Here is a 57,371-nt window from a genome sequence, read left to right on the forward strand (position 1 = left end):
AGCGCGAGGGCATCCACTCCGTGGGTGAGCTCGTGGCCCGCTCCGAGGCGGACCTGCTCGACATCCGCAACTTCGGTGCGAAGTCGATCGACGAGGTCAAGATGAAGCTGAACGGCATGGGCCTTGCGCTGAAGGACTCGCCTCCCGGCTTCGACCCGACCGCCGCCGCTGACGCCTTCGGCGCCGACGACGACGCTGACGCCGGGTTCGTCGAGACCGAGCAGTACTGAGTTTTGCTGCGGGCCCGCTCTGGCTGGTCGCGCAGTTCCCCGCGCCCCTTACGGGGCGCGGTGCCACTGACTCCGGTACCTGATACGGCCGGGGCAGACAACAAGGAGAAACACCATGCCGAAGCCCACCAAGGGTGCCCGTATGGGCGGCAGCGCCGCGCACGAGAAGCTTCTGCTGGCGAACCTCGCCAAGCAGCTCTTCGAGTACGGCCGCATCACCACCACCGAGGCGAAGGCCCGTCGTCTGCGTCCCTACGCGGAGCGTCTGGTCACCAAGGCGAAGAAGGGTGACCTTCACAACCGCCGCCAGGTGCTGTCCGTCATCACCGACAAGAGCATCGTGCACACGCTCTTCACGGAGATCGGCCCGCGCTACGAGAACCGCCCGGGTGGCTACACCCGTATCACCAAGATCGGTAACCGTCGTGGCGACAACGCGCCCATGGCGATCATCGAGCTGGTGGAGGCCCTGACCGTGGCCCAGGAGGCCACCGGTGAGGCCGAGGCGGCGACGAAGCGCTCCGCCAAGGACGCCGAGGTTTCCGAGCCCAAGGTCGACACGACCAAGGGTGACGAGGCTGCCGAGGAGTCCAAGGACGCCTGAGGCTCTGCCTTGCAGTGAGCGGGTCCGCCCTCCGGGGCGGGCCCGCTTTCGCATGTCGGTCCGGCTGAGAGGATGGTTGGTGTGAGTGATGAAGTAGAGCCCGGGTTCGTGCGGGTGCGGCTGGATCTTTCGTACGACGGCAAGGACTTCTCCGGCTGGGCCAAGCAGAAGCAGGGGCAGCGGACCGTCCAGGGGGAGATCGAGGCCGCGCTGAAGACGGTGACGCGGTCGCAGGAGACGTACGAGCTGACCGTGGCCGGGCGGACCGACAGCGGGGTGCACGCGCGCGGGCAGGTCGCCCACGTCGATCTGCCCGAGGGGGTGTGGGCCGAGCACAGTGACAAGCTGCTGCGCAGGCTCGCCGGACGGCTGCCGCACGATGTGCGGGTGTGGAAGGTGGCCGAGGCGCCCGCGGGGTTCAACGCGCGGTTCGCGGCCGTGTGGCGGCGTTACGCCTATCGCGTGACCGACCACCCCGGCGGTGTCGACCCGCTGTTGCGCAGTCATGTGCTGTGGCACGACTGGGAGTTGGACCTCGACGCGATGAACGCCGCGGCCGAGAAGCTCCTCGGCGAGCATGATTTCGCCGCCTACTGCAAGAAGCGCGAGGGCGCCACGACCATTCGTACGCTCCAGGAACTGCGGTGGGAGCGGCGGCCGGACGGGATCCTCGAGGCGACCGTGCGGGCCGATGCCTTCTGCCACAACATGGTGCGGTCCCTGGTCGGCGCGATGTTGTTCGTGGGTGACGGCCACCGGCCCGTGGAGTGGCCTGCCAAGGTGCTCGCGGCCGGGGTGCGGGACTCCGCCGTGCATGTCGTGCGGCCGCACGGGCTGACGCTCGAGGAAGTCGGTTACCCCGCCGACGAGTTGCTCGCCGCGCGCAGCAAGGAAGCGCGCAACAAGCGGACGTTGCCCGGCGCCGGGTGCTGCTGAGGGTGCTGCTGGGTCCCGGCTGCCGGACCGTCGACCGGCGGACTACTGCGGGGCGTTGGCCGCGGCGGAAGCCTGGGCCTCGCCCCGCCGGTTGATCTGGCCGAAGGCGAAGCGGGCCAGGTCGTCGCCGACGGTGTAGACCTTGCGCTCCTTCTCCGTGACGTCCTTGTCGCTGGTGAAGCCGGACGTCGTGAAGTAGGCGTAGCGGCCGTAGGCGTTGTACGTGCCGCGGCAGACCGCCGTACGGCAGAAGGTGGGTACGCCCTTGCCGGGCAGGGAGATGACCAGGCCCCTCTTCGCCTGGTCGTTCACCTTCTTGGCCTGGGCCTCCGTGTCGAAGACGGCGACGCCGACCGTCACGGCGATGTTGTCCTTCACGTAGCTGGCGCGGAAGAGCTCGGTGCAGTCGTTCTTGGTGAGGAGCGTGCCGAGCTCGGCCTGGGTGACGCTCGCGCACTTCTTCGTGCTGTCCGTGGCGCCCTTCTTGTACACGCGCTCGCCCGAGGTCAGCGTCTTGCCGGGGAAGAGCGTGTCGGGGCCGAGCGGCGCCTTGTCCTTCTTGACGTCGGAGATGAACTCCTTGGGGTCCGGCGGGGGCGGCGGCGTCGTCTCCTCGAAGGACGGGCCGGGGTTCTCGCTGGCGCCGGGGATGTCCGCGGTCGACGGCAGCTCGCTCGCCGGTTTGTTCGAGGCGGAGGTGTTGTCGCTGTTCGCGGAGACCACGGCGACGGCGACGGCGGCCGCGACCACGACGGTGGCGAGCGCGCCGCCGCCGATCATCAGCCATTTGCGGCGCCGGGTGCGCGATTCGGACGCCTCGGCGAGCGCCGCCCAGTCAGGCGTTCGTGAATCCCCTGGACCCCACTGAGGTCCCCCTTGCCCAAAGCTCATGCGCCGCATCTTAGACGGGGAGTTGGGGATGTTGAGCGGGGGCCGGGGGAGGTGCCCGACCTAGCCTGATCCCTATGAATACGGGCAAAGTAGCTGTTAGTGGGTGGTTGCTGCGGCCGGCGACCTGGCATGCCTGGGCGGCGCTCGGGGTCGTGCTGCTCGCCACGGTCATCCGGGCGGGGCTGCGGGGCGCGGACGGCGGGATGGACAACGCCATCGTGGTGCGGGCCGCCGAGGCCTGGCTGGAGGGGCGTTCGCCCTATGCCGACCGGCACTTCCTCTATCTGCCGGGCGCCGTGGTCGCCGCGGTGCCGCAGGCGGTGCTTCCGCAGTCCGTCGTGCGGTTCCTCGTCCCGGCGGGGGTCGCGGCCTCGCTCGTCCTCGGGTGGGGGTGTGCGCTGCGGATCCACGGGGTGGCCTGGCGCAGCCGGTTCGCGGTGCTCGGTCTCCTCGCGCTCGCCATGGGGTTCGCGCCGTTCGGGCATCTGGTCCGGCTCGGCAACTGGACCGTGGCGTCCGCGGCCGCGCTCCCGCTCGCGCTGCTGCTCGTGTGCCGGGGGAGGTGGGTGGCCGCGGGGCTGGTGATCGGGGCCGTCGTCGCCGTGAAGCCGCTGCTCGTGCCGGTGGTGCTGCTCTTCGTCTTCGCCCGGCAGTGGCGTGCGCTCGCCGGCGCGGTGCTCCTGCCCGCGGTGGTGTCGGCGGGCGCGGCGCTGACCATGCCGGACCCGGCGGGGTTCTTCACGCGGACGCTGCCGTTCCTGCTGCGGGGTGACGACAGCTTCGTACGGCTCTACGAGGCGTCGCCCGCCGCGATCCTGCCGCGGCTCGGGGTGCAGCAGGGGGTGGCGTCGGTGCTCGCGCTCGTGGCCGCGGGAGCGGGGGTGTGGTGTGCGTGGCGGCGCTGGCGGGGCGGGGGTGATCAGGTGCCGCGGGTGGTCGAGACGGCCGTGATGCTGATGCTGGCGGCCTTCCTGGTGTCCAGGCCGTCGTACGACCACTATCTGCTCGTCGTCGTGCCGCTGCTGCTCTCCGGTGTGCTCGTGCCGGGTGCGGTGGCCAGGGACAAGTGGTTCTGGCTGGCGCTCGTCCCGCAGATTCCCGGGTTCACCTGGCCTTGGCTGGAACCCGGCACCCGGCGGGCCTTCCGGGACTGCGTCACGCTGTGTGTGCTGGCCTTCACGGTCGCGCGGTCCTGCCTGCGGTCGCGCGCGGTTACCCTGGATGACGCAGATCCTCCTGAGGCGGTGGAGTCGCCGGTACCGGTCTCCAGATCCGCGTTTTGACCCGTACGGGGCGGCGCGGGTACTCTCGAGGATTGTTATACGTATTGGGTTTCGTCGTTCTCACGCGAAAGGGCCCTTACGTAGGTTCCCTGGAGCAGTTACCAGTGGCTCGCATACGGGCAGCGTCCCCGGCATTGTGAGCCCCAGCTGCATGATCGCTTCCGGGGTGCCGTGTGTCTGGACCCCATCCACTGAAGAAGCGAAGGCTACGAAGTGCGTACGTACAGCCCCAAGCCCGGCGATGTGACCCGCCAGTGGCACGTCATCGACGCTCAGGACATCGTCCTGGGCCGTCTGGCGACCACTGCCGCCAACCTCCTGCGGGGCAAGCACAAGGCGATCTACGCCCCCCACATGGACATGGGCGACTTCGTCATCATCATCAACGCCGACAAGGTTCACCTGTCCGGCAACAAGAAGACCCAGAAGCTGGCGTACCGCCACTCCGGTTACCCGGGTGGTCTGCGTTCCGTCCGCTACGACGAGCTTCTTGCGAAGAACCCCGAGAAGGCCGTCGAGAAGGCCATCAAGGGCATGATCCCCAAGAACACCCTGGGCCGTCAGATGCTCTCGAAGCTGAAGGTCTACGCGGGCGACCAGCACCCGCACGGCGCTCAGCAGCCGGTCCCGTTCGAGATCACCCAGGTCGCGCAGTAGTTCCGGCCACCACCCCCAAAGACGTAAGAAATTCTGAGGAGAATCGTGGCCGAGACCACCGTTGAGCAGCCGGTCGAAGAGACCGAGGTTGTTGACGTCGAGCAGTACACCACCGAGTCCGAGGCGCCCGTCGAGGGCGAGTACACCTCGGAGTCGAACGCCGCGCGCTTCGGCGACCCGCAGCCGGCCGCCGGCCTGGGCCGTCGCAAGAACGCCATCGCCCGCGTCCGGATCGTCCCGGGCACCGGCAAGTGGAAGGTCAACGGGCGCACGCTCGAGGACTACTTCCCGAACAAGGTTCACCAGCAGGAAGTCAACGAGCCCTTCAAGGTGCTCGAGCTCGACAACCGCTACGACGTCATCGCCCGCATCTCGGGTGGCGGCGTCTCCGGTCAGGCCGGTGCGCTCCGTCTCGGTGTCGCCCGTGCGCTGAACGAGGCCGACGTCGACAACAACCGCGCCGCCCTCAAGAAGGCCGGTTACCTCAAGCGTGACGACCGTGCGGTCGAGCGCAAGAAGGCCGGTCTCAAGAAGGCCCGCAAGGCTCCGCAGTACAGCAAGCGCTAATCTGCCTGCTTGTACTTCTCGTTCGCCCCGGCGGCACGTTGTGTGCTGCCGGGGCGTTCGTTTATCGAAAACCCCGGTGAATCCCGGGGGCAGAAGTCCGGAGGAGGACAGCAGTGGGACGACTCTTCGGTACGGACGGCGTGCGCGGTGTCGCCAACGCGGATCTGACGGCCGAGCTCGCGCTCGGGCTCTCCGTGGCGGCGGCTCATGTGCTCGGCGAAGCGGGCACGTTCGAGGGCCATCGGCCGGTCGCGGTGGTCGGGCGGGATCCCCGCGCATCGGGGGAGTTCCTGGAGGCCGCGGTGGTCGCCGGTCTCGCGAGCGCGGGCGTGGACGTCCAGCTCGTCGGTGTGCTGCCCACCCCCGCGGTGGCGCATCTCACCGGTGCGCTGGGCGCCGACCTCGGCGTGATGCTCTCCGCGAGCCACAACGCCATGCCGGACAACGGCATCAAGTTCTTCGCGCGCGGTGGCCAGAAACTGGCCGACGAGCTGGAGGACCGCATCGAGTCCGTGTACGAGGAGCACCGCACCGGCGCTCCCTGGGAGCGCCCCACGGGCGCGGGCGTCGGCCGTGTGCAGACGTACGACCAGGGCCTCGACCAGTACGTGGCGCATCTCCTCGGTGTGCTCCCCAACCGCCTCGACGGACTGAAGATCGTCCTCGACGAGGCGCACGGCGCCGCCGCCCGTGTCTCGCCCGAGGCGTTCGCGCGCGCCGGTGCCGAGATCATCACGATCGGCGCCAAGCCGGACGGCCTGAACATCAACGACGGCTGCGGATCCACGCACCTGGACCTGCTCAAGGCCGCCGTCGTCGAGCACGGCGCCGACTTCGGAGTCGCGCACGACGGCGACGCGGACCGCTGCCTCGCCGTGGACCACACGGGCGCCGAGATCGACGGGGACCAGATCCTCGCCGTCCTGGCGCTGGCCATGCGCGAGCACGGCACGCTGCGCGAGAACACCGTCGTCGCGACGGTCATGTCGAACCTCGGCTTCAAGCTCGCCATGGAGCGCGAGGGCCTCTCCTTCGTGCAGACCGCCGTCGGCGACCGGTACGTCCTGGAGTCGATGAAGCAGCACGGCTTCGCCCTCGGCGGCGAGCAGTCCGGGCACGTCATCGTCCTCGACCACGCGACCACGGGCGACGGCACCCTGACGGGGCTGCTGCTCGCGGCACGCGTCGCCGAGACCGGGCGCAGCCTCGCGGAGCTCGCCGGGGTCATGGAGCGGCTTCCGCAGGTCCTGATCAACGTGCCCGACGTCGACAAGACGCGGGTCGACACCTCCGCCGAGCTGTCGGCCGCCGTCGCCGAGGCCGAGCGCGAACTGGGCGCCACGGGCCGGGTGTTGCTGCGCTCGTCCGGCACGGAGCCGCTGGTGCGCGTCATGGTGGAGGCCGCCGACATCGACCAGGCGCGGTCCGTGGCCGGGCGTCTCGCCGACGTGGTGAAGTCCGCGCTGGGCTAGGACGGCTGTTTCGCGGCGGTACGTTCGCGCTGTTTGGCCCAGAGGAACTTCTGGACGAGCAGCGTGAGCGTACCGGCGACGACGATGCCGAGCAGGTTGAGCAGGAGCTGCTCCGTGGAACCCCAGGTCTGCTTCGCGTCGCCGTAGCTGAGCGCCACCGCCGCGTTGGCCGCGGCCGGGACGGTCGTCACCGAGATCGCGACGCCCACCAGGGCGCCCGACTTGGCCGAGGTCAGCGAGAGCATGCCGGCGGCTCCGGCCAGCACGGCCACGACGAACGAGAACCAGTCGGGCGCGTAGACGAACCCGGTGTTGGGGCGGTCCTGTTCCAGCTGCCTCTCGGTGAAGAGGCCGACCGCGTCCATGAAGTGGCTGAAGCCCACTGTCACCGCCATCGCGACGGCGAAGCCCACCAGGAGCGCGACGAGCGAGCGCACGGCAAGGCGCGGGGCGCGCTGGACCAGGGCGGTGCAGAAACCCGCCAGAGGGCCGAACTCGGGGCCCACCGCCATCGCGCCGACGATGAGGATGGCGTTGTCCAGGACCACGCCGCAGGCCGCGATCATCGTGGCGAGCGTGATGAACGCGACGTAGGTGGCCGAGAGCGTCGACTCCTCGTGGGTCGCGTCGGAGAGCTGCTCCCACAGAACGGCGTCCGCGCCTTCGCCCGGGGCGTCGTCCTCGGCCTTGTCGGCGCGGTGGGACAGGGACAGGTCGATGTTCTCGACCGCGATCGACCCCGACTCGTCGATGCCGAGGGAGCGCAGACCGCCGATCAGTTCGTCGCCCGCCTCGCGGGCCACGTCGCACATCACGACGTCGCCCGCGGGGTTGCGGGCCGCGCCGGGCACCACGGCGAGGTGGGTGGTGCCGACCGTCCTCTCGATCAGACGCACCACGTCGTCGGTCTTGTCCGCCGGGGTGATCAGGCGCAGATGCAGCATGCGCGCAGGGTATCCAGGAGGCCGCGGCGGCTACAGCTTGCGCAGGCTCAGCTTGCGCACCTTGTGGTCCTCGCCCTTGCGGATGACCAGAGCGGCACGGCCGCGCGTGGGGGCCACGTTCTCCAGGAGGTTGGGCTTGTTGATGGTGCGCCAGGTCGTGCGGGCGTAGTCCAGGGCCTCTTCCTCCGAGACCTGGGTGTACTTGCGGAAGTACGAGGACGGGTCCTGGAACGCCGTGGCGCGGAGCTTCTTGAAGCGGTTCAGGTACCAGCGCTCGATGTCCTCGGCGCGCGCGTCCACGTACACGCTGAAGTCGAAGTAGTCGGCGAGACCCACACGGGTGCGGCCGTCCTTGCCGGGGAGGGCGGGCTGGAGGACGTTGATGCCCTCGACGATGAGGATGTCGGGGCGGCGGACCGTCAGGCGCTGGTCCTGGACGATGTCGTAGATCAGGTGGGAGTAGACGGGCGCGGTCACCTCGTCCTTGCCCGCCTTGATGTCCGCCACGAAGCGGGTCAGGGCCCTTCGGTCGTACGACTCCGGGAAGCCCTTCCTGGACATCAGGCCGCGGGCCTCCAGCTCCTTGGTGGGCAGCAGGAAGCCGTCGGTCGTCACGCGCTCGACGCGGGGGTGCTCGGGCCAGCGGGAGAGCAGGGCCTGCAGGAGGCGGGCGACGGTCGACTTGCCGACGGCCACCGATCCGGCGACCCCTATGACGAACGGCGTGCCCGACTGGGAGCCCTTCTCGCCGAGGAAGGTGTTCAGGGCGCCGCGCAGGCCGTCCGTGGCGCCCACGTAGAGGTTCAGGAGCCGGGAGAGCGGCAGATAGATGTCGCGGACTTCGTCCAGGTCGATGACATCACCCAGGCCGCGCAGCCGCTCGAGCTCCTCGGCGGTCAGGGGAAGCGGCGTCTTGTCACGCAGGGCGCTCCACTCGGTGCGGGTGAGGTCGACGTAGGGAGTCGCCTCCGGCCTGTGCCGGTGGGCGCTCCGCGCGGTCGTCGGGGGTTCGGAGACCGATGAGATCACAGTCCATTGTTACGGCTGTTTGAACGGGCCGGGGGGTGGGGTGTGTCACCCCGTGCGGGGCTTGAAGGGATGAGGTGCCCGGACTCGTAGGCTGCTGCCGTGATTATTGGGGTCGGAATCGACGTGGCCGAGATCGAGCGGTTCGAGGCGGCGCTCGAGCGCACGTCCGGGATGGCGGGGCGGCTCTTCGTGGAGCGCGAGTTGCTGCTGCCGAGCGGGGAGCGGCGCGGGATCGCCTCGCTGGCGGCCCGGTTCGCGGCGAAGGAGGCGCTGGCCAAGGCGCTGGGCGCGCCCGCGGGGCTGCGGTGGACGGACGCGGAGGTGTACGTCGAGGGGAGCGGGCAGCCGCGGCTCAGGGTCAAGGGGACGGTGGCCGCGCGGGCCGCCGAGCTGGGGGTGCGGTCCTGGCATGTCTCGCTCAGCCATGACGCGGGGGTGGCCTCCGCGGTGGTGATTGCTGAGGGCTAGGTGCCGGGTGACACTCGGGGGTATGCGTACTGCGTTTTCGGTGGAGACGGTCAGGGCTGCTGAGCGGGAGCTGATGGCGAGGGTGCCGGAAGGCGCCCTGATGCAGAGGGCGGCGGCCGGGCTCGCGGTGGTCTGTGCCGAGGTGCTCGGCAAGGTGTACGGTTCCCGGGTCGTGCTCCTGGTGGGGAGCGGGGACAACGGCGGCGACGCGCTGTACGCCGGGGCACGGCTCGCCCGGCGTGGGGCCGGGGTGTCGGCGGTGCTGCTCTCGCCCGAACGGGTGCATGCGGGCGGGCTTGCCGCCTTCCGTGCTGCCGGAGGGCGGGTCACCGCGGGCGAGGGCGTGGACGGTGTCCTTCGCTCGGCTGATCTCGTGGTCGACGGGATCGTGGGCATCGGCGGCAAGGGCGGGCTGCGGGACCCGGCAGCGGAACTGGTCTCCGCCGTGCGCGACTTGGGCACCCCCGTGGTCGCCGTCGATCTGCCGAGCGGTGTCGACGCGGACAGCGGGGTGGTCGTCGGCGATGCGGTGCGGGCCGACGTGACGGTGACCTTCGGGGCGTACAAGCCGGGGCTGCTGATCGATCCCGGGCGGGAGTACGCGGGTGTGGTGCGGCTGGTCGACATCGGGCTCGAGCCGGATCTCTCCGGGATGGGCGGGGGCGAGGTCGAAGCCCTGCAGTACGCCGATGTCGCCTCGCTGCTGCCGATGCCGACCGGGGAGAGCGACAAGTACCGGCGGGGTGTCGTGGGGATCGTCGCCGGTTCCGCCCGGTACCCCGGAGCGGCGGTGCTCGCGGTCGCGGGTGCGCTGCGGGGTGGCGCGGGGGCCGTGCGGTACGTGGGGCACGCGGCGGATGCCGTCATCGCGCGGTTCCCGGAGACCCTCGTGTCCGCCGGTCCGCCGTCCAAGGCGGGCCGCGTGCAGGCCTGGGTGGCCGGGCCGGGGCTGGGGGACGACGCCGAGCGGCTCGCGGACGTGCTGGCCGCCGATGTGCCGGTGCTGATCGACGCGGACGGGCTGCGCCTCGCCGACGCGGCGGCCGTGCGGGGGCGTCGGGCGCCCACCTTGCTCACGCCGCACGCGGGGGAGGCGGCCGCGCTGCTTGGCCTCGCGCGGGAGGAGGTGGAGCGCGGGCGCCTTGCTTCCGCGCGGGAGCTTGCGGGGCGGTACGGGGCGACCGTGCTGCTCAAGGGGTCCACGACGCTGGTCGCCGGGCCGGAGGGCGGCGCTCCGGTACGCGTCAACCCCACGGGGACGCCATGGCTGGCCACCGCGGGCAGCGGGGACGTCCTCTCGGGGCTCGCGGGGGCGCTGCTCGCCGCCGGGCTCGAAGCGCGGGACGCGGGGGCGGTGGGCGCGTATCTGCACGGCCTCGCGGGGCGCCACGCGGCGAACGGGGCTCCGGTGGGCGCGCATGACGTGGCGGAGGCGATTCCTGCGGCCTGGCGGGATGTGCGGGGGGACTAGACCGCTGCGGGGAAGGGTTCATCCGGGCCAGGGCGGGGCTCTGAGACACTGGTCGGCGTTATGACTGAGACCGCACCTTTGCGTGCCCGCGCCGAGATCGACCTGGCCGCCCTCCGGGCCAACGTGCGGACTTTGCGTGCCCACGCGCCAGGAGCCGCCTTCATGGCCGTCGTGAAGGCGGACGCGTACGGCCACGGGATGGTGCCCTGCGCCCGTGCCGCCGTCGAGGCGGGAGCCACCTGGGTGGGCACCGCGACCCCCGAGGAGGCCCTCGCGCTGCGGGCCGCCGGGATCGAGGGGCGCCTGATGTGCTGGCTGTGGACGCCGGGCGGGCCCTGGCGCGAGGGCATCGAGGCCGACCTCGACATGTCGGTGAGCGACCTCTGGGCGTTGCGCGAAGTGTCCGCGGCCGCGCGGTCCGTGGGGCGTACGGCGCGGATTCAGCTGAAGGCCGACACCGGTCTCGGGCGTAACGGCTGCATGCCCGCCGACTGGCCTGAACTCGTCTCGCAGGCGCTGCAGGCCGAAGCCGAGGGACTGGTGCGCGTCACCGGACTCTGGTCGCACTTCGCGTGCGCCGACGAGCCGGGACACCCGTCCATCGCGGCCCAACTCACGCTGTTCCGCGAGATGGTCGCGGCCGCCGAGGAGCGGGGCATCCGGCCCGAGGTGCGGCACATCGCCAACTCGCCCGGCACGCTCACCCTTCCGGAGACCCACTTCGACCTCGTACGTCCCGGGATCGCGATGTACGGGATCTCGCCAAGCCCCGAGGTCGGCACACCGGAGGAGTTCGGGCTGCGCCCCGTCATGCGGGTCAGCGCCTCCCTCGCCCTGGTGAAGCACGCCCCGGGGGGTCACGGCGTGAGTTACGGGCATCACTACGTCACACCCGGCGAGACGACCCTTGGACTCGTCCCCGTCGGGTATGGGGACGGAGTTCCGCGCCACGCGTCCGGCACCGGGCCCGTGCTCGTCGGCGGCAAGCTGCGAACCGTCGCCGGACGGGTGGCGATGGACCAGTTCGTGGTCGACCTCGGCGGTGACGAGCCGGCGGTGGGCTCCGAAGTGGTCCTGTTCGGTCCCGGCGACCGGGGCGAGCCGACCGCCGAGGACTGGGCGCAGGCGGCGGGCACCATCGCGTACGAGATCGTCACCCGCATCGGATCGCGTGTCCCGCGCGTCCATGTGGACGAGGGACCGGATCGGCGAGCAGCGGACGGCGTCTAGGAGGAGCGGCACGTGAGCGAGACCAGCACGGGGGCGGCCGCGGACGCGGTGACGGAAGTCGCCGCGGTGGCCGGGAACTGGCGCAGGGCCGGCTTCGCCGGTGCCGCGATAGGTGTCGTCGCCGCGGGCGCGGCGGCCGGTGTCGCCATCGAGCGGCTGACCGTCGGCCGCGGCATGCGCAAGAAGGCGCGGCTCGCACTCGACGCGTCCGGTCCTTACGGATCGCTGCGCGGCCTGCCGGGCACGGCGTACGCCGACGACGGCACGGAACTCTCGTACGAGGTCGACGAGGTGGAGGCCGAGAGCGAGCAGGCGCCGCGCCGCCGCAGGCTCTTCGGGCGCAAGGTGCCCGCTCCCGTCACCGTCGTCTTCAGCCACGGCTACTGCCTGAACCAGGACTCCTGGCACTTCCAGCGCGCGGCCCTGCGTGGCGTCGTGCGCTGTGTGTACTGGGACCAGCGCAGCCACGGCCGTTCGGGGCGCGGCGTGGCGCAGACGGACGGGACGCCGGTCTCCATCGACCAGTTGGGGCGGGACCTGAAGGCCGTCATCGACGCGGCGGCGCCCGAGGGGCCGCTGGTCCTCGTCGGGCACTCCATGGGGGGCATGACGACGATGGCCCTCGCCGATCACTACCCGGAACTGATCCGCGAGCGCGTCGTCGGCGTCGCCCTCGTCGGTACGTCGTCCGGCCGGCTCGGCCAGGTCAACTTCGGCCTCCCGGTCGCCGGGATGAACGCAGTGCGGCGCGTGCTCCCCGGCGTGCTGAAGGCGCTCGGTTCGCAGGCCGAGCTGGTGGAGAAGGGGCGGCGGGCCACCGCGGACCTCTTCGCCGGAGTCATCAAGCGCTATTCGTTCTCGTCGAGGGAAGTGGACCCGGCGATCTCGCGGTTCGCCGAGCGGATGATCGAGTCGACGCCCATCGACGTGGTCGCGGAGTTCTATCCGGCGTTCGCCGAGCACGACAAGGCGGAGGCGCTCAAGCACTTCGCCCAGCTCCCGGTGCTCGTCCTGGCGGGGGACAAGGACCTGGTGACGCCGAGCGAGCACAGCGAGGCCATCGCCGGGCTGCTCCCGGACGCCGAACTGGTGCTCGTACCGGACGCCGGGCACCTGGCGATGCTGGAACACCCCGAGGTCGTCACCGACCGCCTGGCGGACCTTCTCGCGCGCGCGGGGGCGACGCCCGCTTCGGCCGAAGCACGGACGTCCAGCGGCTAACGTGGGTGGGCATGGAAGCACCGCACAACCCGGCCCCCGTGACCGATCCGGCCCCCGTGAACTCCCTCGGCATCACCGTCACCTCCCCCGAGCAGATGGGCGACCTGGGTCGCCGCCTGGCCAAGCTGCTGCGCCCCGGTGACCTCGTGATGCTCACCGGCGAGCTCGGCGCCGGCAAGACGACCCTGACCCGCGGCCTCGGCGAGGGCCTCGGCGTGCGCGGCGCCGTCACGTCCCCGACCTTCGTCATCGCCCGCGTCCACCCCTCCCTCTCCGAGGGGCCGCCCCTGGTGCACGTGGACGCGTACCGCCTGGGCGGCGGCCTCGACGAGATGGAGGACCTCGACCTCGACGTCTCGCTGCCCGAATCGGTGATCGTCGTGGAGTGGGGCGACGGCAAGGTCGAGGAGCTCTCCGACGACCGGCTGCGTGTCGTCATCGACCGGGCCGTCGGCGACACGACGGACGAGGTGCGCGAAGTGACGCTGACCGGGGTCGGGCCGCGCTGGGCCGAGGCCGACCTCACGCTGCTTTCGGCCTGATCCTCGTCTTTTCGCCCAACATTCCGACAAGGCGTCGGGAAGATGTTGCGCGGCGCGCGTCGCGCGTGGTCACATGGATACCGGTACTGGTTAGGTCTACCTAACCACGTCTGCCCCCGGAGCCCAGGAGGCATCCATGTCGGCTTCAGAACGTGACGCCAAGCCCCGGCCGCACGGGCTGTCGGGGCCATCGGGGATTTCCATGCGCGATCTGCTGGCGTCCTGCGCGGCCGCGAGCGAGGTGTCCACACCGCCGCGCGATCCCGCGCCCAGGGGCGAAGCGGCTACGGAACGACGACGACCTTCTTGCTGATCGTCGCGAACTCCCACATCGCGTTGCCGTCCTTGCGCGACTCGCGGATGCCGCCGGTCTTCTTCGACGCGTCCGGCTTCGGCGTCGAGCCGTCCACCGCCGCGCTGAAGCCGATCGCGATGCCGTCCACGGTCGCGAAGCGCACGACGTGCTCGATCGCCACGCCGTCCGTCCCGGTGACGGTGCCCGAGCGCGACGTGACGGCATACGTGCCGGGGACCGGGTCCACCGTGCTCGGGGTGACCTTGAAGGTGCGCTGCGCCTTGCCCGAGCCGCCGACCAGCCACACGCGGTCCTCGCCCACCGAGTAGACGACCCGCTCGCCCGCACCGGACTGCGCGGGGACCGCCGTCGGGTCGGCCTTGTCCTTGGGGGAGCGCGGGGCCGAGGCGGAAGGAGACGTGTCCGGTTTCTTGCCCAGGGTGTCCGGCACGTTGGCCGATGCCTGGTAAGCGAGGAAGCCGACCGCGGCGAGCGCAGCGGCGGTGAGCCCGGCCACGAATCCCGAGCTGCTCCTGGACACCTGCGCCACCCTCTTCGTACTCCGTACGGCTATGGGGTGACGTTAGCAGCAGGTGTGCGGCATCCCCGGTCGGCCGTGCTCCGGGCGTCGGAGCCGTAGGCTATTCGCGTGCTCTTGCTCGCTCTGGATACCGCCACCCCCGCCGTCACCGTCGCGCTGCACGACGGCTCGTCCGTCGTCGCAGCCTCCAGCCAGGTGGACGCCCGCCGCCACGGCGAGCTGCTGCTCCCCGCCGTCGACCGGGTGCTCGCCGAGGCGGGCCGCAGGCTCGACGCCGTGACCGGCATCGTCGTCGGCGTGGGCCCCGGCCCGTACACCGGTCTGCGCGTCGGCCTGATGACCGCCGACACCTTCGGCCTCGCGCTCGGCGTGCCGGTGCACGGGGTGTGCACGCTCGACGGCCTCGCGTACGAGTCCGGCGTCGAGTCGGGCCCCTTCGTCGTCGCCACCGACGCGCGCCGCAAGGAGGTCTACTGGGCGCGGTACGCGGACCCGCGCACCCGCCTCACCGAGGCCGCCGTGGACCGCCCCGCGGACATCGCCGACGAGGTGGCGGGCCTGCCCGCCGTCGGCGCGGGCGCGGTGCTCTACCCCGAGACCTTCCCGGACGCCCGCGCCCCCGAGCACGTCTCGGCGGCCTCGCTGGCCGCGCTCGCCGCGGAGAGGCTCGCCGCGGGCGAGGGGCTGCCGGCCCCCCGGCCGCTGTACCTGCGCAGGCCTGACGCCCAGGTCCCCAAGAACTACAAGGTGGTCACCCCCAAGTGACATCCGTGACGACAGTCGCCCTGCGCGAGATGCGCTGGTGGGACATCGAGCCCGTCTTCGTCCTGGAGAAGGAACTCTTCCCGGACGACGCGTGGTCGCGCGGCATGTTCTGGTCCGAGCTCTCCCACGCGCGCGGCCCGACCGCCACCCGCCGGTACGTGGTCGCGACGGACGGGGAACGCCTCGTCGGGTACGCCGGACTCGCGTCGGCCGGCGACCAGGCCGACGTGCAGACCATCGCGGTGGCCCCGAGCCACTGGGGCACGGGGCTCGGCTCCCGGCTCCTGACCGACCTGCTGAACGCGGCGACCGCCTTCGAGTGTGCCGAGGTCATGCTCGAGGTGCGGGTCGACAACACCCGGGCGCAGAAGCTGTACGAGCGCTTCGGCTTCGAGCCCATCGGCTTCAGGCGCGGCTACTACCAGCCGGGCAACGTGGACGCCCTCGTCATGCGCCTGACCGACCCATCATCTTCCGTACAAGGATCCGACACCCATGGCTGACTCGCGCGACCAACCTCTCGTTCTCGGCATCGAGACCTCCTGCGACGAGACCGGCGTCGGCATCGTCCGCGGCACCACCCTGCTCGCCGACGCCATCGCCTCCAGCGTCGACGAGCACGCCCGGTTCGGCGGTGTCGTGCCCGAGGTCGCCTCGCGCGCGCACCTGGAGGCGATGGTGCCGACCATCGAGCGCGCGCTGAAGGAGGCGGGGGTCGCCGCCTCCGACCTCGACGGCATCGCGGTGACGGCCGGTCCCGGCCTCGCGGGCGCGCTGCTGGTGGGTGTGTCGGCGGCCAAGGCGTACGCGTACGCCCTCGGCAAGCCGCTCTACGGCGTGAACCACCTGGCCTCGCACATCTGCGTGGACCAGCTGGAGCACGGCGCCTTGCCCGAGCCGACGATGGCGCTGCTCGTCTCCGGCGGTCACTCCTCGCTGCTGCTCTCCACCGACATCACCTCGGACGTGCGTCCCCTGGGCGCGACGATCGACGACGCGGCGGGCGAGGCCTTCGACAAGATCGCGCGCGTGCTGAACCTCGGCTTCCCCGGTGGCCCCGTCATCGACCGGTACGCGAAGGAGGGCGACCCGAACGCGATCACCTTCCCGCGTGGCCTCACCGGGCCGCGCGACCCCGCGTACGACTTCTCCTTCTCCGGTCTGAAGACGTCCGTCGCGCGCTGGATCGAGGCCAAGCGGGCCGCGGGCGAGGAGGTTCCCGTCCGTGACGTGTCGGCGTCCTTCCAGGAGGCGGTCGTCGACGTGCTGACCCGCAAGGCCGTGCGGGCCTGCAAGGACGAGGGCGTGGACCACCTGATGATCGGCGGTGGCGTGGCCGCCAACACGCGGCTGCGTGCCCTGGCGCAGGAGCGCTGCGAGGCTGCCGGGATCCGGTTGCGGGTACCGCGGCCGAAGCTGTGCACGGACAACGGCGCGATGGTGGCCGCGCTCGGCGCGGAGATGGTGGCGCGGAACCGCTCGGCGTCCGGCTGGGACCTGTCGGCGGACTCCTCGCTGCCGGTGACGGAGCCGCATGTGCCGGGTCACTCGCACTCGCACTCTCACGATCATGTGCACGAGGTCAGCAAGGAGAACCTGTACTCGTGACCGTCGCCCTGATGTGGGAGGCCCGCGCCGCCGACGGGCGGGGCGATGAACTGCTCGCGTGGGCGCGGGCCCAGGTCCTGGACGGTGAGCCGGTCCGCCGGGAGAGCTTTCGCGCCCCGCAGGACCGGGTGCTCGTCCTGACCTGGTGGGATGCCGCGTACGACGCCGACCTCCCCGAACTCCCTGAGCCCGCGCCGGAGTTGGTGACGCGGGCGGTGCACCGGTGGCGTTTCGAGTCGGCGGGGCTGGGCTGACGGCGAGCCCGCCCCAGAAAAAGTTCCAGAGAATTCCGGGGAGGGTGTCGATCCGGGTGTCTCCTGTTCGACGCACAGGTGAGAGGCGGGAAGAAGCCCCGCCCGGAGCGTGGTCCACCGGGCCCGCGACGACCGAAGGGACATGATCATGCCGCGCTTTCTGACGATGATCCGCGTCGACGAGAAGTCCGCTCCCGAGGGCGGCCCCAGCCCCGAGATGGGCGAGCGCATGGGCGCACTCCTGGAGGAGATCACCAAGGCCGGGGTGATGCTCGACACCGCGGGACTCACCCCGAGCTCCGAGACCACCCAGGTGCACTGGAGCGGCGGCCAACTCACCGTCAAGGACGGCCCGTTCACCGAGGCCAAGGAGGTCGTCGGCGGCTACTCGATCACGCAGTGCAAGGACCGTGCCGAGGCGGTCGAGTGGGCGAGCCGCTTCCTGAAGACCCACGACGAGCGCTGGACCGTGACGGCGGAGGTCCGGGAGATCGCGGAGGGCTGAGCTGCGCTGGGCCGGCGCCGGGTTCACTCCGGGCTGGCGGCGGGCCTGCGCCGGGTCCGCGTCGGGTCCGCGTCGAACCCGGGCTGAGCCCGCTCCGGGTCCGCGTCGGGCCTGCTCCGGGTTCACTCCGAAGCGTCGGGCCCGCGCTTGGTCCGCTCCGACCCGGTGCCGGGCCCGTGCCGAACCCGCTCCGGAAGCCGTAGGCGCCAAGGCTTTGCGGTGGGTTGTTGAGGGTGTTCTGATGGGTGGCCGTGACGGCTCACCTTTCGGAGCATCCTCGCTCGGGCTCCCCTGACCACCGTGCCATCGAGGCCGTCTTCCGCATCGAGTCCCCGCGCCTCATCGCGGGCGTCGCCCGGATCGTGCGCGACGTGGGCATCGCGGAGGAGCTGGCGCAGGACGCGATGGTCGCCGCCCTCGAGCAGTGGCCGCGGACCGGCGTCCCCGACAACCCGGGCGCCTGGCTGACGACCACTGCCAAGCGGCGTGCCATCGACCTCGTACGCCGCAGGGAGCGCTACGCGCGCAAGCTGGCGGAGATGGGCCGCGACCTGGAGGCCGCACCGCCCCACGCCGGCGATCCCGCCGAGCTCGCCGACCCTGATGACATCGACGACGACCTTCTGCGCCTCGTCTTCACCGCCTGCCACCCGGTCCTCTCCGCCGAGGCCCGCATCGCACTCACCCTGCGGCTGCTCGGCGGTCTTACGACGGCGGAGATCGCCCGCGCGATGCTGGTCCCCGAGGCGACGGTGGCCCAGCGCGTCGTGCGCGCGAAGCGCACCCTCGCCACCAAGGGCGTGCCCTTCGAGGTGCCGTACGGGGCCGAGCGCGAGGTCAGGCTCGGTTCGGTGCTCGAAGTCATTTACCTCGTCTTCAACGAGGGGTACGCGGCCACGGCGGGCGACGACTGGCTGCGCCCCGCCCTGTGCGAGGACGCGCTCCGGCTGGCCCGCGTGCTGGCGGGCCTGATGCCGCGAGAGCCCGAAGTGCACGGGCTGGCAGCGCTGTTGGAGCTCCAGGCGTCCCGCTCGGCGGCGCGTACGGGGCCGCAGGGCGAGCCGGTGCTCCTCGCGGACCAGGACCGGCGCCACTGGAACCGGCCGCTGATCCGGCGGGGCTTCGCCGCGCTCGCCCGCGCGCGGGCCGCGTCGACGGGCGGCCCCGGTCCCTACGAGCTTCAGGCCGCGATCGCCGCCTGCCATGCCAACGCGCCGTCGTACGAGGAGACCAACTGGCCCCAGATCGTCGCCCTGTACGGCCTGCTCGCCGCCCGCACCCCGTCACCGGTGATCGAGCTGAACCGCGCGGTGGCGGTGTCGATGGCCTCGGGCCCGGCCCAGGCCCTGCGTCTGGTGGACGCCCTTGGGGACGAGCCCGCCCTGAAGGACTACCACTTGCTGCCGAGCGTGCGGGGCGACCTGCTGCTGCGGCTCGGGCGGGCGGTGGAGGCGCGGGCGGAGTTCGAGCGGGCGGCGGGGCTCGCGCGAAACGAGCGGGAGAGGGAGTTGCTGCTGGGGCGGGCCGAGCGCATCAGCCCGTCCGGCGGTTGAGGACGAACTCGGCGGAGCCGGTGACCGGCGGTGCCGCAGGCCCCGGTCTCAGGACTCGGCCACCGGCTGCCCGATCAGCATGGCCGGCGCCCCCGCCACCCGCGTGAGGAAAACCGTCGCGGAGTTCTTGCCCTGCGGCTTCACCTTCCGCCGCAGTTCCTCCGGCTCCACCGCGGAGCCCCGCTTCTTCACCGTCAGGACCCCGACCTCCCGCTCCCGCAGCAGCGCCTTCAACTTCTTGACACCGAAGGGGAGTTGATCGGTGATCTCGTACGCCACCGCGTACGGAGTCTCGTGCAGGGCGTCGGAGGTGACGTACGCGATCGTCTCGTCGATCAGACCGCCCTCCACCCGCGCGGCCACCTCCGCGACCAGATGCGCGCGGATGACGGCGCCGTCCGGCTCGTACAGATAGCGCCCCACCGGCCGCACCCCGGGATCCGGCAGCATCGCGTCGAGCGAGGACCACAGGGAGGCGCCCGAGGGCAGCAGGGTCGCGCGGTGCGAGGACGGGGTGGCCGTGCCGAACCACAGCACGGCCTCCTTCACGTCCCCGCCGTCCGAGATCCACTCCGCCGCGGCATCGGCGGGCACCGCCTCGTGCGGAATGCCGGGCGCGATCTTCAGCGCAGCGTGCGGGGCCTTGCGTGCGGCCTCGATGGCCCAGGAGAGCGGCGGGGAGTAGGCCTCCGGGTCGAAGATCCGGCCCCGCCCGCCACGCCGCGCCGGGTCCACGAAGACCGCGTCGTACGCGGACGTGTCGACCTCGGTGACATCGGCCTCGCGCACCTCGATGAGGTCGGCGAGCCCCAGCGCGTCCGCGTTCGCGCGCGCCACCGCGCAGGTCAGCGGGTCACGGTCGACGGCGAGAACGGCGATCCCGGCCCGGGCGAGGGCGATCGCGTCGCCCCCGATGCCGCAGCAGAGGTCGGCCACACTCCGTACGCCGAGCGCCCCGAAGCTCTCGGCGCGGTGCACGGCCACGCTCGTACGGGTCGCCTGCTCGACGCCGTTCGGGGTGAAGAACATCCGCCCCGCGTCCTCGGCCCCGAACTTCGCCACCGCACGGTGCCGCAGCCGCGCCTGCGCGAGCACCGCCGTGACCAGCTCCGCCGGGTGCTCGCGGCGCAGGCGCGTCGCGACGGCGAGCTCCCGGGCCGGATCGGCCTCCCGCACCTCGTCGAGATCGAGCAGGGACCGGCCCTCGGGGGTGAGCAGCGCGGAGAAGGAGGTCAGGGCGGTCGGGGCAGTCGGATCACGGTCGAGGTCGTTCACCCGGCCCATTGTGGGCCAGTCGGTGGATGGTGCGCGCCCGGTGGCAGTGTCGGCCCGGCAGCGGGCCTGTGAGCTGCAAAGATCCGGCGCCATGCAACTAGTACGACAAAAAGAAAAAGTCGGCCCAAAACGGAAGAGCGGGGGGCGGGTTCCTGCGCGGCTCCGGGTCAGGGGACAGGTGCGCGCGGGGGTGGCCGTGCTCGTCGCCGCCGCGATCGCCTCCGGCTGCGCCTCGGGCGCCGACAGCGGAGCGAACCCCGCCCCCGGTCAGCAGCGCCTGAACGCGCCGCCCGCCCGCGCCCTCGACTCCTACGCCCACAAACTCCGCGTCGCCCAGGTCGCACGCGCCGCCGCCGCCAAGCGATGGGGCCTGGCGAAGACCCCGCTGGCCGCACCGCGGGCCCCGGCCAAGAAGCCGAAGATCACCACCCGCAAGGGATTCGAGGTCAAGGGGCAGGCGAGCCTGCCGCCCGTCTTCACGACGATCCCGACCAAGAAGAAGATCGTCTTCCTGACCATCGACGACGGCGCCGAGAAGGACCCGGCGCTGCTCAAGATGATGAGCGAACTGCAGATCCCGTACACCGCGTTCCTCAGCGACTACCTGGTCAAGGAGGACTACGCCTACTTCAAGAAGATGCAGTCGCGCGGTGTCGTCCTGAACAACCACACCCTCAACCACCGCTACATGCCGGGGCTCTCGTACGCGGGCCAGCGCCGCGAGATCTGCGGCATGCAGGACGTCATCCACAAGCGCTACGGCAAGCGGCCCGAACTCTTCCGCCCGCCGTACGGCAACTACAACGCGGACACGCTGCGGGCCGCCAAGTCCTGTGGGATCAAGGCCGTGCCGCTGTGGGCGTCCGAGGCCTTCGCCGACCACATGGAGTGGCGCGAGTGGGACCGGGACCTGCACCCCGGCGACATCATCCTCACGCACTTCCGGGGGCGCGAGGACTGGAAGGGCACCATGCCCGACATGGTCCGCAAGGTCATGAAGACGGTCACCGACAAGGGGTACGCGGTGGCCAGGCTGGAGGACTACCTGTGACCGGGCGGGCGCGGGCGCGCCGCTGCCTCGCCGCGGCCGTCGCGGCGGGCGTGCTCGCGCCCGCGCTGCTCGCCGGGTGCGCGCAGTCGGTGGACCCGATCGAGCGTCTCGGACGCAAGGCGGCGGAGAAGGTCCCGCCGCGGAAACCGGGGGCCTCGCCCAGTTGCGCCCCACCCGCGGGAGCGCCGAAAACCGGGCTGCGCACGCCCGCCGAGACGGAACCGCCCGCCGTGGAGAAACGTTGCCCCGAGGGGCGCGGGGGCCCTTCGGCGCCTCCGTCCGGATAAGACCCGCGTCAGCGAATTAGCAGTCCGCTTGACCGAGTGCTAATCGGCGTCCTAGTCTCGGCGTTGGCACTCACCACTGGAGAGTGCCAACAGCGACGGGCAGGTCCGGCACCCGCGACGACGGATCCACCTGGTCGCCACCCCAGACTGTTAACCCCGTAGATCTCCGAAGGGGGAGACCGGATCGTGACGACCGCCAGCTCCAAGGTTGCCATTAAGCCGCTCGAGGACCGCATCGTGGTCCAGCCGCTCGACGCCGAGCAGACCACGGCCTCCGGCCTGGTCATTCCGGACACCGCGAAGGAGAAGCCCCAGGAGGGTGCTGTCCTCGCCGTGGGCCCGGGCCGCTTCGAGAACGGCGAGCGCCTGCCGCTCGACGTGAAGGTCGGCGACGTCGTGCTGTACAGCAAGTACGGCGGCACCGAGGTGAAGTACAACGGCGACGAGTACCTCGTCCTCTCGGCTCGCGACGTGCTCGCGATCGTCGAGAAGTAATTCACCTGCTTCACCAGATTTGCTTTTGAGTTGCGCCCCTGGTCACCCCGCTGCTGATTGCCGGGCGGCGAGGGGCGCAGTTCGTTTACACCCGAGTTTTCGAGAGGGCTGAACCGCTCCCATGGCGAAGATCCTGAAGTTCGACGAGGACGCCCGTCGCGCCCTCGAGCGCGGCGTCAACAAGCTTGCCGACACGGTCAAGGTGACGATCGGCCCCCGCGGCCGCAACGTCGTCATCGACAAGAAGTTCGGCGCCCCCACCATCACCAACGACGGCGTCACCATCGCCCGTGAGGTCGAGGTCGAGGACCCGTACGAGAACCTCGGCGCGCAGCTCGTCAAGGAGGTGGCGACCAAGACCAACGACATCGCGGGTGACGGCACCACCACCGCGACCGTGCTCGCCCAGGCCCTGGTCAAGGAAGGCCTGCGCAACGTAGCCGCCGGCGCCTCCCCGGCCGCCCTGAAGAAGGGCATCGACGCCGCCGTCGCGGCCGTCTCCGCGGAGCTGCTCGCCACCGCGCGCCCGATCGACGACAAGGCCGACATCGCGGCCGTCGCCGGTCTGTCCGCCCAGGACCCGCAGGTCGGCGAGCTCATCGCCGAGGCGATGGACAAGGTCGGCAAGGACGGTGTCATCACCGTCGAGGAGTCCAACACCTTCGGTCTTGAGCTGGACTTCACCGAGGGCATGGCCTTCGACAAGGGCTACCTGTCCCCGTACATGGTGTCCGACCAGGAGCGTATGGAGGCCGTCCTCGACGACCCGTACATCCTGATCCACCAGGGCAAGATCTCCTCGATCCAGGACCTGCTCCCGCTGCTCGAGAAGGTCATCCAGACCAACGCCTCGAAGCCGCTCCTGATCATCGCCGAGGACGTCGAGGGCGAGGCCCTGTCGACCCTGGTCGTCAACAAGATCCGCGGCACCTTCAACGCCGTCGCGGTGAAGGCTCCCGGCTTCGGTGACCGCCGCAAGGCCATGCTCGGTGACCTCGCCACCCTCACCGGCGGCACCGTCATCGCCGAAGAGGTCGGCCTCAAGCTCGACCAGGTCGGTCTCGACGTGCTCGGCACCGCCCGCCGCGTGACCATCACCAAGGACGACACCACGGTCGTCGACGGTGGCGGCAACGCCTCCGAGGTCGAGGGTCGCGTCAACCAGATCAAGGCCGAGATCGAGGCCACGGACTCCGACTGGGACCGCGAGAAGCTCCAGGAGCGCCTCGCGAAGCTCGCCGGTGGCGTCTGCGTGATCAAGGTCGGCGCCGCCACCGAGGTGGAGCTCAAGGAGAAGAAGCACCGTCTGGAGGACGCCATCTCCGCGACCCGCGCCGCGGTCGAGGAGGGCATCGTCTCCGGTGGTGGCTCCGCTCTGGTGCACGCCGTCAAGGTCCTCGAGGGCAACCTCGACAAGACCGGCGACGAGGCCACGGGTGTCGCGGTCGTCCGCCGCGCCGCCGTCGAGCCGCTGCGCTGGATCGCCGAGAACGCCGGCCTCGAGGGCTACGTCATCACCTCGAAGGTCGCCGAGCTCGACAAGGGCTTCGGCTTCAACGCCGCGACCGGCGAGTACGGCGACCTGGTCAAGGCCGGCGTCATCGACCCGGTCAAGGTCACGCGCTCCGCGCTGGAGAACGCCGCCTCCATCGCTTCGCTGCTGCTGACGACCGAGACCCTGGTCGTCGAGAAGCCGGCCGAGGAAGAGGCGGACGCCGGTCACGGGCACGGTCACTCGCACTGACCCCGCTTGACGCCGGCGCGTAGCTGAAACGGAGGCCCGGCACCCCACTTCGGGGTGCCGGGCCTCCGTGCGTTCTCCGGCGCGGGCCCGTCGTGGCTCGTCGCGCAGTTCCCCGCGCCCCTTACGGGGCGCCCCCGCGAGAGCCTCTACTGCGGACCGTACTTCCGTCCCGTCCGTGACGTGACGCCCCCCAGCAGTGCCCTCGGGGTCACCTTCACCACGCCCATCAGAGCCTTGTAGCGGGGGTCCGGGATGGACAGGGTCTTGCCCCGCGACAGGTCGGCCAGCGCCGCCGCGACCAGCTTGTCCGCGTCGAGCCACATCCACTTGGGGATGTTCGACGTCCCCATCCCGGCGCGCTCGTGGAACTCGGTCCGTACGAAGCCGGGGCACAGGGCCATCAGCCGGACCCCGGAACCGGCCAGGTCCTTCGCCGCCCCCTGGGTGAACTGCACGACCCACGCCTTCGACGCGCCGTACGTCCCGCGCGGCACGAACGCCGCCACCGAGGCGACGTTGACGACGCCACCGCGGCCCCGCTCCCGCATCGACTCCGTCGCCGCCGACGTCAGCCGGAGCACCGCCTCGCAGTGCACCTTGAGCATCGTCAGCTCTTCCTCGATCGGCACCTCCAGGTACTGGCCCTTGTTGCCGAACCCGGCGTTGTTCACGAGGAGGTCGACCGCGTTCCTGCGGTCCGCGAGGCGCTTCTCGACGGCGGCGATCCCGTCGTCGGTCGCGAGGTCCGCGGTGAGCACCTCCGCCTCGATGCCGTGCCGGTCGTGCAGTTCGGTCGCCTGCTCCCGCAGCCGCTCGGTGTTCCGTGCCACCAGGACCAGGTTGTGGCCGTCACCGGCGAGCCGCCGGGCGAAGGCCGCGCCGATACCGGCGGTCGATCCCGTAATCAGAGCCGTAGTCATGGCCCAAGGCTAGTGAGATCCGGGGCGCCCTGTGTCGCCCGGACGGTCCCTTGACCTGCTGCCCCTTCAAGTCGGCACGGCAGATGGCCAGTTACGGCGTCCGCGCGCCGTACTTGCGCGCATACGCCCGAGCCGTCTCGGTCAACTCGGGGTGCAGCGCGTCCCCGGCGGCGAGGAGACTCGGCAGCAGGTGCTTCTCCGTCATCACCGCCCTGAACTGGAGGGCGACGGTGATGTCGTGCTCCGGCCGGTGCACGACGTCGATCGAATCCCCGCCGCGGATCTCGCCCGGTTCGAGCACCCGCAGATAGGCGCCGGGAAGCCCCCGCTGCGTGAAGCGCTTGACCCACTTCGTCTCGCCGAGGTGGCCCTGGAACGTCTGGCAGGGGATGCGGCCCGAGGTCACCTCGAGGAGCAGGTCGGGGCCGACGCGCCAGCGCTCGCCGATCTTCGCGCCGCTCACGTCGAGGCCGGACGTCGTGAGGTTCTCGCCGAAGGAGCCGTGGGGCAGCGTGCGGCCGAGCAGCTGCTCCCACGCGTCGAGGTCCTCGCGCGCGTAGGCGTACACCGCCTGGTCGTCGCCGCCGTGGTGCCGCGTGTCGCAGACCTCGTCCCCGGCAAGGCCGCTTCCGCCGACGCCCTTGGGGCCGGGCGCCGACACCCGTACGGCCCCTTCGGCGGGCTGCTTGTCGATGCCGGTGCCGCCCGACGGGGCGTCGGTGTAGTCCACGGCCTTGAACCGGCCCAGATTCACGGAAAGAAGCTTCATGGCGGAAGGCTAGGCGAGCTCGCTCAAAGCGTCGACGCATTATTGGGCGACTGATCCAAGCGTCGCTTATGCTTGATCCATGATCGAGGCCCGTCATCTCCGTGTCCTGCGTGCGGTCGCCGCCAGCGGCTCCTTCTCCGCCGCCGCGCGCGAGCTCGGCTGCACCCAGCCCGCCGTCAGCCAGCAGATGAAGGCTCTCGAAGCCTCCGCGGGCACGACCCTGCTGATCCGCACGGGCCGCGAGATGCGCCTGACCCAGGCGGGCGAAGCCCTGGTCCGGCATGCCACCGGGATTCTGGCGGGCCTGACGGCCGCCGAGGAGGAGGTCGCCGCGATCGCGGGCCTGCGGGCGGGCCGCGTCCGCCTCGTCTCCTTCCCCAGCGGCAGCTCGACGCTGGTGCCGAGCGCGCTTGCCGCCCTGCGCGCGGCGCACCCCGGTACGCGTGTCTCACTCGTGGAGGCCGAACCGCCGCGCTCGGTCGAGATGCTGCGCGAGGGCGACTGCGACGTGGCGCTCGCCTTCCGCTACGACGGCGCGTCCGCCGCCGAGGAGTGGGACGACCTGGTCGTACGCCCTCTTCTCGCCGACCGGCTCGTCGGTCTCGTGCCCGAGGGGCACCGGCTCGCCAAGGCCGAGTCGGTCGCCATCGGGGAACTGGCCGACGAGCCGTGGATCGCGGGTTGTCCGCGCTGCCGCAGGCAGCTGGTCGAGGTCTGCGAAGGGGCGGGCTTCGTGCCCCGCATCGATTTCGCGACCGATGACTATCCGGCGGTGATCGGCCTGGTCGGAGCGGGCCTCGGGGTCGCGGTGCTGCCCGAACTGGCCATCGAGTCCGTTCGCCCCAAGGGTGCACGCACAGTGACGGTGGAGCCTGCCGTCCAGCGCGAGATCGTCGCGCTCACCCTGCCGGATCTGGCTCGGGTGCCCGCTGTGGCGGCCACGCTCGACCACCTCGCGCGCGCCGCGGAGCGCTGAGCGTTCCCTGAAGAAACGTTCCTTCAGGTGTGCGTGACCATGCCGCCGTGGGAGGCCGACGCCGCGGGGGCGGAAGTGGTGACCAGGCGGTTGCGCGCGCGGCCCATGAGCTCTTCGCGCTCGTCCTCGGTGAGCCCGCCCCACACGCCGTACGGCTCCCGTACCGCGAGGGCGTGAGCAGCGCACTCCGCGCGTACCGGGCACCTCATGCAGACCTCCTTGGCGGAGTTCTCACGCGCGCTGCGTGCCGCGCCCCGCTCGCCCTCGGGGTGGAAGAAGAGCGAGCTGTCGACCCCGCGGCAGGCCGCGAGGAGCTGCCAGTCCCAGAGATCAGCGTTCGGTCCGGGAAGGCGGGAGAAATCTGCCATTGCTTGTCTCCTGGTAGCCGTTCTGCGCGGATACGGTGCCCACGACCGTACATCTACTGTCTAAGGAGATGAAAATATGACTCATTGGAAAATCTAGCCACAGACACCAGCAAAAGGGAAGGAAGAGGGCTAAATGGGGCATAGGTTGTGATGAAAGGTTGAGGGTCTCTTGCGCTGTCTGCTCTGTGTCCGCGCCCTCACGTAGAGTGCCGAACGTGGCCGACCGCCCCGTAACTCTTTCGGGTGACCGTCGTTGAGAGTGCGAGGCGGTTGAAAGAACAAGCGCTCGGGCAGATGTCCGAGAGCGTCAACCGCACAGGTGACGAATATGTACCAGCCTGGAGGCTCAAGGTGACGCGCAGCAGCTGTGAGAGCCGCGGAGGACAGTCATGACATCCGTCCTCGTCTGCGACGACTCCCCGCTTGCCCGAGAGGCGCTCCGCCGCGCGGTTGCGACCGTGCCCGGCGTCGAGCGTGTGACGACGGCGGCCAACGGCGAGGAAGTCCTCCGCCGCTGGGGCGCCGACCGCTCGGACCTGATTCTGATGGACGTACGCATGCCCGGTCTGGGCGGTGTGGAGACGGTCCGGCGGCTGCTGTCCGCCGACCCCGGTGCGCGCATCATCATGCTCACCGTGGCCGAGGACCTCGACGGCGTCGCACTCGCGGTCGCCGCCGGTGCCCGCGGCTATCTGCACAAGGACGCCTCGCGCGCCGAGCTGCGCGCGACCGTCACCCAGGCGCTCGCCGACCCGACGTGGCGACTGGCTCCGCGCAGACTGCGTTCGGCCGAGATGGGCGCCGCGCCCACCCTCACCGCGCGGGAGATCCAGGTGCTCGAGGGCATGAGCCACGGCCGGTCCAACGCCGAGATCGGACGTGAGCTTTTTCTCTCCGAGGACACGGTCAAGACCCACGCCAGGCGGTTGTTCAAGAAGCTCGGCGCCTCGGACCGCGCGCACGCCGTGGCGCTCGGTTTCCGCTGGGGCCTGGTCCGATAGGTGTGCCGCCGTGCGGGCACGGCGATCCCCGCCCGCCGTGTGGTGGGCGGGGTGACGGACGCCCGTCGCTCCCCCTCGCGGGAGCGGTTGCCGTTGCTTCGCCGCCGATGCCGCATCCTTGAGGGGTGGAGTTCCTCGGGGACAGGTCGGTCGAGCGGGAGGGGAGGGCGCACGAGATGAGTTCCGGCGCACCTGCTCATAACGCTTCGGTGCACAACTACGGACGTGGTGCCACGGATCAATCGGCGCCAAGGCACCATGGACCGATGCGCGATGACAAGACGACGGTGATCGGTGCCCTCGTCCTTCGCGCGGTCGAGGGTGACGAGCAGGCGACGCACGATCTGCTGGCGCATGTACACCCCCTGGCCCTGCGGTACTGCCGCACCAGACTCTCCCGACTGCCCGGCGACGCGCGGCACTTCGTGGAGGACCTGGCGCAGGAAGTGTGCGTCGCGGTCCTGCTCGCGCTGCCGCGGTACAAGGACACGGGGCGCCCCTTCGAGGCCTTCGTCTTCGCGATCGCCGCGCACAAGGTCGCCGACCTCCAGCGCGCCGCGATGCGCCATCCCGGATCCACCGCGGTGCCGTCGGACGAGATGCCCGAGCGGCCCGACGACTCCCTCGGCCCCGAGGAGCGGGCGCTGCTCAGCAGCGATGCCGCATGGGCCAAGAAGCTCATGGCGAACCTTCCGGAGAACCAGCGCGAGCTGCTGCTCCTGAGGATCGCGGTCGGGCTCACGGCCGAGGAGACCGGGCAGATGCTCGGCATGTCACCGGGTGCTGTGCGGGTCGCGCAGCATCGCGCGTTGAGCCGGTTGCGGGCACTGGCCGAGCAGTGACGATCGCCGGTCGCCCGGCGAGCGTCTTCGGCGACCGTTCGTGACGTATGAACGTACAAACCTGATCGATGATCTTGATCGTGGAATGAGACACCCTTCGTTCCCGTTAGCATGGACATCCGCACCGATCAAGGCCATTTGGGGAAGGTGTCATGACTGCAAACGGCGGTTCTTCGACTGGGGTGCCCGAGAAATTCGCGACGCTCGGGCTGACCTACGACGACGTGCTGCTGCTGCCCGGCGCGTCGGACATGGCGCCGGACCAGATCGACACTTCCTCGCTCATCTCGAAGAACGTGCGCGTGAACGTCCCGCTGCTGTCCGCGGCGATGGACAAGGTCACCGAGTCCCGCATGGCGATCGCCATGGCGCGGCAGGGTGGCGTGGGTGTGCTGCACCGCAACCTCTCCATCGCGGACCAGGCCAACCAGGTCGACCTCGTGAAGCGCTCCGAGTCCGGCATGGTCACCGACCCGATCACGGTGCACCCGGACGCGACGCTCGCCGAGGCCGACGCGATCTGCGCCAAGTTCCGCATCAGCGGCGTCCCGGTGACCGACCCGGCGGGCAAGCTGCTCGGCATCGTCACCAACCGCGACATGGCCTTCGAGTCGGACCGCACGCGCCAGGTGCGCGAGGTCATGACGCCGATGCCGCTGGTCACCGGCAAGGTCGGCATCTCCGGCGTCGACGCCATGGAGCTGCTGCGCCGCCACAAGATCGAGAAGCTTCCGCTCGTCGACGACAGCGGCATCCTCAAGGGCCTCATCACGGTCAAGGACTTCGTGAAGGCCGAGAAGTACCCCGGCGCCGCCAAGGACAGCGAGGGCCGCCTCCTGGTGGGCGCCGCCGTCGGTGTCGCGGGCGACGCCTTCGAGCGTGCCCAGGCCCTGATCGAGGCGGGCGTCGACTTCATCGTCGTCGACACCGCGCACGGCCACTCCCGCCTGGTCGGCGACATGGTCGCCAAGATCAAGTCGAACGCCTCGGGCGTGGACGTCATCGGCGGCAACATCGCCACGCGTGACGGCGCCAAGTCCCTCATCGACGCCGGTGTCGACGGCATCAAGGTCGGCGTCGGTCCGGGCTCCATCTGTACGACGCGCGTCGTCGCCGGTATCGGCGTACCCCAGGTAACGGCGATCTACGAAGCGTCGCTCGCCGCCAAGGAGGCCGGCGTCCCGGTCATCGGCGACGGCGGCCTGCAGTACTCCGGCGACATCGCCAAGGCGCTCGTCGCCGGCGCGGACACGGTCATGCTGGGCTCGCTGCTCGCCGGCTGCGAGGAGTCCCCGGGTGAGCTGATGTTCATCAACGGCAAGCAGTTCAAGTCGTACCGCGGCATGGGTTCGCTGGGCGCCATGCAGACCCGCGGCGACCGCAAGTCCTTCTCCAAGGACCGCTACTTCCAGGAGGGCGTCGCCTCCGACGAGAAGCTGGTGCCCGAGGGCATCGAGGGCCAGGTGCCCTACCGCGGCCCGCTCTCCTCGGTCGTGCACCAGCTGGTCGGCGGCCTGCGCCAGTCGATGTTCTACGTCGGCGGCCAGACCGTGCCGGAGCTCCAGCGGAACGGCCGTTTCGTACGGATCACCTCGGCGGGCCTCAAGGAGAGCCACCCGCACGACATCCAGATGACGGTCGAAGCGCCGAACTACACGAACAAGCGCTGACGGTCACCCAGGCCGAGAGGCGCTGACAGCGTTCCACGCGCGCGTGGAGGGCGGTCCGGATTCCCCGGGCCGCCCCCTTTGTGCGCGTCGGGGATACTGGAGCGGCAGACCGAGTGCCGAAGTGCCGAAGAAGTGCGAAGTACCGAAGAAAGCTGAAGGGCCACCCACGTGACTGAGATCGAGATCGGGCGCGGCAAGCGCGGCCGCCGGGCGTACGCCTTCGACGACATCGCCGTCGTGCCGAGCCGTCGTACCCGCGACCCGAAGGAGGTCTCGATCGCCTGGCAGATCGACGCCTACCGCTTCGAGCTGCCCTTCCTGGCGGCGCCGATGGACTCGGTCGTCTCCCCGCAGACCGCGATCCGCATCGGTGAGCTGGGCGGCCTCGGCGTCCTGAACCTCGAGGGCCTGTGGACGCGGTACGAGGACCCGCAGCCGCTGCTCGACGAGATCGCGGAGCTGGACACCGACAACGCGACCCGTCGCCTCCAGGAGATCTACTCCGCGCCGATCCAGGCCGACCTGATCAAGCAGCGCATCAAGGAGGTGCGCGACTCGGGCGTGGTCACCGCCGCCGCGCTCTCCCCGCAGCGCACCGCCGAGTTCTCCAAGGCCGTCGTGGACGCCGGTGTCGACATCTTCGTCATCCGCGGGACGACCGTCTCCGCCGAGCACGTCTCCGGCGCGGCCGAGCCGCTCAACCTCAAGCAGTTCATCTACGAGCTCGACGTGCCGGTGATCGTCGGCGGCTGCGCCACGTACACCGCCGCGCTGCACCTGATGCGCACCGGCGCGGCCGGTGTCCTCGTCGGCTTCGGCGGTGGCGCCGCGCACACCACGCGCAACGTCCTGGGCATCCAGGTGCCGATGGCCACCGCCGTCGCGGACGTCGCGGCCGCCCGCCGCGACTACATGGACGAGTCCGGCGGCCGGTACGTGCACGTCATCGCCGACGGCGGCGTGGGCTGGTCCGGCGACCTGCCCAAGGCCATCGCCTGCGGCGCCGACTCGGTGATGATCGGCTCCCCGCTGGCGCGCGCCACGGACGCGCCCGGCAAGGGCCACCACTGGGGCATGGAGGCCGTCCACGAGGACGTGCCGCGCGGCAAGCGCGTCGACCTCGGTGTGGTCGGCACGACGGAGGAGATCCTCAGCGGTCCCTCGCACATCCCGGACGGCTCGATGAACTTCTTCGGGGCGCTGCGCCGCGCGATGGCGACGACGGGCTACAGCGAGCTCAAGGAGTTCCAGCGCGTCGAGGTGACGGTCGCGGACGCGCAGCACAAGCGCTGATCGACTGCTTTCGTTTACTGCTTCTCAAGAAGGGCCCCGGTATGCGTACCGGGGCCCTTCTTGTGTGCGTCAGAGGCGGTGGGCCGCGCCCGCCGGGGTCGCGCCGCGGGTGTCGAGCAGCAGCTGGGCCTTCACGGCCAGACCTTGCAGGTCGTACGTGCGGTGGTGCTGGAGCAGGATCGTCAGGTCGGCGTCGGCCGCCGCCTCGTAGAGGGAGTCCGCGCGGGGGACGGGGTGGCCGAGGACGCTCCAGCTGGGCACGTAGGGGTCGTGGTAGCTGACGGCGGCGCCCATCTCCATCAGGCGGGTCGCGACCTCCTGGGCGGGGGAGCCCTGCTGGTCGGCGAGGTCGGGCTTGTAGGTGACGCCGAGGAGCAGGACGCGGGCGCCGCGGGCGGACTTGCCGTGTTCGTTGAGCAGGGTCGCCGAGCGCTGGATCACGTACCGGGGCATGCGGTCGTTGACCTGCTGGGCCAGTTCGACCATGCGCAAGGGGTGCGCGCCGCGGCCGGGGCCGGGGATGTCCAGGGGGACGCCGTGGCCGCCGACGCCGGGTCCCGGGCGGAAGGCCTGGAAGCCGAAGGGCTTGGTCTCGGCGCAACGGATGACGTCCCACAGGTCGATGCTCAGGTCGTGGCAGAGCACGGCCATCTCATTGACCAGGGCCATGTTCACGTGCCGATAGTTGGTCTCCAGGAGGTGCACTGTCTCGGCCTCGCGTGGGCCACGCGCGCGGACGACCTTGTCGGTGAGGCGGCCGTAGAAGGCGGCGGCCGATTCGGTGCAGGCCGGGGTGAGGCCGCCGATGACCTTGGGGGTGCCGGCGTAGCCGTGGGTGCGGTTGCCCGGGTCGAGGCGGCCGGGTGAGTGCGCGAGGTGGAAGTCGCGGCCCGCGCGCAGGCCTGAGCCCTCTTCGAGGATGGGGCGCAGGAATTCCTCCGTGGTTCCGGGGTAAGCGGGTGACTCGAGGATCACCGTGGTGTGCGGGCGCAGCCGCGCGGCGAGGGCCCGGGCGGCTTCGGCCACCTGGCTCAGGTCGAGGCTGCGGTCGGCCGCCGGAGGGGTGGGAGCGCAGATGACCGCGGTGCGCACTCGGCCGAGCTCGACCGGATCGGTGGTGGGCCTGAAGCCCCCGGAGAGCATCCGGCGGACATCGGCGGCCGTAAGGGTTCCCTCGGCGCCGTCGCAGGGCAGGCGGCCGCTCGCCAGGTCGACGGCGCGGGCGGGGTCGTAGCCGATGGTGGCGATGCCGCCGGAGACGGCGGCCTGGGCGAGGGGCAGGCCGAGGTGGCCGAGACCGATGACGGCGAGATCTGCGGGCATGGCGGTGGGCCGTCCTCCCAATAGCCGGAGCGGGACGAGCGCGCAAGTCCTGTGGACAAGGTGGACCAGCGCAATGTCAGACTAGGAGTAAATATGACCGATATGCGGCATTGCGCTGCGCCGGGCGTCGGAGTGTTGTCCACAGGCGGCGGCTGAACTCAGCGGACCCGGCCAGAATCTGGGCATGATGTGAGCGCGACCACACCCGACAGCACACGGGAGGCAGCGGTGAGGACAGCGACCTTGGGACCGGCGGAGCGTGCCGAGTCACTTGCGGAAATGGCCGAGCGGGAGCTGGATGTCCTGGTCGTGGGCGCGGGAGTGGTCGGTGCGGGCACCGCACTCGACGCCGTGACCCGCGGCTTGTCCACCGGCCTCGTCGAGGCGCGGGACTGGGCGTCGGGCACGTCGAGCCGGTCGAGCAAGCTGATCCACGGCGGCCTGCGCTATCTGGAGATGCTCGACTTCGCGCTGGTGCGTGAGGCGCTGAAGGAGCGCGGCCTGCTCCTCGAGCGGCTCGCCCCCCACCTCGTGAAGCCGGTGCCGTTCCTGTATCCCTTGCAGCACAAGGGCTGGGAGCGCATCTACGCCGGATCGGGCGTCGCGTTGTACGACGCCATGTCGATGTCCCGAGGACACGGCCGGGGCCTGCCCATGCACCGCCACCTGACCCGGCGTCACGCCCTGCGCGTCGCCCCGTGCCTGAAGAAGGACGCACTGACGGGGGCCATGCAGTACTACGACGCGCAGATGGACGACGCGCGCTATGTGGCGACCCTCGTGCGCACGGCCGCGGCGTACGGCGCCAAGGTCGCCAACCGCGCGCGGGTCACGGGTTTCCTGCGCGAGGGCGAGCGCGTCGTCGGGGCCAAGGTCCAGGACGTCGAGGGCGGCGGGGAGTACGAGGTCCGGGCCAAGCAGGTGGTGAACGCCACCGGGGTGTGGACGGACGACACGCAGGCGATGGTCGGGGAGCGGGGACAGTTCCACGTTCGGGCGTCCAAGGGCATCCATCTGGTCGTACCCAAGGACCGGATCAACTCGACGACCGGGCTGATCCTGCGGACGGAGAAGAGCGTCCTCTTCGTCATCCCGTGGGGGCGGCACTGGATCGTCGGCACGACCGACACCGACTGGGATCTCGACAAGGCGCATCCCGCGGCGTCCAGCGCCGACATCGACTACCTGCTGGAGCACGTGAACTCGGTGCTCGGGGTGCCCCTTTCACGGGACGACGTCCAAGGGGTGTACGCAGGGCTGCGGCCGCTGCTCGCCGGTGAGTCGGACGCCACGAGCAAGCTGTCGCGCGAGCACACGGTGGCGCATCCGGCACCGGGTCTCGTGGTCATCGCGGGCGGCAAGTACACGACGTACCGCGTCATGGCGAAGGACGCCGTGGACGAGGCGGTGCACGGCCTCGACCAGCGGGTCGCCGACTGCGTCACCGAGGACATTCCGCTGGTCGGCGCCGAGGGGTACAAGGCGCTGTGGAACGCGCGCGCCAGGATCGCGGCCCGCACCGGGCTTCATGTGGTCCGGGTCGAGCATCTGTTGAACCGGTACGGCTCACTGGCCGAAGAGGTCCTCGCCCTCGTCACCGCCGACCCCACCCTGGGCGAACCGTTGCCCGCCGCGGACGACTATCTGCGCGCCGAGATCGTCTATGCCGCGTCACACGAGGGGGCCCGGCACCTGGATGACGTGCTGACCCGGCGCACGCGCATCTCGATCGAGACGTTCGACCGGGGCACGCGCAGCGCGCGGGCGTGCGCCGAGCTGATGGCGCCGGTCCTCGGCTGGGACAAGGACCAGGTGGAGAGAGAGGTCCAGCACTACGAGAAGCGAGTGGAGGCCGAGCGGGAGTCGCAGCGGCAGCCGGACGACCTGACGGCGGACGCGGCGAGGCTGGGGGCGCCGGACATCGTTCCCCTCTAGGGGGCAGCCGTGGCGACGCTCCGGCGCGGGCAGAACTGTGCCGCCAGGAGTGTCCGTTCGAGAGCCGGGTCGGCCAGCCGGTCCGTGTTGACCCGGAAGGTGAGGACGCGGCCGCCGTCGCGGGTGGCGGCGGTGCGTACGTAGCTTCCGCTGATGCGGCCGTTGTGGCCCCAGACCGTCGTGCCGCAGGGCAGCTTCTGCGGGAAGAGGCCCATGCCGTAGTGGCCTTGTGCGGTATGGGTGTTGAGCATCTGGCGGAGCTGGGGCACGGGGAGCAGCCGGCCGGTGAGCAGGGCGGCGTAGAAGCGGTCCAGGTCGGCGAGCGTGGAGATCAGCTCCCCGGCGGCGCCCGCGACGCGCGGGTTGAGGGCGGTGACGTCCCGGCCTCCGCTCGTGTACGCGCGGCCGTGTGGCGACGGGAGCGTGGTGCGGGTGCCGGGGAAGGAAGTGCCGGACAGGCGAAGGGGGGTGATGATCCGGCGCGCGGTCTCCGAGGCGTACGAACGGCCGGTGACCTGCTTGATCACCATACCCAGGACGACGTAGTTGGTGTTGGAGTACGACCAGCGGCCGGGGGTGGTCGCGGGGAGGGCGAGGGCGGTGCGGACCGCTTGCGCCGGAGTGAGGGGGACGAGGCCTTTGGCGCCGGTGGTGTGGTCCGCGAGGCCGCTGGTGTGGGTGAGCAGGGCGCGCAGAGTGGGCGTGCGCCCGTCGAGATCATTGCCGCGGACGAGACCGGGCAGATGACGTTTCACGGGGTCGGACAAGGACAGGCGGTGTTCGGCGGCGAGTTGAAGGATGACCGTCGCGATGAATGTCTTGGTGATGCTGCCCGCGCGGAAGTGCTCGGCGCGGCGGATGCGAGTGGCTTCGACGTCGCTTTTGTCGTCTGCGGGCCGGTTGGCGTGGGCGAAGTGCCAGAGGGGCCGTTGGGTCGCCTGCCGGTCCGGTGGGGGATCCGGGGCTCCGGGCACGGTCGTTGACCATGGGACTTCGCGGGCCAACAGTGCCGCGGCGGGGGCCTTGCCTCGGGTGACGAGCAACGGAAGAGTGGCGTCCGTGGCCGGTTTGGCAGCCGGTGGCGCACTGGCGGAAGCCAGGCCGATGAGGGCCACCGCAAGGGGTATGGCCAGCAGTGTCCGTGTATTGGGCATGGCGGTCCCTCCTTGTGCGGAGCCCATCATGAGGGACGTCGGACCCTGGGCGTAGACCAGTCCCCGAGTAAGGGACAATGGAGGCTCTGTCAGGGCGGGTTGCGCGGGTAGCAGCGGTAGCAGCAGAGGGGACGCATGTCGGACGCGGAGAAGACGGGTCAGTCCCGTCAGGACAAGAGCGAACGTCTCCTCTCCGGGCGCTACCGGCTGGGAGAAGTGCTCGGCCGCGGCGGAATGGGAACCGTCTGGCGCGCCAAGGACGAGACACTCGGTCGTACGGTCGCGGTGAAGGAACTCCGTTTCCCGTCGAGCATCGACGAGGACGAGAAGCGCCGGCTCATCACGCGTACGTTGCGTGAGGCCAAGGCGATCGCGCGGATCCGCAACACCAGTGCGGTGACCGTGTACGACGTGGTCGACGAGGACGACCGGCCGTGGATCGTGATGGAGCTGGTCGAGGGCAAGTCCCTGGCCGAGGCCATCCGCGAGGACGGGCTGCTCACGCCGAGGCGCGCGGCCGAGGTCGGGCTCGCCGTGCTCGACGTACTGCGGTCCGCGCACCGCGAGGGCATCCTGCACCGTGACGTGAAGCCGTCGAACGTGCTGATCGCCGAGGACGGGCGGGTCGTTCTCACGGACTTCGGCATCGCGCAGGTCGAGGGCGACCCGTCGATCACGTCCACCGGCATGCTCGTCGGCGCGCCCTCGTACATCTCGCCGGAGCGGGCGCGCGGGCACAAGCCCGGCCCGGCCGCCGACCTGTGGTCGCTCGGCGGTCTGCTGTACGCGGCCGTGGAGGGCGTACCTCCGTACGACAAGGGGTCGGCGATCGCGACCCTCACCGCGGTCATGACCGAGGACGTCGAACAGCCGACGAACGCCGGGCCGTTGGAGAAGGTCATCTACGGCCTGCTCGCCAAGGACCCCGAGCAGCGGCTCGACGACGCGGGTGCGCGGGCGCTCCTGCTCGACGTGATTCACGCGCCGGAGGTCAAGGACGAGCCGGAGCCGGTGGACGCGACGAAGGTCGTGCCGTTGCCTCCGGTGCCGCCGGCGTCCGGGATGGCGAAGCGGTTCGGCAAGGGCAAGGGAATCTCCGGTCGATCGGCTGCGGCCGGTGGCGGAGCTGCCGGTGCCGGGGCTGTGGGTGCTGCTGGGGCTGCCGGGGCTTCTGGTTCGGCGGGTACGGCTGAGACTTCCGGGGGTTCCGGTGCCGGCGGGGCCGCCGGGTCCTCCGGGGACTCCGGTCGGAAGGGCGAGGAGGCCGCCGCGCGGCTGAAGGGCGCGCTCCGGTCGGCGCGGAAGGCCGCGGCTGCGGCTACCGCGCGGGGTGCGGGGGCGGGTGCCGCGGGGACCGGGGCAGCTGCTTCCGGTTCTACCTCTTCGGCTTCGCCTGCTGACTCCGGTTCCGGTTCCGGTTCGGGTTCCGGATCTGCTTCCGGTTCCGGTTCTGGCTCAGGTACTGGCTCTGGTGCCCGCTCCGGCTCAGGAGCCCGTTCCGGCTCGGCTTCTGGGGCGGTCGGGAGCAAGCCTTCGCGTTCCGGGGCGGCTGGTCCTGGAGCAGGCTCCGGGGCTGCAGGCGCCGGTGCCTCGGGCGCTCGCGCCAACTCCTCGACCACCTCACCCTATTCCGCTTCCTCTTCCGCTCCGGCGACGCCGCGTTCGACGCCTCCCAAGGCCTCGCTCACCGACGTGGTGCCCCGGCGCACCCTCGTGATCTTCTCCTTGGCCCTCGCCCTCGCGGTAATCGGAACGGTGCTCGCGTTCGCGCTGGGCGACGGGGACGACGGCGGTGCGCGGGACAGCAAGAACGGCGGCGACAAGGCCGCGTCCAGCGGGGCGACCGCGGGCAGCGGCGAGAAGGAGCAGGACGACAAGGGCGCCGGGCAGGACGACGGCGCCGACGAGGGCAAGGGCAAGGGCGACGAGGAAACCGACGCCGGGGCGAGCCCTGGTGAGGGCGAGAGCCAGGATCCGGGCGGGAGCGGCGGCGACGGCGACGACGGCTCCGGCAAGGAGCCGGGGGACGCGGCCGAGTCGACGTACAAGCACTCCCAGGGATTCTCGGTGGGGCTGCCCAAGGGCTGGAAGTACCAGTCCACGAGTGCCGCGGGCGCCCGCTTCACCGGGCCGGACGGGCAGAAGCTGCTGATCGGCTGGACCCCGACCCCCAAGTCGGACCCCGTGGCCGACTGGAAGAAGCAGGAGTCGTACATGGTCCGCTCGCAGTACAAGCGGATCCGGATAGAGAAGGCCGACTACCGCGGCTGGAACACGGCCGACTGGGAGTTCACGTACGTCGACGGCGGCACGAAGTACCGCTCGATAGACCGGGGCACCGTCGTCAACGACCACCAGGGCTACGGAATCATGTACACGGCCAAGGCAGCCAAGTGGGACAGCGGCGAGCGCAAGGACACGTGGCGGACCTTCACGAAGACGTTCGAGCCGAAGAAGTAGCCGGACTCCGCGGAACGTGCCGGTGAGATCTCGCATCCCCTCGATGGGGTTTGCCTCCGGCACGTATCGTGAGTGCTTGCGGACGGTACGCAGCCGCAACAGGGCGCAAGGCGAACGGAATTGACCACCGGGCGGACGGGGGAGGCGTCGTGGACGAATACGCGGGGCGGGTACTCGCCGACCGCTATCGCCTCCCCCTGCCTCCCGCGGATGAGTACGAACTCGCCGAGACGCGGGCCTTTGACACCTACAGCGGGCAGGAAGTCCTGGTCAGGCAGGTCCCGTTGCCCGAGGTCGTCGACGCGGAAGTACTCGAACTCGACGAGCGCAACCTCCCGGAAGGGGAGCTTCCGGCCGGCTTCGTGAGCGCGGGGGCGGTACGGCGGCCGTCGGCGCGTACGACGCGTCGGCCCTCGGATCCGGCGGTGCGCCGCGCGATAGAGGCGGCACAGGCCGCCGCGCAGATCCCCGACCACCCACGGCTCGACCAGGTCTTCGACGTGTTCGCCGAGGGCGGCTCGCTGTGGATAGTCAGCGAGTTGGTGGCGGCGAGGCCGCTGGCCGCGCTGCTCGCGGACCGGCCGCTGAGTCCGTACCGAGCGGCGGAGGTCGCGTCGGACGTGGTGACGGCGCTGCGCGTGCTGCACGCGCACGGCTGGGTCCACCGGAACATCACCGCGCGCACGGTCCTGCTCTGCGACGACGGCCGGGTGGTCCTCACGGGCCTCGCGGCGGGCGCGGCGGAAGAGGCGCTGTGCGGGTACGACCCTCGGCCCGAGGAGTTCCTCGCGGGGTTCGAGGGCGGGGAGGCGGGTGCCGGGGCCGAGGCTGGTGGGGCGCCCGAGCCCGTTGAGCGCGATGACGCCGAAGACACCGAAGACGCCTACGAGGCGCACGAATCCGACGACTCCGGCCCCTCGCGAGGGCAGCCCGCGATCGAGGCGACCCCGACCCCGGCCCCGGCCCCCGCCCCGGAGCCCGGAGGTGGCGCGCGGTCGGCACGGACCAGCGCCATAGCCGCGTATCGCGCCGGGGCGCGTGCCGCGGCGCGGGTGAGCGAGGACGAGGGGCGCCGGGGCTCGGACTTGCCGGGGCCGAGGAGCGGCGAGGGACCGCACGGCCGGGGTGAGGCCGAGCCCGAGGCCGCCGGTCGGATCCTGGACCCGTACGGCGTCGCGGGTACGAAGCCGTGGCACGGAGCGGTGCCGAGGGGCGGAGGCCCGGGGGTCACGAGTCCCGCCGCGGGCACGGGCGCGGGCATCGAGCGTGCTGGAGGGCCCGCTGGAGGGCCTGCCGGAGGGGCTGGTGGAGGCCCTACCGGAGGGCCTGCCAGGGGTTACGCCCCCGAGGAGCCGAGCAGGGGCGGGGTACCGGAGCAGAGCGGTGCGCGGTCCGACGAGAGCGGGCGCGGCCGTGGTGGGCCCGGCGGCAGGATGGGGGCCACCACCGGCCACGCCGCACCGGCCCCCGGCCAAGCCCCCGCGCCCGTTCCCGCCCCCACGACCCCCGCCACCTCCGCATCGTCCGGCCACAGCTACTGGGACGCCCTCGTCGCCGAGCGGAGCGGGGCCCGGCGTGGGCCCGCCACCGCCCTTGCCGCGGAGCGGGCCCGGCACGCGCGGATGACCGTGGTCGGAGGCGTGACCGAGCGCTGGGCGCCCGAGCAGGCGGGCCCCGTGCACGAGAACTGGCAGCTCGCCCCGCCCATCGGGCCCGCCACCGACCTCTGGGCCCTGGGCGCACTGCTGTTCCGGGCCGTGCAGGGCCACGCGCCCTACCCGGAGGAAAGCACCTTCGAACTCGTCCAGTTGGTGTGCGCGGAGCCGCCCGCCTTCGCGGAGGAGTGCGGTGCGCTGCGGCCCGTCGTCGAGTCCTTGCTGCGTCAGGACCCCACCGAGCGCCTCGACATCGAGGAACTGAGCGGCTGGCTGCGGTCCCTGGTGCGCTCGGCGCCCGAGCCGGAAGCCGGTGTGAACGTCGTGCCCGCGCCGCCGTTCGACGCCCGGCGGCTTCCTGTCGTACGCCGTCGCGGTGATCTCGTACGCCGCAAGAAGCGGCGCGCCCCCGCACCCGCCGCGACCCCGAACTCCCGGCAGAACGGGCGCCGCAAGCACAAACACAAGCGAGGGCGTGCAGCCGGGCCGCCGCCGGCAGTCGCCGAGGCCATGACACGGCGGACGGCCGCCACGCCCATGCCGGAGCGGACAGCCCCGGCGCCCAGGCCCGGGCCCAGGCGGAACGGATCAGGGCGGCCACGTTCCCTCGGGCGCCTCTTGCTCCTGCTCATCCTGGTCGGCCTCGCCGCGGCGATCGCGTACGCCATGGTCTTCATGCCCAAGTCGAAGGAGGACGAGGGCAGCGAGCGCGCGGGCTCCGCCGGAGACCCCGGCACCAGCCAGGCGCCCGACCCCGGCAGCAGTGCGAGCACGCGGCCCAGCGAGGACGGCAAGTCCGATGAGCCGAGCGGAAAGCCGGACAAGAGCCCCAGCTCGCAGAAGCCGCAGACCAGCGGGCCCGAGGTGCCGCAGGGCTTCACGCTGCGCAAGGACGCCGAGGGCTTCCGGATAGCCGTCGCCAGCGGCTGGGACCGGCAGCCCAAGAACGGGCGGGGGCAGGTCGTCTACACGAAGGGCGACTTCGAACTGATCGTCGTGCCGGGACGGGACGGCACGGACGAGTACGGCAGCGACCCCATGAAGTACCAGCGCGAGCACGAGCGCGAGCTGCAGCCCTTCCGTGACTCGACCTGGGCGGAGTCCTCCGGGATGCGCCGGATCGACGTGGGCGGACGCGTCATGGGGGAGGGGCAGTTCACCTGGCAGGGTCCGGGCGGCGGCGAGGTCTTCGTACGCAATCTCGCGATGATTGTCGGCGGGAAGTACCACGTCGTGCAGATCCGCGGGCCCGAGTCCGAGCGTGACGAGGTGGACCGGCTCTACGAGCAGGCCTCGACGACCTATCAGGTCACCGGCTCCTGATCGGCCATCAGCCTCTGTTCTTCAGTCATCTCTTCAGGTGTCTCCTCAGTCATCATGTTTCACTTCATGCACGGTGTTTGACTGTTCCTGACCGCTTTTCGCGGTGTTGATCGGCCGCGGAAACGGCCCGGTGGTGTTGCGTCGCGCGTCACAGTGAGGTCTCCGAGCACCCCCGGAGGTTCCACGTACGCCGACCGCTCCCTAATCTGTGCCATGTCAGAACCATTGCGGGGGATCGTGAATCAGATGCAGGGCCTGCTCCTCGCGGGCCGCTACCGGCTCGGAGAGTCCATCGGCCGCGGTGGCATGGGACGGGTGTGGCGCGCACAGGACGAGGTGTTGCACCGGACCGTCGCCGTCAAGGAACTGACGGCCGCACAGTTCGTGGCCGAGGCCGACCGCGCGATCCTCTTCGCCCGTACGCACGCGGAGGCGCGGGCCGCGGCCCGGATCAACCACCCCGCGGTCGTCACCGTCCATGACGTCCTCGAGTACGACGACCGGCCCTGGATCGTCATGGAACTGGTCGAGGGCTGTTCGCTCGCCGACGCCGTCAAGGAACAGGGCCGCATCGAGCCCGCCGAAGCCGCCCGCATCGGCCTGTGGACCCTGAAGGCCCTGCGCGCCGCGCACGCCGCCGGTGTCCTGCACCGTGACGTCAAGCCCGGCAACGTACTCCTGGCGGACGACGGGCGCATCCTGCTCACCGATTTCGGGATCGCCGCGATCGAGGGCGACACGACCATCACACGGACCGGCGAGGTCGTCGGCTCCGTCGACTATCTGGCACCCGAGCGCGTCAGCGGGGCCAACCCCGGGCCCGCGTCCGACCTGTGGGCGCTCGGGGCGACCCTCTACACGGCGGTCGAGGGGAACTCCCCGTTCCGGCGCACGTCCCCGCTGGGCACCATGCAGGCCGTGGTCACGGAGGAGCCCGCCCCGGCCGAGTACGCGGGCCCGCTCGCCTCGGTCATCGGCGCACTCCTGCGCAAGGACCCGGACACCCGGCCGAGCGCGGAAGCCGCCGAGTTGATGCTCTCCGAGGCGGCGGAGGGGCGGCAGCCGAGCGCGGCGCAGGCGTACGTGCCGACGCAGGTCCACACCACGTCCGAGCAGCCGCAGCCGCCGACCCACCCGCAGCCGCGAACCCACTCGCAGCCGCAGGCCCACACCCCTCAGTTCGGCCACCGTTCCGCGGAGCCCGGCACCGTCGGCGGCGGGAACGGGAGCACGTACGGATACGGGAACGGCTACAGGGACACCGCCGGTTCCTCCGTTTCCTCCTTCTCCTCCGCTTCCTCCGGCACCGCAGTCCACAACCCCCACCAGCCCCCGTCCTCCCACCCCCCGAAGCGCCGAAAGACGCCCATGGTCGTCGCAGCGGTCACGGCGGTCGTGCTGCTCGGCGGCGGAACCGCGGGCTACCTGCACTACGCGGACGGCGACGACGGTGGTACGCAGCAGACCGCCGACAGTGGGGAGGGCAAGACCGTCGGCGGCATTCCGGCGGACTGGCACCGCGTGAAGGACGCCGAGGGCTTCAGCATGATGTTGCCCAAGGGCTGGGAACGCGAGGCCGACGGCAGCCAGATCGACTACACGCCCGACCACGGCCGCCACTTCGTGCGCATCGCCATCGACCGCAACTCGACGTGGGAGAGCCCCTACACGCACCAGGTGGACCTGGAGAAGAACCTGCGGGTCAAGCTGCCCCGCTACAAGCGGCTCCAGCTGGACTCGAACACCTTCCGTGACCGTCCCGGCGCCCTCTGGGAGTTCAGCTGGACGGCGGGTGCCGACGACACGACGGCAGGTCCGCGCCGTGCCATCGAACAGGCGTATCTCAGCCGTGACGGCGTCGAGTACGTGATTTACATGTCGTCCCCCGCGGAAGACTGGAACGAGGCGCGCCAGCAGTTCGACGCGATGCTCCGGGGCTGGCGGGAGGGCTGAATGCGGTCGCCCGCGACAGGGACGACTGGGGCAAGCGGCCGGAACCAGTCCGCCCCGCAGGCCCACAGGGTCCGACCGCACACGTGTGGGGCATGATGGCCGCATGGGGAGCGTGGGGGACAACGCCCGGGTCATAGCTGGCCGTTACCGCCTGGATGTGCGGCTCGGCAGGGGTGGCATGGGCGTGGTCTGGCAGGCCACGGATGAGTTTCTCGGCCGTCAGGTCGCCGTCAAGGAACTCGCCCTCGACGACACGCTGTCCGAATCCGACGCGACGCAGCAGCGCGAGCGGACCCTGCGCGAGGCGCGGGCGGCCGCGCAGCTCAGACATCCGCACATCATCGTCGTCCACGACGTCGTCGTGCAGAACGACCACCCGTACATCGTCATGGAGTTGATCGAGGGCGGTTCGCTGGCCGGGCGGATCGCGCGTGCGGGTCCGATGGGCGCGCGGGAGGTGGCCCGGATGGGCATCGCCCTGCTGGGCGCGCTGCGTGTCGCGCACGCAGCCGGGGTCCTGCACCGCGACATCAAACCCGCGAACGTCCTCATGGAGGAGACGACCGGCCGCGTCGTCCTCACCGACTTCGGGATCGCGCAGGTCAGCGGGGCGACGACGCTCACGGAGATCGGGTCGTTCGTGGGCTCCCCCGAATACACCGCGCCCGAGCGGATGTCGGGCGAGCGGACCGGGCCCGAGTCCGACCTCTGGTCGCTCGGCGCGCTCCTGGTCGCCGCGCTGACCGGCGAGTCGCCCTTCCGCCGCGATTCGATCAGCGGTGTGCTGCACGCCGTCGTCTTCGACGAGATCAGACCGCCGCCCGCCGCCGCGCCGCTGCTGCCCGTCATCCTCGGCCTGCTCGAACGCAACCCGGACCGGCGCCTCGGCACCGTGGACGCGGAGCGGTTGCTACGGACGTACGTCGAGACGGGGCGGATGCCGTCGACGCCCGCGGGCCGGGCCGGCGGCCAGCCGTCGGCGCTGCCGGGCGCCGGCCTCGGCGGCTACACGCCCACCTACCGTGACCTGCCCACACGCCCGCCCGCGCAGCCGCAGGGCCCTTCCCGGCGCCGGCGCAGGGCCATGCTGATAGCGGCCGCGCTGGTCGCTGCGGTGGCCGGGGCCGGCGTGTCCGCCGCGCTCCTGATGAGCCGGGACGGCAACGGCGGCGGCGGTACGCCCGGCACGCCCGCCACCCAATCCGCACAGACGAAGACGGTGAGCCCCTCGCCCTCGCCGACCCCCACGGTGACGGTCACGCGCGGCTCCCGCACCCCCAAGCCCTCCACGCCCGAGCCCCCCGAGGGCTACCGCGTCACGAAGGACCCCCGCGGCTTCACGCTCGCCGTGCCGGACGGCTTCACACGCGAGGTGGACGGGCCCCGCGTCTTCTACAAGTCGGCGGGCGGCACCTTCCGCATAGGCATCAAGGAGTCGACCCCGGAGCCGGGCGGCCCGCTCGCCGTGCAGCGCCGGTCCGACGCCAAAGGGCCGGAGAACAACCCCGGTTACCGGGACGGAGAGGTCACCGAGACCTCGCACAACGGGCGCCCCGCGGCCCTCTGGCAGTTCAGCTGGAACGGCTTCACGCAGGCGGAGGGCGACCGGCACACGTTCGACCTGTGCTGGGAGGAGGGTGGCCGGATGTACGACGTCTGGGTCTCGGCGCCGGTCGACAAGGCCAAGGAAGGGCGGCGGTACTTCGACACGGCCGTGGACTCGTTCGTGCGCCGCTGAGGCTTCGCCGGGCGCATCACCCCTGTCACAAGTCGGTGACCCGGGTGGAACCCCGGGTCGTCGGCAAGGTAGTCATGGGGCATGAGCAATGACGGGGGAGCCTCCTACGGCCCGTACGAACCAACCAGTTTCGGACTGCAGCCGCCGCAGCCCGCTGCCCCTGGGCAAGGGGGACAGGGGGGTCCGTACGGCCAGGGCGGCCAGGGCGGTCAAGGTGACCAGGGCGGTGCGGGCGGCCGGGAAGGCAACCCGTACGCCCAGCAGCAGCCCGGCCCGCCGACCCCGCCCCCGTCGCCGTACGCCCAGCCCACCCAGGTGGTGCCGAACCAGCCGTCCGAGCCGGACCCGGGCGCGGGTCGGCTGATCGCGGGCCGCTACCGCCTGCTGTCCAAGCTCGGCCACGGCGGCATGGGCACGGTCTGGCGTGCGAAGGACGAGACGGTGGACCGCGAGGTCGCCGTCAAGGAACCCCGTATCCCCGACCACCTGCCCGAGCGTGAGCGTGCCAACGTCTTCGAGCGGATGCGCCGCGAGGCGCGCGCCGCGGCCCGCCTCGACCACCCGGCCGTGGTCAACGTCCACGACGTGGCGGTCGAGGACGGCCAGCCGTGGATCGTCATGGAGCTGGTGCAGGGCCGTTCGCTCGGCGCAGCGCTCCAGGAGGGCACCCTGGGCGCCCGCGACGCCGCCCGCATCGGCCTGGAGGTGCTCGGCGCCTTGGACGCGGCCCACCAGGCGGGCATCCTGCACCGTGACGTGAAGCCGGACAACGTGATGCTGGGGCAGCACGACCGCGTCATCCTCACGGACTTCGGCATCGCCCAGATCGAGGGCGAGACCAACCTGACGGACACCGGCGGCTTCGTCGGTTCGCCCGAGTTCATCGCCCCGGAGCGGGTCCTCGGCCAGCGTCCGGGACCGGCGTCCGACCTGTGGTCGCTCGGCGTGGTCCTCTACGCCGCGACGGAGGGCGTCTCGCCGTTCCGTCGCAACAACACCCCCGCGACGCTGCAGTCCGTCCTGAACGCGACGCCAGCGGCACCCGCCTCGGCCTCGGGTCCGCTCGCCCAGGCGATCAACGGCCTCCTCGTCAAGGACCCCGGTCAGCGGCCGCGTGCCGCGCAGGTGCGCGCCCTCCTGGAGGAGGCGGCCCGGCCTCCGCAGGCGGCGCCGACGCGGGTCGTCCAGGTCGGTGGCGGTGATTCCTCGGGCGGCAAGGGCGTCACCATCGGGCGCAAGGGGCTCCTGGGCGTCGGCGCGGTGGTCGTCGCGGCCGTGGTCGCCGGCGTCCTCGTGGTCACGAACCCGTTCGCGGCCGCCGAGGGGGACAGCTGGAAGTCGCACGAGGAGAAGGCGCTGGGCGCGACGCTCGCGGCGCCGCCGCACTATGTGAAGTCCGTGCCGGACGGCATCAACAAGACCGAGCACTGGGTCAGGTACACCGACCCGAGCACCGCGATCTCGGTCACCCTGTACCTCACGAAGAAGTCCGAGGACACGACCGGCCAGATGGCGGGGTCCGCCGCCGCGCAGGCGTACAGCGACGGCGACGCCATCGAGAGCGGCGACCAGAGCAACATGGCCGAGACGCCCGCTCCCAGGAGCCGCACGGCGAAGACCTCGTACAAGGACCGGGAGTCGGCCGAGAACACGGTCACCTACGTCGACGACTCGGACTCGGACTCGCCGAGGCCGCGCGAGGCCAAGGTCTTCTACTACAAGACCGCCAAGCCCGGCGACATGTACAAGCTCTGGATCGACTACCCGGGCAAGGGCGATTTCGTCGAGCGGGGCCGTGAGGTCGCCAAGACCGCGATCGCCGAACTGGAGATCGCGAAGCCCTGACGCGGCGGCTCCACCCGCGGACGCCGCTGGAATTGCGGCCCCGTTGTTGATCAACTGCGACTAAGCCCCTGATCAGGGGCTTTACCGCCAGTGAACGCTGGCATCGTGTGTGTGCGCGGTGAAAGCTGATTACCGACGGGTACCCAAAACCCTGACCTGGGCCTACGCTCAGCCCCATGACGGACTCGCAGGCCACCGCAGCAGCCCTCGGCACGAACCCGACAGCCACCGCCCCCGAAGGCGCGCGCACCGCCGCCGATGTGGTGACCCCCGAGCTCATCGCGCAGCTCACCCGGGACGTGATCGGCTCGGGACGGACCGCCAACCACACGCCGTTCACCGGCGAGAAGCTGGCCGACCTTCCCGAGTCCACCCCCGAGGACGTCGCCACCGCCTTCGAGCGCGCCCGGGTCGCCCAGATCTCCTGGGAGCGCACGCCGGTGCGGCAGCGCGCCGCGGTCCTGCTCCGTTTCCACGACCTGGTCCTGCAGCGCCAGGCCGAGGTCCTCGACCTCATCCAGCTGGAGACCGGCAAGGCCCGTCTGCACGCGCACGAGGAGCTGCAGGCCGTCGCCGTCGCCGCCCGGCACTACGGCCGCAAGGCTCCCGCGTATCTGAACCCCAAGCGCCACACCGGTGTCGTACCGACCCTCACGAAGGTCACCGAGAACCGTCAGCCGCGCGGTGTGGTCGGCCAGATCGCGCCCTGGAACTACCCCTTCGAGCTGTCCATCGGCGACGCCCTTCCCGCGCTCGTCGCGGGCAACGCGCTGGTGATGAAGCCCGACACGGAGACCTGCCTGACCGCCCTGTGGGCCCGCGACCTCATCATCGAGGCCGGTCTGCCCGCCGAGGTCTTCCAGGTCGTCGTCGGCGAGGGACCGGTCATCGGGCCCGAGATCGTCAGGCACGCCGACTACGTCTCCTTCACCGGCTCCACCCGCACCGGCCGCGAGGTCGCTCAGGGCGCCGCCGGCCGGCTCGTCGGCGTCTCGCTCGAACTGGGCGGCAAGAACGCCATGCTGGTCCTGCACGACGCCGACATCGACAAGGCGGCCGCGGGCGCGGTGCGCGCCTGCTTCTCCTCGGCGGGCCAGCTGTGCATCTCCATCGAACGGCTCTACGTCCACGAGTCGATCGCCGACGAGTTCGTGGAGCGCTTCGCCACGCGTACCAAGGCGATGCGGCTCGGCCGCTCCCTCGCGTACGGCGCGGAGATGGGCTCGCTGGTCGGCGAGCGACAGCTGGAGACCACCAAGCGGCACGTCGACGAGGCGGTCGCCAAGGGCGCCACGCTGATCGCGGGCGGCGTCGCCCGGCCCGACATCGGCCCGTTCTTCTTCGAGCCGACGATCCTGGACGGCGTCGAGGCCCCGATGGCGGTGTGCGGCGAGGAGACCTTCGGTCCGGTCGTCTCCATCTACCGCTTCACCGACGAGAACGAAGCGGTCGACCTCGCCAACTCCACGTCGTACGGCCTGAATTCCTCGGTCTGGACGAAGGACGGCAGCCGCGGCCGCAAGATAGCCGCCCGCCTGCGCACCGGCACCGTCAACGTGAACGAGGGCTTCGCGCCCGCCTACGGCAGCGTGCAGTCGCCGATGGGCGGCATGAAGGACTCGGGCCTCGGTCGCCGCCACGGCTCCGAGGGCATCCTGAAATACACCGAGGCACAGACCGTCGCGCACCAGCGGCTGATGCCGCTCGCGCCGTCCTTCGGCATGGACGACGAGAAGTACGCGGCGTTCATGAGCCTGAGCCTGAAGGTCATGAAGTCACTGCGCCTGCGCTAGGCGCTGGGCGCGGGGCGCGGGGCGCGAGGCGCTGGGCCGGGCGCCGGGCCCGGGTTCTCAACGGGGATCCGGGTCCACACAACAGCCTTTCTCTAGGGGTTAGTTCTCAACGAGGAGAGTCGATGTCACAGGAGAGCTCTGTCCAGAAACAGCCGGACAGCGAGGCGGGAGGACACAGCGGGGACGGCGAAGCGGCGTACGACTACGACGTCCTCGTCGTCGGGTCCGGCTTCGGCGGCTCCGTCTCCGCCCTGCGGCTGACGGAGAAGGGCTACCGCGTCGGCGTGCTCGAAGCGGGGCGCCGCTTCACCCGGGAGTCGCTGCCGAAGAACTCCTGGGACCTCAAGAACTACCTCTGGGCACCGGCCCTCGGCCTGTACGGCATCCAGCGCATCCATCTGCTCGGCAACGTGATGGTGCTCGCCGGAGCGGGTGTCGGCGGAGGTTCGCTCAACTACGCGAACACGCTCTACGTGCCCCCCGCGCCGTTCTTCAACGACCCGCAGTGGAAGGACATCACGGACTGGCAGGAGGAGCTCGGCCCCTACTACGAGCAGGCCAAGCGCATGCTCGGGGTGCGGCTCAACCCGACCACGACTCCCTCCGACATCCACCTGAAGGCGACCGCTCAGGCCATGGGAGTGGGCGACAGCTTCCACATGGCGCCGGTCGGCGTCTTCTTCGGAGACGAGCAGGACGCCTCAGGTACTTCAACGGCCAGGCCCGGCGAGGAAGTTCCCGATCCCTACTTCGGGGGCGCGGGCCCCTCCCGCAAGGCGTGCAGCGAATGCGGCGAGTGCATGACGGGCTGCCGGCACGGCGCGAAGAACACCCTCAACGAGAACTATCTCTACCTCGCGGAGAAGGCGGGGGCCGTCATCCACCCGATGACGTCCGTCGTCACCGTCACCGAGGACTCGCGCGGCGGATTCGCCGTGGCGACCCTGCCCACGGACGCCAAACGCAAGGGCAAGGGGCGCACGTTCACGGCGCGCCAGGTCGTCGTCGCGGCGGGCACCTACGGCACGCAGACGCTTCTGCACCGCATGAAGGACACGGGTCTGCTCCCGCGCATCTCGGGCAGGCTGGGCGCGCTCACCCGCACCAACTCCGAGGCACTGGTCGGCTCGCAGACCACCGACCGCCGTTACCGCAAGCAGCACGGCGCCGAGAAGGTCGACTTCACCAAGGGCGTCGCGATCACCTCGTCGATCCACCCGAACGCCACCACGCACATCGAGCCGGTCCGCTACGGCAAGAAGTCCAACGCGATGGGCGGCATGACGATCCTCCAGGTGCCGTACAGCATCAAGGGCGGCAAGGCGCGCGTGGCCGGCTGGGTCGGCAACGCCGTCAAGCACCCCTGGTTGATGGTCCGCTCGCTCTCCAACCGGCGCTGGTCGGAGCGGACCATCATCGGCCTCGTCATGCAGACGCTCGACAACTCCCTGACCACCTACCGCAAGGAGAAGGGCATCGGCAAGGGCCTGCTGACCGCGCGGCAGGGCCACGGCGCGCCCAACCCGACCCAGATCCCCGAGGCCACCGAGGCCGCGACGCTGCTCGCCAAGGAGATCAACGGCTTCGCGGGGTCGAACATCGGCGAGCTGATGGGCACCCCGCTGACCGCGCACTTCCTGGGTGGCTGCCCGATCGGCGACTCGGCCGACTCCGGGGTCATCGACCCGTACCACCGCCTCTACGGCCACCCCGGCATCTCGGTGGTCGACGGCGCCGCGGTCTCCGCGAACCTGGGCGTGAACCCGTCCCTGACGATCGCCGCGCAGGCTGAGCGCGCGATGTCGTTCTGGCCCAACAAGGGCGCCGAGGACACGCGTCCCGCACAGGGCGCGGAGTACGTGCGTCTCGCCGCCGTCGAGCCGAAGTCCCCGGCGGTTCCGGCGGACGCGTTCGGCGCCCTGAAGCTGCCCTTCCTGGGGATGCCCGCGGTACCGGCCAAGAAGTAGGTGCCGGCGAAGAAGTAGGTGCCGGCGAAGAAGTAGGTGCCGGCGAAGAAGTAGCCGGGCGGCCACCGCCCTCGAGTACGCCAAAGGACCTGCACCCCCCTCCGAGCGCAGGTCCTTTCGCGTGCTTCAGTGCCGCTGAGCGGCGTGCCGATACCGGTGCTTACGCGGTGGCGTCGGCCTTCTTGCGGCGGACGACGAAGACCGCGCCCGCACCGGCGATGACGGCGACACCGCCGACGAGGCCGATGGTCGGCAGCATGGAGCTCGAGCCCGTCTCGGCGAGGTTGCCGGTGACCGGGATCTCCTTGGCGCCACCCGTGGGCGTCTTGCCACCGGTGGGCGTCTTGCCGCCCTTGTTCTCGTCGGCCTCGCCCGGGTTCTCGTTCTCGCTGCCGGCCTTCAGGACCGTGAACTCGTAGAAGGAGAACGCGTTGCGCACGCAGTTCTCGTCGGAGTCCAGGTAACCGCCGAGGCCGAGCGCGTAGCCGTCGCCGGCCGGGGCCTTGGCGCTGACGTTGAGGCGCAGCTTGATGTCGACCTTCTCCTTGGCACCCAGCGGGGTGGAGCCGAAGTAGAAGCCGCCCGAGACCTCGTCCGTGATGGACTCCCAGGCCTTGGAGTCGGGGTTGAAGTACTGGATCTGCGCGTAGTTGGCGAGCCAGTCCTTCTCGTCCTCGCTCTCGGTGTAGTTGTCCACCATGGCGAGCCACTGGACCTCACCGAGGTCCTCGTCGCTCGGGTTGGAGGCGGTCAGCTTGAACTGGTGCCAGCCGCTGCCCGCGACGATCTTGCCGGGCAGGCCCGAGAGCCCGATCTCCAGCTTCGAGTCGGCGTCCTCGCCGTCCTCGTCGACCGCGCAGTCCGTGGGCTCGTCGGTCGGCTCCTCGGTGGGCTTCCCGGTCGGCTTGGCCGTCTCCGAGGGCTTGGCCGTATCGGTGGGCGTCCCGCTCGGCGCCGGCGTGGTCGGCGCGGTGGTCGTCGGGCTCGGGGGCGGCGTCGTGGACGGCGTCTGGGTCGGAGTGCCCGTCGCCGGAGGCGTGGCCGACTCGGTGGCCGTCGTGCTCGGGCTCGGCGTGGTGCCGTCGGTCGCGAAGGCGGCGGGAGCCGACAGCAGCGCGATCGGGGCTATGGCGGCGGTCGCGGCCGCGGCGGCCATGACACGGCGAAGCTTCATGAAGACCTCAGTGAGTCCGGCGTACCACCGGGCGGGCGGTACGGAGGTGGAGGCCTCCGCGGTGGGGACGCGGGTGTGGCCGTTGTTACGCATGCATGACCTGCGTCGCCTGTGAATGGTTGTCCTGGAACTCGCAGAATTCTTATGTGGCTTGGATCACATGGCTTGTGCGTCCATTGCCGGGTGCCGTAGAAATTCCTCCGCTCGACGGTGATCCACGGTGGTTCGCGGTGATCGCCGGAGGCCAGGGGAAGCGACAGGTCAGCGACAGGCAAGCGGCAGGCGGCAGGAGGGGGCGGCGTGGGGAAACAGGGCGAGAGACCGGACCACATACCGGACGACGTGTGGGAGCGATTCGAGCGCGACAGTCTGCGCGACATCCGTACCTCGGCACCGAAGGAGCCGTCCGCGCGGGCGCGCATGGTGGCCGAACGGCTGCGGCGCCTCGACGAGGAGGCAGCGCGCCAACAGGCGGCGGAATCCCGGGCGCTGGGACGCCGGCGCAGGAAGCGCAAGGCGGCGCGAGGGGAGGGCACCGCCGGGGCGTGGCGGCCGGACGAGTGGCGCGCGGCGCCTACCGGGCCGCGGCGCGGCGGGCGTTCGGAGCGCAGCCGCCGGGTGTGGAGCGTGGTGATCGTGGTGGGCTGCATGGCGCTGGCGATCGTGCTCCTGAGCCCGTTCCGGTTCTGGATCTGGCAGTAGTGGGCGTGGGGGCGCCCGCGGTCGGGGGTGGCTGGATGCGGGGAGGGAACCGCCCGTAACGATCTTCCGTCGTAGGAGGGGTGCGGGTGACTCCGCACGATGCGTACGAAAGTGGGGGAGCGGGAACGTGAAGTCAGCTGTGTCGCGTGGCGTGGTGGCTGTTTCGACCGTGGCGGTGCTCGGCCTGACGGCGGCGTGCAGCGGCGGCGGTGATGGTGCCGGCGGGGGCAAGGACGGGAAGGCCGGGCGGTCGGACACCCCCTCCGCCTCGGCAAAACTGGAGAAAGCGGCTCTCGCCTCGGGCGACGTGAAGAATTACAAGGTCGAGCCCGGTCCGGGAGAGGACAAGGCCAAGGCTCGGCCGTCGGCGGGACGTGTGCACCCGGCCGAGTGCCGCCCGCTCGCCGACATGCTCACGGCTGCCGCCCCCGCGAAGTCGAAGGCGCACGTGAGCCGCACGCTGACCAGCGCCGACGTCGCGGAGACCACGACGACCGAGGTCGTGCTTCTCGGGTACGGCAAGGCCGACGCCGAGAAGACCATGGACACCCTGCGCGCGGCGACGAAGTCGAAGAAGTGCGCCACGTTCGGGGACGGCGGCCGCCGGTACATCGGTGTCAGGCCGCAGCCCGGTCCGGTCGACGGCGACGAGGCCGTCTCGTACAAGCTCGCGAGCCGGACCGGTGAGTTCCTGCACAGGGATCGCGTCACGGTCGTACGCAGCGGCTCGACGCTGATCGCCTTCCGCGCCTCGAACGTCTTCGACCCGAAGTCGGCCCGTTCCGACGAGGAGGGCGAGGCCGCCGGCCTGCCCGAGAAGTTCCGTGACGGGGTGACGGGCGACCCGAAGGTGGCCGACGTGATCGTCGACGCGCAGCTCACGAAGCTGGCGGAGGCCGAGGCGAAGGCGGAAGCGAAGTAGAAGCGGGCGAGGCAGAAAGCGGGCCGGCGTCCGCAAAGCTAAGGGCCCCGCGGGACGGAACCGCGGGGCCCTTGGCCGTCAGCACCGACGTCAGGGCAGCGTCGGTGCCACGGAGCGGCGCCGGGGGAGTGCGCCGCGAGGCTGAGATGCGCCGGTGACCTACCCGGCGGCTACCCGGCGCACGAGGGGCGCACGAGTGGTCTCGACCAATGGCAATGGAGTTGTGCAGTGCCGCACGCGCGCAGCCTGCCTGCTACGCATCGTGGTGGATGCGCCGCGACCCGCGCAACCGGTTCGACATGATCCGGACGAACAGGGACACCTGGGCCTGTATACGGGGACGTAAGGGCCTGAAAGCTGGGGGACCAGGGGCCAGGGAGGCGGCTGGGATACACGGCCGGGGGGATCGGGGACGGTTCCGGGGCGGTGCGGTGCGGTGCGGGGGGCTTCGGGACTGCGGGGGACTCCGGGACGGAGGCCGGTCGGCTTCGGGACGAGGCCGGTCGGCTTCGGGACTAGGCCGGTCGGCTTCGGGCGTCCCCGAAGCCGACCGTTCCCTGGGTGACCGGGCTGCTGTCCCCTGCCGTCCGGTCACGTCTCTGGAGCGAGGTCCCACGGCGCACACGAGATGTGCGCCTCATCGCTCCAGCGGAGCCACGCGTGGTTTTTCCGTGCCCGCCCCTGGCTGGCACGGACATCGGGACCAACGAAGTCCCTCCGGGCCTGGTCACGCGCCGTACGGGTGAGAGCGGACCCGAACTCAGATCCGGTGGGACACCGGGCGCCACGGGCTTGCGACGCGAGGTGCTCAGACCCGGCCCCTGCACAGTTCGAGGAGCGTCATCGCGAGCGACGTGCCGGGCTTGCCGAGCGCGTCCCTGTAGTGGCCGAGGACCTCCATCTCGCGCGAGAGGTTCACGCGGCGACCGCCCGAACCGATCCGGGCCTCCTGGATGACGGCCGACACGGCCATCCGTTCCTGTACGAGACCGATGATGCGGTCGTCGAGTGCGTCGATGCGGTCGCGCGCACCCTCGATCACGTCGGCGGCCTCGGGGGTGCGGGCGCCGGTCTTGTCGGTCGTGGCGATGGTCATCTGGGGCTCCTGATCGGATGTGGATCTCGGTGGAGTGCCCCGGAGCGACAAGGTCCGGAAATGACAGAACGCCCCGGGCCTTGTCGGCCCGGGGCGCCTGGGAAGTCGCTTGTCAGTGGATCAAGCAGCTCGACCATGGCAGCCGGCGGGCCGGTTGCCATAGGTAAAGAGGAAGCTGAGGTGCTTGGTCACGGAGCCAGTATGCCCCCACGCGCGCGTGCCCGGTCAACACGGGCTCCGGCACGGCTCGGATGCTGAGACGCCCCGCGGTCGACGCCCCGCGGTCGACGCCCCGCGGTCACCCCGCGTGCGGGGCCGGGTTCCGTCGGTTGCGACGAAGGGGGTGTCCGCGAGCGTCCGCGAACTGTCCGAGAAGGGGGTGTCCGCAAGCCCGTTAGAATCGACAAAACAGACCCCCTGCTCACGCACGAGCCCCAGCTCACGCTCAAGCTCACGCTCAACGCCGGAAGGCCGCCGCCGTGCCATCAGCGTCCCCCGCTGCCGCCGCCCCCGACACCGTTCTGGTCGTCGACTTCGGAGCGCAGTACGCCCAGCTCATCGCCCGCCGCGTCCGCGAGGCCCGGGTGTTCAGCGAGATCGTGCCGAGCACCATGCCCGTCGCCGAGATGCTCGCCAAGAACCCCGCCGCGATCATCCTCTCCGGCGGCCCCTCCTCGGTGTACGCGGACGAGGCGCCGCGCCTGGACCGCGCGATCTTCGAGGCCGGAGTCCCCGTCTTCGGCATGTGCTACGGCTTCCAGCTGATGGCGATCACCCTCGGCGGCACCGTCGACAACTCGGGCGCGCGGGAGTACGGACGCACGCCCCTGGCCGTCTCCAAGCCCGGCTCGACGCTCTTCGAGGGCACCCCGTCCGAGCAGCCCGTGTGGATGTCGCACGGCGACGCGTGCAGCGCGGCGCCGGAGGGCTTCACCGTCACCGCGTCCACGGACGTCGTGCCGGTCGCGGCCTTCGAGAACGACGAGAAGAAGCTGTACGGCGTGCAGTACCACCCCGAGGTGATGCACTCCACGCACGGCCAGCAGGTCCTGGAGCACTTCCTCTACCGGGGCGCGGGCCTGAAGCCCGACTGGACCACCGGCAACATCGTCGAGGAGCAGCTCACCGCGATCCGCGAGCAGGTCGGCAACAAGCGCGCGATCTGCGGCCTCTCCGGAGGCGTCGACTCCGCCGTGGCCGCCGCCCTCGTGCAGAAGGCCATCGGTTCGCAGCTGACCTGCGTGTACGTCGACCACGGTCTGATGCGCAAGGGCGAGACCGAGCAGGTCGAGAAGGACTTCGTCGCGGCCACGGGCGTGCAGCTCAAGGTCGTCGACGCGCAGGAGCGCTTCCTGAGCGCGCTGGCCGGGGTCTCCGACCCGGAGCAGAAGCGGAAGATCATCGGCCGCGAGTTCATCCGCGTATTCGAGCAGGCCCAGGCGGAGATCGTCGCCGAGGCGCCGGGCGACCAGCCCGTCGAGTTCCTGGTCCAGGGCACGCTCTACCCCGACGTCGTCGAGTCCGGCGGCGGCACCGGCACCGCGAACATCAAGTCCCACCACAACGTGGGCGGCCTCCCCGAGGACCTCGAGTTCCAGCTGATCGAGCCGCTGCGCCAGCTCTTCAAGGACGAGGTGCGGATGGTCGGGCAGGAGCTCGGCCTGCCGGACGAGATCGTCCAGCGCCAGCCCTTCCCGGGCCCCGGCCTCGGCATCCGCATCGTCGGCGACGTCACCAAGGAGCGCCTGGACCTGCTCCGCGAGGCCGACGCGATCGCCCGTGAGGAGCTGACGGCGGCCGGTCTCGACCGCGAGATCTGGCAGTGCCCGGTCGTACTCCTCGCGGACGTGCGCAGCGTGGGCGTGCAGGGCGACGGCCGGACGTACGGCCACCCGATCGTGCTGCGGCCCGTCTCCTCCGAGGACGCCATGACGGCCGACTGGACGCGCATGCCGTACGACGTCCTCGCGAAGATCTCGACGCGCATCACGAACGAGGTCGCCGACGTCAACCGCGTCGTCCTCGACGTGACGAGCAAGCCGCCGGGCACCATCGAGTGGGAGTAGTCCTCCCCGCGGGAGTCGTCCCGCAGCGCTGACACGGCGCCGTCCACCGAGGTGGGCGGCGCCGTTCGCATGCGTCAGGTCCGCCTGGTCGTCCGCGCAGGACCGCCCGGTTTCCACAGCTGCACCGCCAGATACTTCTCGTCCTCGATGTACGTCCGGACCACCTCCGTGAGCTCCGTACGGAAGAGATGGAACGCGGCCGGATCCGGCGGGTCCACCTCGCCCACGTATCGCGCGACGACCTCGGGGTCCGTCACCTCGACGGCCTGCCCGGAGATCCGGATGTCGCCGCCCGCCATCTCGGTGCCCGGCCCCGGGTTCGCCTGGATCGAGAAGCGCGGATCGCGGCGCAGGTCGAGCGCCTTCATCGAGTCCGGCATCATGCCCAGCCACAACTCGCCGTAGAGGAAACGGACTTCGAGCCCGGTGGTGCGCGGCGATCCGTCCTTGCGGAGCGTGGCGAGTACGTGGTGCGTGAACAGGCCGAACCGCTCCTCGGCGGTCCGCG

The 57,371-nt window shown here is 71.0% G+C and carries 50 protein-coding genes (1 of these 50 running past the window's edge); 37 read left to right on the top strand and 13 right to left on the bottom strand.

Features of this window, described 5'->3' with window-relative positions; genetic code table 11:
• From ACWD02_RS39990 to truA, 3 genes are all read left to right on the top strand, one after another.
• Positions 1–230: DNA-directed RNA polymerase subunit alpha C-terminal domain-containing protein (locus ACWD02_RS39990; RefSeq protein ID WP_351172014.1), on the top strand; the 230-nt coding region annotated here is incomplete at its 5' end.
• Positions 231–345: 115 nt separating this feature from the next.
• Entirely contained in the window at positions 346–834 is a 489-nt protein-coding gene (rplQ, locus tag ACWD02_RS39995) for a 50S ribosomal protein L17 (RefSeq protein WP_451220980.1), read from the top strand.
• An 81-nt stretch (positions 835–915) separates the two neighbouring features.
• Positions 916–1,770, top strand: coding sequence for a tRNA pseudouridine(38-40) synthase TruA (gene truA / locus ACWD02_RS40000; protein WP_451220983.1), 855 nt, complete (start codon positions 916–918; stop codon positions 1,768–1,770).
• Between the two features lie 42 nt (positions 1,771–1,812).
• Here truA and ACWD02_RS40005 read toward each other — a convergent pair whose 3' ends face one another.
• Positions 1,813–2,661 (bottom strand): hypothetical protein, encoded by an 849-nt coding sequence (locus ACWD02_RS40005; RefSeq protein ID WP_451220986.1) that lies wholly within the window; start codon positions 2,659–2,661, stop codon positions 1,813–1,815.
• Positions 2,662–2,771: 110 nt separating this feature from the next.
• On the opposite strand from ACWD02_RS40005, the gene ACWD02_RS40010 reads away from it, so the two are divergent.
• From ACWD02_RS40010 to glmM, 4 genes are all read left to right on the top strand, one after another.
• On the top strand, positions 2,772–3,944 hold the full coding sequence (locus tag ACWD02_RS40010) for a glycosyltransferase family 87 protein (protein WP_451221194.1): 1,173 nt from the start codon (positions 2,772–2,774) through the stop codon (positions 3,942–3,944).
• Positions 3,945–4,157: 213 nt separating this feature from the next.
• Positions 4,158–4,601, top strand: a complete 444-nt coding sequence (rplM, locus tag ACWD02_RS40015; protein ID WP_451220989.1) for a 50S ribosomal protein L13 — start codon at positions 4,158–4,160, stop codon at positions 4,599–4,601.
• 45 nt (positions 4,602–4,646) lie between these two features.
• The gene (gene rpsI / locus ACWD02_RS40020) at positions 4,647–5,168 is read left to right on the top strand and encodes a 30S ribosomal protein S9 (RefSeq protein WP_249588321.1); all 522 of its coding nucleotides are present in this window, start codon (positions 4,647–4,649) and stop codon (positions 5,166–5,168) included.
• 113 nt (positions 5,169–5,281) lie between these two features.
• On the top strand, positions 5,282–6,640 hold the full coding sequence (gene glmM, locus ACWD02_RS40025) for a phosphoglucosamine mutase (protein ID WP_451220992.1): 1,359 nt from the start codon (positions 5,282–5,284) through the stop codon (positions 6,638–6,640).
• Here glmM and ACWD02_RS40030 read toward each other — a convergent pair.
• Positions 6,637–7,584: a DUF389 domain-containing protein gene (locus ACWD02_RS40030; RefSeq protein ID WP_451220995.1), complete on the bottom strand. Its 948-nt coding sequence runs from the start codon at positions 7,582–7,584 to the stop codon at positions 6,637–6,639. The two genes, glmM and ACWD02_RS40030, sit on opposite strands and share 4 nt — an antisense overlap.
• 30 nt (positions 7,585–7,614) lie before the next feature.
• Positions 7,615–8,613, bottom strand: coding sequence for a type I pantothenate kinase (gene coaA / locus ACWD02_RS40035; RefSeq protein WP_451220998.1), 999 nt, complete (start codon positions 8,611–8,613; stop codon positions 7,615–7,617).
• Positions 8,614–8,712: 99 nt separating this feature from the next.
• Here coaA and ACWD02_RS40040 point away from each other — a divergent pair, with 99 nt between their 5' ends.
• Genes ACWD02_RS40040 through tsaE form a run of 5 tightly spaced genes read left to right on the top strand, consistent with a single transcriptional unit; the run spans position 8,713 to position 13,545 of the window.
• The gene (locus ACWD02_RS40040; RefSeq protein WP_365823521.1) at positions 8,713–9,081 is read left to right on the top strand and encodes a holo-ACP synthase; all 369 of its coding nucleotides are present in this window, start codon (positions 8,713–8,715) and stop codon (positions 9,079–9,081) included.
• Positions 9,082–9,103: 22 nt separating this feature from the next.
• Positions 9,104–10,552, top strand: a complete 1,449-nt coding sequence (locus ACWD02_RS40045) for an NAD(P)H-hydrate dehydratase (RefSeq protein WP_451221001.1) — start codon at positions 9,104–9,106, stop codon at positions 10,550–10,552.
• A gap of 60 nt (positions 10,553–10,612) precedes the next feature.
• Positions 10,613–11,782 carry an alanine racemase gene (gene alr, locus ACWD02_RS40050; protein ID WP_451221004.1) on the top strand — a complete coding sequence of 390 codons (1,170 nt, stop codon included), beginning with the start codon at positions 10,613–10,615 and terminating at the stop codon, positions 11,780–11,782.
• Between the two features lie 12 nt (positions 11,783–11,794).
• On the top strand, positions 11,795–13,003 hold the full coding sequence (locus ACWD02_RS40055; RefSeq protein WP_451221006.1) for an alpha/beta fold hydrolase: 1,209 nt from the start codon (positions 11,795–11,797) through the stop codon (positions 13,001–13,003).
• An 11-nt stretch (positions 13,004–13,014) separates the two neighbouring features.
• Entirely contained in the window at positions 13,015–13,545 is a 531-nt protein-coding gene (gene tsaE, locus ACWD02_RS40060) for a tRNA (adenosine(37)-N6)-threonylcarbamoyltransferase complex ATPase subunit type 1 TsaE (protein ID WP_451221009.1), read from the top strand.
• 284 nt (positions 13,546–13,829) lie between these two features.
• Here tsaE and ACWD02_RS40065 read toward each other — a convergent pair whose 3' ends face one another.
• A complete protein-coding gene (locus ACWD02_RS40065; RefSeq protein WP_451221012.1) occupies positions 13,830–14,381 on the bottom strand; it encodes a hypothetical protein in 552 nt (183 codons plus the stop codon).
• Between the two features lie 108 nt (positions 14,382–14,489).
• Between ACWD02_RS40065 and tsaB the strand changes: the two genes are divergently transcribed.
• The 6 genes from tsaB (at position 14,490) to ACWD02_RS40095 (ending at position 19,066) form a co-directional block, all read left to right on the top strand.
• A complete protein-coding gene (gene tsaB, locus ACWD02_RS40070; RefSeq protein WP_451221015.1) occupies positions 14,490–15,146 on the top strand; it encodes a tRNA (adenosine(37)-N6)-threonylcarbamoyltransferase complex dimerization subunit type 1 TsaB in 657 nt (218 codons plus the stop codon).
• A 29-nt stretch (positions 15,147–15,175) separates the two neighbouring features.
• Positions 15,176–15,649, top strand: a complete 474-nt coding sequence (rimI, locus tag ACWD02_RS40075; protein ID WP_451221196.1) for a ribosomal protein S18-alanine N-acetyltransferase — start codon at positions 15,176–15,178, stop codon at positions 15,647–15,649.
• Positions 15,642–16,754: a tRNA (adenosine(37)-N6)-threonylcarbamoyltransferase complex transferase subunit TsaD gene (tsaD, locus tag ACWD02_RS40080; RefSeq protein WP_451221018.1), complete on the top strand. Its 1,113-nt coding sequence runs from the start codon at positions 15,642–15,644 to the stop codon at positions 16,752–16,754. Before rimI ends, tsaD begins: the two co-directional genes overlap by 8 nt.
• On the top strand, positions 16,751–17,008 hold the full coding sequence (locus ACWD02_RS40085) for a hypothetical protein (protein ID WP_451221021.1): 258 nt from the start codon (positions 16,751–16,753) through the stop codon (positions 17,006–17,008). Before tsaD ends, ACWD02_RS40085 begins: the two co-directional genes overlap by 4 nt.
• Before the next feature lie 148 nt (positions 17,009–17,156).
• Entirely contained in the window at positions 17,157–17,513 is a 357-nt protein-coding gene (locus ACWD02_RS40090) for a YciI family protein (protein WP_451221024.1), read from the top strand.
• Between the two features lie 251 nt (positions 17,514–17,764).
• Complete coding sequence (locus ACWD02_RS40095) at positions 17,765–19,066, top strand: RNA polymerase sigma factor (protein ID WP_451221027.1); 1,302 nt, start codon at positions 17,765–17,767, stop codon at positions 19,064–19,066.
• Between the two features lie 48 nt (positions 19,067–19,114).
• Here the strand turns inward: ACWD02_RS40095 and ACWD02_RS40100 are convergent, their stop codons facing one another.
• Complete coding sequence (locus ACWD02_RS40100) at positions 19,115–20,350, bottom strand: class I SAM-dependent methyltransferase (protein ID WP_451221030.1); 1,236 nt, start codon at positions 20,348–20,350, stop codon at positions 19,115–19,117.
• 82 nt (positions 20,351–20,432) lie between these two features.
• Here ACWD02_RS40100 and ACWD02_RS40105 point away from each other — a divergent pair, with 82 nt between their 5' ends.
• From ACWD02_RS40105 to groL, 3 genes are all read left to right on the top strand, one after another.
• On the top strand, positions 20,433–21,392 hold the full coding sequence (locus ACWD02_RS40105; RefSeq protein WP_451221033.1) for a polysaccharide deacetylase family protein: 960 nt from the start codon (positions 20,433–20,435) through the stop codon (positions 21,390–21,392).
• Between the two features lie 473 nt (positions 21,393–21,865).
• Positions 21,866–22,174, top strand: a complete 309-nt coding sequence (groES, locus tag ACWD02_RS40110; protein ID WP_006347174.1) for a co-chaperone GroES — start codon at positions 21,866–21,868, stop codon at positions 22,172–22,174.
• Between the two features lie 121 nt (positions 22,175–22,295).
• Positions 22,296–23,918 (top strand): chaperonin GroEL, encoded by a 1,623-nt coding sequence (gene groL, locus ACWD02_RS40115; protein WP_451221036.1) that lies wholly within the window; start codon positions 22,296–22,298, stop codon positions 23,916–23,918.
• Positions 23,919–24,064: 146 nt separating this feature from the next.
• Here the strand turns inward: groL and ACWD02_RS40120 are convergent, their stop codons facing one another.
• Positions 24,065–24,838: an SDR family NAD(P)-dependent oxidoreductase gene (locus tag ACWD02_RS40120; RefSeq protein ID WP_451221039.1), complete on the bottom strand. Its 774-nt coding sequence runs from the start codon at positions 24,836–24,838 to the stop codon at positions 24,065–24,067.
• Positions 24,839–24,929: 91 nt separating this feature from the next.
• Positions 24,930–25,607, bottom strand: coding sequence for an MOSC domain-containing protein (locus tag ACWD02_RS40125; protein ID WP_451221042.1), 678 nt, complete (start codon positions 25,605–25,607; stop codon positions 24,930–24,932).
• A 79-nt stretch (positions 25,608–25,686) separates the two neighbouring features.
• Between ACWD02_RS40125 and ACWD02_RS40130 the strand changes: the two genes are divergently transcribed.
• A complete protein-coding gene (locus tag ACWD02_RS40130) occupies positions 25,687–26,583 on the top strand; it encodes a LysR family transcriptional regulator (RefSeq protein WP_451221045.1) in 897 nt (298 codons plus the stop codon).
• 23 nt (positions 26,584–26,606) lie between these two features.
• On the opposite strand, the gene ACWD02_RS40135 is transcribed toward ACWD02_RS40130, so the two are convergent.
• Entirely contained in the window at positions 26,607–26,951 is a 345-nt protein-coding gene (locus tag ACWD02_RS40135) for a WhiB family transcriptional regulator (RefSeq protein ID WP_451221048.1), read from the bottom strand.
• Between the two features lie 389 nt (positions 26,952–27,340).
• Here ACWD02_RS40135 and ACWD02_RS40140 point away from each other — a divergent pair, with 389 nt between their 5' ends.
• The 4 genes from ACWD02_RS40140 (at position 27,341) to ACWD02_RS40155 (ending at position 31,757) form a co-directional block, all read left to right on the top strand.
• Positions 27,341–27,952: a response regulator transcription factor gene (locus ACWD02_RS40140; protein ID WP_003948568.1), complete on the top strand. Its 612-nt coding sequence runs from the start codon at positions 27,341–27,343 to the stop codon at positions 27,950–27,952.
• 266 nt (positions 27,953–28,218) lie between these two features.
• Positions 28,219–28,794 (top strand): sigma-70 family RNA polymerase sigma factor, encoded by a 576-nt coding sequence (locus ACWD02_RS40145; RefSeq protein ID WP_363208749.1) that lies wholly within the window; start codon positions 28,219–28,221, stop codon positions 28,792–28,794.
• A gap of 152 nt (positions 28,795–28,946) precedes the next feature.
• On the top strand, positions 28,947–30,464 hold the full coding sequence (guaB, locus tag ACWD02_RS40150) for an IMP dehydrogenase (protein ID WP_451221051.1): 1,518 nt from the start codon (positions 28,947–28,949) through the stop codon (positions 30,462–30,464).
• A gap of 168 nt (positions 30,465–30,632) precedes the next feature.
• On the top strand, positions 30,633–31,757 hold the full coding sequence (locus tag ACWD02_RS40155; protein WP_451221054.1) for a GuaB3 family IMP dehydrogenase-related protein: 1,125 nt from the start codon (positions 30,633–30,635) through the stop codon (positions 31,755–31,757).
• A gap of 69 nt (positions 31,758–31,826) precedes the next feature.
• Here the strand turns inward: ACWD02_RS40155 and ACWD02_RS40160 are convergent, their stop codons facing one another.
• Entirely contained in the window at positions 31,827–33,080 is a 1,254-nt protein-coding gene (locus tag ACWD02_RS40160) for a nucleotide sugar dehydrogenase (RefSeq protein ID WP_363208752.1), read from the bottom strand.
• Positions 33,081–33,308: 228 nt separating this feature from the next.
• On the opposite strand from ACWD02_RS40160, the gene ACWD02_RS40165 reads away from it, so the two are divergent.
• Positions 33,309–35,015 (top strand): glycerol-3-phosphate dehydrogenase/oxidase, encoded by a 1,707-nt coding sequence (locus ACWD02_RS40165; protein ID WP_451221057.1) that lies wholly within the window; start codon positions 33,309–33,311, stop codon positions 35,013–35,015.
• Here ACWD02_RS40165 and ACWD02_RS40170 read toward each other — a convergent pair.
• The gene (locus ACWD02_RS40170) at positions 35,012–36,169 is read right to left on the bottom strand and encodes a serine hydrolase domain-containing protein (RefSeq protein WP_451221060.1); all 1,158 of its coding nucleotides are present in this window, start codon (positions 36,167–36,169) and stop codon (positions 35,012–35,014) included. The genes ACWD02_RS40165 and ACWD02_RS40170 overlap by 4 nt on opposite strands.
• A 135-nt stretch (positions 36,170–36,304) precedes the next feature.
• Here ACWD02_RS40170 and ACWD02_RS40175 point away from each other — a divergent pair, with 135 nt between their 5' ends.
• The 7 genes from ACWD02_RS40175 (at position 36,305) to ACWD02_RS40205 (ending at position 50,903) form a co-directional block, all read left to right on the top strand.
• A complete protein-coding gene (locus ACWD02_RS40175; protein WP_451221063.1) occupies positions 36,305–38,629 on the top strand; it encodes a serine/threonine-protein kinase in 2,325 nt (774 codons plus the stop codon).
• 149 nt (positions 38,630–38,778) lie between these two features.
• On the top strand, positions 38,779–41,607 hold the full coding sequence (locus ACWD02_RS40180) for a protein kinase (RefSeq protein WP_451221066.1): 2,829 nt from the start codon (positions 38,779–38,781) through the stop codon (positions 41,605–41,607).
• A 246-nt stretch (positions 41,608–41,853) separates the two neighbouring features.
• Positions 41,854–43,560, top strand: coding sequence for a serine/threonine-protein kinase (locus ACWD02_RS40185; RefSeq protein WP_451221199.1), 1,707 nt, complete (start codon positions 41,854–41,856; stop codon positions 43,558–43,560).
• 103 nt (positions 43,561–43,663) lie between these two features.
• Positions 43,664–45,298 (top strand): serine/threonine-protein kinase, encoded by a 1,635-nt coding sequence (locus ACWD02_RS40190; protein WP_451221069.1) that lies wholly within the window; start codon positions 43,664–43,666, stop codon positions 45,296–45,298.
• Positions 45,299–45,379: 81 nt separating this feature from the next.
• A complete protein-coding gene (locus ACWD02_RS40195) occupies positions 45,380–47,143 on the top strand; it encodes a serine/threonine-protein kinase (RefSeq protein ID WP_451221072.1) in 1,764 nt (587 codons plus the stop codon).
• Between the two features lie 176 nt (positions 47,144–47,319).
• The gene (locus ACWD02_RS40200) at positions 47,320–48,936 is read left to right on the top strand and encodes a succinic semialdehyde dehydrogenase (RefSeq protein WP_451221075.1); all 1,617 of its coding nucleotides are present in this window, start codon (positions 47,320–47,322) and stop codon (positions 48,934–48,936) included.
• 122 nt (positions 48,937–49,058) lie between these two features.
• Positions 49,059–50,903 carry a GMC oxidoreductase gene (locus tag ACWD02_RS40205; protein WP_451221078.1) on the top strand — a complete coding sequence of 615 codons (1,845 nt, stop codon included), beginning with the start codon at positions 49,059–49,061 and terminating at the stop codon, positions 50,901–50,903.
• Between the two features lie 160 nt (positions 50,904–51,063).
• Here ACWD02_RS40205 and ACWD02_RS40210 read toward each other — a convergent pair whose 3' ends face one another.
• Positions 51,064–52,170 carry an LAETG motif-containing sortase-dependent surface protein gene (locus ACWD02_RS40210; protein WP_451221081.1) on the bottom strand — a complete coding sequence of 369 codons (1,107 nt, stop codon included), beginning with the start codon at positions 52,168–52,170 and terminating at the stop codon, positions 51,064–51,066.
• 207 nt (positions 52,171–52,377) lie between these two features.
• Here ACWD02_RS40210 and ACWD02_RS40215 point away from each other — a divergent pair, with 207 nt between their 5' ends.
• Both ACWD02_RS40215 and ACWD02_RS40220 read left to right on the top strand, forming a co-directional pair.
• Positions 52,378–52,779 carry a hypothetical protein gene (locus ACWD02_RS40215; RefSeq protein WP_451221084.1) on the top strand — a complete coding sequence of 134 codons (402 nt, stop codon included), beginning with the start codon at positions 52,378–52,380 and terminating at the stop codon, positions 52,777–52,779.
• A 127-nt stretch (positions 52,780–52,906) separates the two neighbouring features.
• Positions 52,907–53,701: a hypothetical protein gene (locus tag ACWD02_RS40220; protein ID WP_451221087.1), complete on the top strand. Its 795-nt coding sequence runs from the start codon at positions 52,907–52,909 to the stop codon at positions 53,699–53,701.
• A gap of 808 nt (positions 53,702–54,509) precedes the next feature.
• Here ACWD02_RS40220 and ACWD02_RS40225 read toward each other — a convergent pair.
• Complete coding sequence (locus ACWD02_RS40225; protein WP_365823458.1) at positions 54,510–54,848, bottom strand: chorismate mutase; 339 nt, start codon at positions 54,846–54,848, stop codon at positions 54,510–54,512.
• Between the two features lie 428 nt (positions 54,849–55,276).
• Between ACWD02_RS40225 and guaA the strand changes: the two genes are divergently transcribed.
• Entirely contained in the window at positions 55,277–56,863 is a 1,587-nt protein-coding gene (guaA, locus tag ACWD02_RS40230) for a glutamine-hydrolyzing GMP synthase (protein WP_451221090.1), read from the top strand.
• A gap of 74 nt (positions 56,864–56,937) precedes the next feature.
• On the opposite strand, the gene ACWD02_RS40235 is transcribed toward guaA, so the two are convergent.
• A protein-coding gene (locus ACWD02_RS40235) for a pyridoxamine 5'-phosphate oxidase family protein (RefSeq protein ID WP_451221093.1) crosses the window boundary here: on the bottom strand, positions 56,938–57,371 show its 3' portion. It continues 46 nt past the right edge of the window; the window shows 434 of its 480 coding nt (coding positions 47–480); the start codon falls outside the window, past its right edge — the gene reads right to left on this strand; the stop codon is at positions 56,938–56,940.

It is taken from the genome of Streptomyces sp. NPDC002853 (assembly GCF_053591915.1).

Excerpts from the sequence above, each read along its gene's own strand:
- ACWD02_RS40175 (WP_451221063.1), top strand. The coding sequence starts at position 36,305 with ATGTCGGACGCGGAGAAGACGGGTCAGTCCCGTCAGGACAAGAGCGAA.
- ACWD02_RS40205 (WP_451221078.1), top strand. The coding sequence starts at position 49,059 with ATGTCACAGGAGAGCTCTGTCCAGAAACAGCCGGACAGCGAGGCGGGA.
- tsaE (WP_451221009.1), top strand. The coding sequence starts at position 13,015 with ATGGAAGCACCGCACAACCCGGCCCCCGTGACCGATCCGGCCCCCGTG.
- alr (WP_451221004.1), top strand. The coding sequence starts at position 10,613 with ATGACTGAGACCGCACCTTTGCGTGCCCGCGCCGAGATCGACCTGGCC.
- ACWD02_RS40145 (WP_363208749.1), top strand. The coding sequence starts at position 28,219 with ATGCGCGATGACAAGACGACGGTGATCGGTGCCCTCGTCCTTCGCGCG.
- ACWD02_RS40125 (WP_451221042.1), bottom strand. The coding sequence starts at position 25,607 with ATGAAGCTTCTTTCCGTGAATCTGGGCCGGTTCAAGGCCGTGGACTAC.
- ACWD02_RS40120 (WP_451221039.1), bottom strand. The coding sequence starts at position 24,838 with ATGACTACGGCTCTGATTACGGGATCGACCGCCGGTATCGGCGCGGCC.
- rplQ (WP_451220980.1), top strand. The coding sequence starts at position 346 with ATGCCGAAGCCCACCAAGGGTGCCCGTATGGGCGGCAGCGCCGCGCAC.
- ACWD02_RS40210 (WP_451221081.1), bottom strand. The coding sequence starts at position 52,170 with ATGCGTAACAACGGCCACACCCGCGTCCCCACCGCGGAGGCCTCCACC.
- ACWD02_RS40130 (WP_451221045.1), top strand. The coding sequence starts at position 25,687 with ATGATCGAGGCCCGTCATCTCCGTGTCCTGCGTGCGGTCGCCGCCAGC.
- ACWD02_RS40170 (WP_451221060.1), bottom strand. The coding sequence starts at position 36,169 with ATGCCCAATACACGGACACTGCTGGCCATACCCCTTGCGGTGGCCCTC.
- ACWD02_RS40005 (WP_451220986.1), bottom strand. The coding sequence starts at position 2,661 with ATGAGCTTTGGGCAAGGGGGACCTCAGTGGGGTCCAGGGGATTCACGA.
- ACWD02_RS40185 (WP_451221199.1), top strand. The coding sequence starts at position 41,854 with ATGCAGGGCCTGCTCCTCGCGGGCCGCTACCGGCTCGGAGAGTCCATC.
- ACWD02_RS40030 (WP_451220995.1), bottom strand. The coding sequence starts at position 7,584 with ATGCTGCATCTGCGCCTGATCACCCCGGCGGACAAGACCGACGACGTG.
- ACWD02_RS40090 (WP_451221024.1), top strand. The coding sequence starts at position 17,157 with ATGCCGCGCTTTCTGACGATGATCCGCGTCGACGAGAAGTCCGCTCCC.
- ACWD02_RS40160 (WP_363208752.1), bottom strand. The coding sequence starts at position 33,080 with ATGCCCGCAGATCTCGCCGTCATCGGTCTCGGCCACCTCGGCCTGCCC.
- ACWD02_RS40135 (WP_451221048.1), bottom strand. The coding sequence starts at position 26,951 with ATGGCAGATTTCTCCCGCCTTCCCGGACCGAACGCTGATCTCTGGGAC.
- ACWD02_RS40195 (WP_451221072.1), top strand. The coding sequence starts at position 45,380 with ATGAGCAATGACGGGGGAGCCTCCTACGGCCCGTACGAACCAACCAGT.
- tsaD (WP_451221018.1), top strand. The coding sequence starts at position 15,642 with ATGGCTGACTCGCGCGACCAACCTCTCGTTCTCGGCATCGAGACCTCC.
- groL (WP_451221036.1), top strand. The coding sequence starts at position 22,296 with ATGGCGAAGATCCTGAAGTTCGACGAGGACGCCCGTCGCGCCCTCGAG.
- ACWD02_RS40190 (WP_451221069.1), top strand. The coding sequence starts at position 43,664 with ATGGGGAGCGTGGGGGACAACGCCCGGGTCATAGCTGGCCGTTACCGC.
- guaB (WP_451221051.1), top strand. The coding sequence starts at position 28,947 with ATGACTGCAAACGGCGGTTCTTCGACTGGGGTGCCCGAGAAATTCGCG.
- ACWD02_RS40100 (WP_451221030.1), bottom strand. The coding sequence starts at position 20,350 with ATGGGCCGGGTGAACGACCTCGACCGTGATCCGACTGCCCCGACCGCC.
- ACWD02_RS40200 (WP_451221075.1), top strand. The coding sequence starts at position 47,320 with ATGACGGACTCGCAGGCCACCGCAGCAGCCCTCGGCACGAACCCGACA.
- ACWD02_RS40105 (WP_451221033.1), top strand. The coding sequence starts at position 20,433 with ATGCAACTAGTACGACAAAAAGAAAAAGTCGGCCCAAAACGGAAGAGC.
- rimI (WP_451221196.1), top strand. The coding sequence starts at position 15,176 with ATGCGCTGGTGGGACATCGAGCCCGTCTTCGTCCTGGAGAAGGAACTC.
- ACWD02_RS40140 (WP_003948568.1), top strand. The coding sequence starts at position 27,341 with ATGACATCCGTCCTCGTCTGCGACGACTCCCCGCTTGCCCGAGAGGCG.
- ACWD02_RS40045 (WP_451221001.1), top strand. The coding sequence starts at position 9,104 with ATGCGTACTGCGTTTTCGGTGGAGACGGTCAGGGCTGCTGAGCGGGAG.